The organism is Clostridium sp. LY3-2 (assembly GCF_024705715.1).
Classification (GTDB): Bacteria; Bacillota; Clostridia; order Clostridiales; family Clostridiaceae; genus Clostridium.
In genome coordinates this window covers 1-57,671 of sequence record NZ_JAMDLQ010000013.1, presented here as the reverse complement: position 1 = coordinate 57,671, position 57,671 = coordinate 1, and the positions used below count along the sequence as shown (strand labels likewise).

Here is a 57,671-nt window from a genome sequence, read left to right as displayed (position 1 = left end):
GTTGAAATCCGTTAGCACTGATAAATCCCATATTTACCCAAGGTAAAAATAATGATATAATTCCTAGCGCAAAACCTACTAGATATATTTTTTCCTCTAGTGTTTTGTTTTTTATAAAGTTGTTTTCTTGCATATTATGCCCTCCATTTCGTCCCTTAGAGATTATAGCACAAGATTTTTATTTTACCAAATTATTCACTTTTATCCATAAAACTAAAGCTGTTATTTTAATTTTATTTATAAAAGAAAAAACCAGTTTATTTCTAAACTGGCCTTCCCTTAAAACTTAATTTTCAACGTACTTTTTGATTTTATGTGAATTTTTTTGAAGTTGATTATTTTGAGTATAAAGAACCTGCAATTAGTTCTTCATCTTTTTCTAGTTCTTTTTCTAGTCTTGGGTTTATTGCTTTTACGAACATATTTAAGAAATTAATTAGTATAAAGAATACTACGTAAGTTGCTATAAATATTTCGACATCACCCATTAATTTAAATATATATGATAGGTCCATTGAACCTAAACTAGCACAGTAGGCTGAAAGCTTATATGCAGCTAAAGTTGCTATCGCAAGGGGGAATGTAAATGCTGCATATGTTGGCTTAAAGCCTTCTTTAAATAGTTTTAGGATATATCCATAAACTACTATTAAAAGAACTAACCCTGTTATAACTAGCCAAGCAAGCATTAAATTGCTTGGATTTTTCTCAATAGTCAGTATTCCAACAACTCCAAGAGGAGCTGGTGAGCAAATTATTCCTACTGTAGGTAAACTGTGATCATCTAAAATCTCACTTTTAAATACAATATATAAGACTACTGGTAGTAAAACAGTATAGAATATAAATCCAAACATCAACATAAAGTGTGCTATAGCTGGAATTTGTGGAATAACCCCATCCATCCCTTTACTAGCAACTGCTCCTGTGATCATCCCTGTATAAACTATAAAACAAGTAGGCATTACGTTTGTGAAATTTCTTTCTTTAATTCTTATTATTGTATAAAAAACTACTATTCCATAATGATAAACTACTGCTAAAATCCAAGCATAACTACATATAACAGGAAATTTAGGATAAAAGTAACCAGATACTAGCCAAACAACCATGCCAATTGTAGGATAAAATGTACCTGTTACAGGATTTTTTATTTCATTAATTACGACTTTGGGAAATCTAATCATTCTAATAAACATTAATGCAAGCATGCAACAAGCTATTGTTATTGCTACAGGCTTTAAATAATTTATCCCTTTTATTTGCCATGAATTGCTTAAAGTAATGAATGCCAAGCAAGTTCCACTAATTCCAATTGGCATCCTTTCTAATTTGTCTAAGTATCGTTTCATACCTTCACCTCAACTCTGTTTCGTTCTTATGTGCTAAGTATATTCCCTTTATCTTGATAAGTAAAATATATCTATATTATATAAGTGATAGGTTTTTACTTATGAGTTAGTGTTTCCAATGCTTTAAACTTAAATTAAACTAAATTTCCTTACGAAATGTTGTATTATTTTGTTGTTAATTATTTATTATTTCTAAACAACACCCTCCTATAACATTCCAGTAGTTCTAGTAAAAGGTTCATTTTTTTTATTTTCTTATAATTTTTAATACCATTTACTAACATTTTATTATTTTAATTTAAATATTACAAAAGCAATTAATATAATGAACAACATTTAAATATAACATTTCCCTAGCCTTTATCACTCTTATAACATTTAACTTATATCTTCTACAAATTAAACGTATACATATAAATTTTTAGAAATACTAAATTATTAAAGTTATGTATTAATTAAAAGTTTTAACCCCTAATCTCCTAATTTATTTATTCACTTACCCCTAGCCCTAAGAATTTAATTCTAATTATACATATATTTTACAATATGTTCATAATTTATACAATCCTTTACACTTAGAATTTCTATAAACTCAAAAAGGATATTACACTTAACCCGTGTAATATCCTAAAAAAATATAAATATATTAATCAGCCTTCGCTAGCCAAATAGCTGCTACGACTATCAAAAGTGCCCCAAATATTTGGAAAACTGTTAAAGTTTCTCCGTAGAATATGAAACCAAATAAACTTCCTAAAACAGGCTCTAAAGCAACTAACACACTTGCAAGTCCTGATTCAATGTAATCAGTAGCCTTAACGTATGCTATATTTGCTATAAATGTACTTAATACACCTATCGCTAAGATATTTATTACTATCATAGAAGGTGAAACGCTTGTACTTAGCGTATTTGATAATCCTTTAAAGTCAGTAAATAATGCTAAAACTATAGTACTTGCTATAAATCCGTATATAAGCATACTGTCTTTAGTGTATGTCCCTTCAAAGAAACGTGGAATAACTATTTGAAGTGCAAAGATTATACCTGTTAATAATCCTGCAAATATTCCTACAAAATCTAAATCAGCAATATTAGTTCCTAAAAGGTTAGCTATAAGAATTGAACCTATTATTGCAAGTGCAATAATAAATGCCTTTTTCTTTGATATCTTCTCTTTAAAGAATATTGCATTAAAAATTGTTACCCAAATAGGGTTTGTGAACATTAAAACTGTAGCTACAGCTATTGGAACTCTCTCTACAGCTATATTAAATGTTGTAAATGATAGTCCAAAGGCAACAATACCGTATAATGAACTAATTATAATTCCTTTTAAATTAATATTAAAAGCTGCTCTATTAAAGATAGCTAAAAATATTGAAAATCCTACAGCTGCAATTAAGCATCTGAAAAATGAAATACTTGTTGGAGTGACCCCTGCATTCGTTAAGTATCTACTGCTCACTCCCATAATAGCCCAAAAGAATGTTGCCATTACTACTAGCGAGATACCTATTTTTTTGTTGTTCATTAATTATCTTCCTCTCATCTTTTGATTGTTTTTCGTGACACCAATCTATTCTACTACATTTCTGATAACATTTACAAGGTAAATTATTACTCTAAATCTAGTAAATAGGTTTTTGCCTATATAATTAAAACAAGCTAGAATGGGAATACTCTCATAATCTAGCCTGTAATTTAATATCTATTTCTGTTTTTTAATTCTCTTTCAACATCTCTTTTATGTGCTTTTTCTAAAAGAGAATCTCTCTTATCGTAATTCTTTTTACCTTTACATATACCTAAAGCAACTTTAACTCTTCCACCTTTAAGATATAACTTTAAAGGTACTAAAGTAAGTCCTTCTCTAGATACAAGCCCTGCAAGCCTTCCGATTTCCTGCTTGTGAAGAAGTAATTTTCTATCTCTTAAAGGATCTACATTAAATATGTTTCCCTGTTCGTAAGGACTAATATGCATCCCTCTAATAAATATTTCTCCGTTTCTAACTTCAGCATAACAATCTTTAAGGTTTGCTCTACCTTCTCTTATAGATTTAACTTCAGTTCCTACTAAAACTAAGCCAGCTTCAATAGCTTCTTCTACGAAATAATCGTGTCTTGCTTTTCTATTTTCAGCTAAAGAATTAACATCTTTTTTTCTTGCCATTTTTTTCACCTACTTTACAGCACTAAATCTTTTTCATTACTAATATCTAAAATTATAATATAGTTTTTAGCTTTTAGCAATTAAGGTTCATTTAATAAAAAGTAAAATCAAAAGGATGTTAGATTAAATAATCTAACACCCTAAGATTTTATACTTCTTCTATCTCTTCTTCTTTTTCTAGTTCCTTTTTGATTGTAGCTTTAACTTCTGAACCTATACTTTCTATAAGTTCTTTAGCTTCTTCCTCTTCTTTTTCTTCTTCGTCTAGAGGTTTTACTAAATCAAAGTAAACTTCTCTGTTTGCAATATCAACTCTACTACAAACAACTTTAACTTCGTCACCTAATCTGTAGATGTTTTTAGTTCTTTCTCCGATTAATGATAGATGAGTTTCATCGTAGATGTAGTAATCATCATCTAAAGCTGTGATATGAACTAAGCCTTCTATAGTGTTTGGTAACTCAACAAACATACCAAAAGATGTAACAGAAGATATTATTCCTTCGAACTCTTCTCCTATTCTCTCTTGCATGTATTCAGCTTTCTTTAAATCATCAACTTCTCTTTCAGCGTCTTGTGCTGCTCTTTCTGTTTCAGAAGATTGTCTTGAAGAATACTCAACAGCTGCTTTAAGAGCTTTTTCTCTTTCTGGATCTATTTTACCGTTAAGGTGTTCTTTTATAATTCTGTGTATTTGAAGGTCTGGGTATCTTCTTATAGGAGAAGTAAAGTGGCAGTAATATTTAGCCGCTAACCCGAAGTGACCTACGCATTCTGGAGAATACTTAGCTTGCATCATTGATCTTAAAAGTAATGTGCTAACTACAGTTTCTTCTTTTTTACCTTTTACTTTTTCAAGTACATCTTGAAGAATTTTAGGTCTTGTTTCTTGAGGCCATCTTATAGCGTAGCCTAAGTTGTAGACGAATTCTTTAAATCTATCTAGCTTTTCATCGTCTGGGTCTTCGTGAATTCTATACACAAAAGGAAGATCAGTCCAGAACATATACTCAGCTATAGTTTCATTACAAACAAGCATAAATTCTTCTATTATTTTGTTTGCAATAGCTCTTTCGTAAGGTTTTATATCTATAGGTTTACCTTGAGGGTTTAATATGATTTTTGATTCTTCAAAATCAAAATCTATAGCTCCTCTACCCATTCTTTTACCTCTAAGGATTTTTGCAAGTTCTTCCATAGCTAAGAAATCATCATAAAGATAATCGTATTTTTTAATTAATTCTTCGTCTTTATCTCTTAAAATCTTAGTTACGTCCGTATAAGTCATTCTCTCGTTAGTTCTAATAATACTCTCATGTATCTCGTGGTCTAAAACTTTACCTTTATCGTTTATAGTCATAAAACAAGTTAAAGTTAATCTATCTACTTGAGGGTTTAAAGAACAGATACCGTTTGATAACTGTTTAGGTAACATCGGAATAACTCTATCTATAAGGTAAACTGATGTACCTCTTTTTAAAGCTTCTTTGTCTAGAGGGTTTTTCTCACGAACGTAGTGAGATACGTCTGCTATATGAACCCCTAATCTATAATTACCGTCCTCTAATCTTTCTATAGAAACAGCGTCATCTAAATCTTTAGCGTCTTCACCATCTATAGTAACCATTCTAAGGTCTCTAAGGTCAGTTCTTCTTTTATATTCTTTTTTATCTATTTCTTCAGATATATTATCTGCAAAATTTAATACCTTCGCTGGGAACTCCTCTGGAAGTCCGTGCTTTTTGATAATTGTAAGTATATCAAGTCCAGCTTCGCCTTTTTTACCTAAGATTTCAATAACCTTAGCTTCAGGGCTTCTTCTTCTTTCAGGCCATTTAGTTATCTCGATTATAACTACATCACCATCTTCAGCGTTTAGAGAGTCTCTTTTAGGAACAAATATGTCTTGGTTTATTCTCATATCTTCTGCAACTACAAAACCGAAGTTTTTGCTACTTTCGAAAACTCCTATCATTGTTTTGTTAGCTCTATCTACTACGTCTACTATCTCACCTTCACGCTTTTTACCTTTTCTATCTTCTCTAGTTATTTGTGCAATTACTTTGTCTCCGTTCATGGCACTATTCATACTAGATATAGGGATAAATAAGTCTGCTTCACCTTCAGCGTCTGGAATAACGAATCCAAACCCTTTGCTATGTGCTTGTAATTTACCTCTAACTAATCCAAGTCTTTCTGGAACAGCGTATTTTTCTTTTGCTGTTTTAACTATAAGACCTTCTTTTATCATAGTTTTTAATACTTTTTTAAATGCTCTATATTCATCTGCTCTAATATCGAAAACCGCTGCCAAACCTTGTATATCCATAGGTTTGTAAGCTTCTTCACGCATGAATTCTAGTAACGTTTGCTTTATTCCCATTAATTTTCCTCCGTATATTATCTATATTACTTATTATATGCTAACCATATTTTTCTTATATTATTCTTCCTTACCTATATACTATCACATTTCTATATATTTCTATCTATTTTTCTTTTATTTTCTAATAATATTATCTTTATTACTATAAACTTAACTAATCATTTAAATTTTTACTCACTTTAAAATAATAGTCCTCCAATTTTAACTATAAGTGGTGCAAATACTAGAGATACTATTGTCATAAGCTTAATTAAAATATTCATAGATGGACCTGATGTATCCTTAAAAGGATCTCCTACAGTATCTCCAACTACAGCTGCTTTATGAGAATCACTTCCCTTTCCTCCAAGATTTCCGCCTTCAATATATTTTTTAGCGTTATCCCAAGCACCCCCTGCGTTTGCCATCATTATAGCCATCATAACTCCAGTAACAACCCCACCTGCTATAAGCCCAGCTAAAGCTTCTGCCCCAAGCACTATTCCTACAGCTAAAGGAGCTAACACTGCTATAATTCCTGGAATTATCATTTCATGAAGAGCAGCCCTAGTTGAAATTTCAACGCATTTTGAGTAGTCTGGCTTTTCAGTCCCTTCTAATATACCAGGTTTTTCTTTAAATTGTCTTCTAACTTCAGAAACCATATTAACAGCAGCCTTTCCTACAGATTGCATAGTTAATGCTGCAAACAAAAATGGTAACATTCCCCCTATAAGAACCCCAACTAAAGTTAAAGGGTCTAAAAGGTTTATAGATTCCAAATTAACAGCTTGAGTATATGATGCAAATAAAGCTAAAGCTGTTAAAGCTGCAGACCCTATAGCAAAGCCTTTTCCTATTGCAGCTGTTGTGTTTCCTACAGAGTCAAGCTTATCTGTAATTTCACGAACAGATTCGTCAAGTTCACTCATCTCAGCTATTCCGCCAGCGTTATCTGCAATTGGTCCATAAGCATCAACTGCAACAGTTAAAGCAGTAGTCGAAAGCATTCCTACAGCTGCTATAGATATACTATAAAGTCCTAAAATCGCATCTCCACCTACAGTGAAATAAGAAATAAGTATTCCAACTATTATTAAAATAATAGGAAGCACAGTAGATTTCATCCCTACTGCAAGCCCTGAAATAATATTAGTAGCCGCCCCAGTTTGAGACTCATTAGCTATTTCTTTTACAGATTTATAATCAGAAGATGTATAAACTTCTGTAATTTTCCCAATAGCTAAACCTACAACTACACCTACAACTACAGGAACAAATAAATTTAAATCTCCAAATAAATATATACAAGCTAAAGCACCTATTGCTAAAGAAATAACCCCAGCTATAGTTGTACCTCTATTTAAAGCCTTTTGAGGGTTATCCCCTTTGTAAGTTTTAACCCCTATTATTCCTATAAGCGATGCAACAATCCCAGCTGCTGCAAGAATCATAGGATAAATAGCACTTCCCTTTCCAATACTAGAAATCAAAACAGATCCAAGTGTTATAGCTGAAATAACAGATCCAACATAAGATTCAAAAAGGTCTGCTCCCATTCCGCAAACATCCCCAACATTATCACCTACATTATCAGCTATAACAGCTGGATTTCTAGGGTCATCTTCAGGAATTCCAGCTTCAACTTTACCTACTAAATCCGCTCCAACATCAGCAGCTTTAGTATAGATTCCGCCACCTACCCTTGCAAAAAGTGCTATAGATGATGCTCCAAGCCCAAACCCAGTAATATAACTAGCCTCTAAATTAAAAACTATACACATTATAGATAGTCCTGCAAGTCCAAGCCCTACAACGCAAAGCCCCATAACGGCTCCACCTGAAAAAGCGATATCTAATGCTTCCTTTATTCCCTTTTTAGCTGCATTTGCTGTCCTAACATTTGATTTAACAGCAATCTTCATCCCAATAAAGCCTGCAAGCATCGAGAAAATCGCCCCAAAACAAAACGCTAAAGCTGTTTGATAATTTAAAAATACTAAAATCATCGTAAATACTATTACTATAAATACTAATAAATACGAGTATTCTTTTTTAATAAATGCCATAGCTCCCTCTTCTATGTGGGTCGCTATTTCCACCATTTTTTCATCGCCAGGATCTTTCTTTAAAATATCTTTAGACATAAAAAATAACACTATTAATGCACTGATACCACAGACAAGGGGTATAATTAAAAGCTCCATTTTACTCACCTCTCATAATTATTTTTTTCTCTACATTTAAAATTATGATTTTAGATAAGTTTTATGCTAAATTTACCTACATTTAAAAAAGTTTTTTACATATTTTAATTACTGTTTAGTTAATATAGTTTATTTTAAAATGAACAAAAAGCTACTAAAATGTTATAGCTTTTTGTTGTTCTATAACCTTGATTATATATTTTTTATTATTTTAAAAAAACTTACGGAATGTTATACCTCTCTGTTGTTTAGGCTTCTTAATGTACTTTCTTCCTATTTCAAATAAGCTTACAAAATGTTATATAATTTTGTTGTTTTAGATATACTTATATATTTTTTCATTATTTCAAAAAAGATTACGAAATGTTATATCACTTTGTTGCTTTATTTATAGATAAGCTTAAAAACAACCTCCTGATTAAATAAACTTTTTATAATTTAAGCTTATTTTTATAGTTATCTGTTTAAACTCTTAACCACTGGTAATAATTTTAGGTGAGGTGATTTTATGGATAAATATAAAGCTTCTAAATTCAATGTATCAAATTGTCCTAAATGCAACAAAACAGATATTATTAAATACGGTAAACACGGAAACACTCAAAGATTTAAGTGCAAATGGTGCAGCAAAACTTTTTCTCAAAACAAAGATGCTATAAACTTTAATTCTAAAAAAGATCTAGCCACTTGGGAAAAATATTACACTCTTTTAATTGAAGGGATACCTTTAAGACAATGCGCAAAAATACTAAACATCAGCTTAGTTACTGCTTTTAAGTGGCGCCATATTTATCTTAATGCAATTGATTCTAAAACAAATAATATTTGTCTAGATTCCACAACCATTTTAAGGCATACACCTTTTTTCTATAGTAAAAAAGGTGATAAGAATATCCCTGAAGAAGAAAAAGTAAAAAAGTATATTTACAGAAAGATGGATCCTGAGAGAATACGAAGTCACGTCGGTATAAACCTTACTGTTACTAATATTTCTTTATCTAAAATAACTATTATAGGTAAGTTTTCTCAAAATAAGGCACTAATTAATTTCAAAGAAAATTTTAAATTCAAATCTTATGATTATTTATTTGGAAATGATAGATTTTCTATTAATATCGCTAAAAAACTGAATAAGAACAATAATGTCATCCAAATTAAAGATAAATATAAAGAATGCTTCGAATCTTCTAGAGATTATATAGCTTATCTGCATCAATGGATAAACCATTTTAGGGGCGTTGCTACTAAATATCTTAATTTATATTTGCATTTATTTTCATGTATCTTTGATAAGAGAGTACCAGAATTAATTAACTTTTTATAATTTACTATAAAGATTAAATATTGTTTTACTTTTTAAAGTCTCATTTATTCTACTAGATATAATTTCTAGGTTTAACCACACTGTGCTATAACATTTCGATAGCTTTAGCTGTTTTTTATTTATATGACTTTAATGCATCTAAATTTAACTTGTATAGATACCTTATTATGAATAGAATCAAATTAAACTAAATTTAAAACACTATAGTATAACATTTCAATAGCTGTACTCTTAAAACCTTAATACCTCAGCCTAACAACAAAATACTATAACATTTCGTTAGGATTTTAGGATTACTATAAAATAATATATGATTGCTATTGCTTAAAAAATTTCTTTTAAAAATGATTTTTTTAAAATAAAAAAGCACCCTTACGGATGCTTAAACTTAACTTGGTTTCCCACACTTCTTAAATAAAATGTAAAACTAACGTATTTATTGCAAAAAGAAGCATAGATACAACTGTTACTCTTTCAAGTATAACTTCTTTTGTTCTCGCTTTATTCTTTGAGAAGAAAGTTTCGTTGCTACTTCCTTGAATAAGTCCGCTAAGCGCATCTGATTTACTTGGTTGCATTAAAATGCTTACTATAACAATTATGCCTAATATTCCTTCTATTAAGAATAATATATTTTGCATGGGAACACCTCCTATTATTTCTTATCGCAATTTTTCATAATTCAACTTAATAAGTATATCATAACATACTTTTTAGCGCTATACAATTTCCCAAATTTTTCATTTTACATATAAAAAAAAGGTAATGCGCCGTCGCATTACCTTAATTGTTTTCTATTTTTTTAAGTTAAAGAATGCATCCATACCTCTGTATTCAGCAACATCATCTAACTCTTCACTAATTCTTAGAAGTTGATTGTATTTAGCAACCCTTTCTGATCTTCCTGGTGCTCCAGTTTTGATTTGACCTGCATTAACAGCAACAACTAAATCAGCAATTGTTGTATCTTCTGTTTCACCAGATCTATGAGATATTACTGCAGTGTATCCAGCTCTGTTTGCCATTTCTATAGCATTTAAAGTTTCAGTAAGAGTACCGATTTGATTTAATTTGATTAAGATTGAGTTAGTTACTCCTCTTTCGATACCCATTTTTAATCTCTTAGTGTTTGTAACATATAAGTCATCACCAACTAATTGAATTCTCTTACCTAATCTATCAGTCATGATTTTCCATCCATCCCAGTCTTCTTCTGCCATACCATCTTCTATAGATATGATAGGATATTTGTTTACTAGGTTTTCATAGAAATCTACCATTTCTTCTGGAGTTAATGTTTTTCCTTCATGTTTTAAAACATATTTTCCATTTTCGAAGAATTCTGATGAAGCAGGGTCAAGTGCTATAAACATATCTTTTCCTGGTTTATAACCTGCAGCATTTATAGCTTCAATTATAACTTCTATAGCTTCTTCGTTTGATTTTAAATCTGGAGCGAATCCACCTTCATCACCAACTCCTGTTGAATATCCTTTATCGTTAAGGATTTTCTTTAAAGCGTGATATGTTTCTGAACACATTTTTAAAGCTTCTTTGAAGTCTTTAGCACCTACTGGCATAATCATAAATTCTTGTAAATCTACTGAGTTATCAGCATGTTCTCCACCGTTTATGATGTTCATCATTGGTACTGGTAAAACTTTTGCGTTTACTCCACCAACATATTGATATAAAGGTAAGCCTAAATATTTAGCTGCTGCTTTTGCAACTGCAAGCGAAACACCTAAAATAGCGTTTGCTCCAAGTTTTCCTTTATTTTCAGTTCCGTCTAATTCTATTAAAAGTTTATCGATGTATGTTTGATCTAAAGCATTTAAGCCTATTAACTCATCTGCTATTATGTCATTAACATTTTCAACAGCTTTTAATACTCCTTTTCCGTTAAATCTTTCTTTGTCACCATCTCTTAACTCAACAGCTTCATAAATTCCTGTTGATGCTCCTGATGGAACTGCTGCAACGCCTTCTGTACCATCATCTAAAGTAACCTCAACCTCTACTGTTGGGAATGATCTTGAATCTAAGATCTCTCTTGCTCTTATATCTACTATTTCTGCAAATTGTTTCATAATTTATACCTCCTGAAATTAAAACTATTTATAGTTTTAACTAATATTCTTCTCTTTATGTGTATTATATCTCTTCTAATTGATAATTTCAATCACTTGAAATAAAAAATCACTAAAAAGTTACAAAGTCTACACCTATTTCAAAATCCTTATATCTTCTTCATTTTATTTACCCTTTTAATTTAAAGACGCAAAAATAGCCACATTATTAATAAAGCGGCTATTTTTAATGAAATAAAGTCATACTTCATACTCTATATTTTTCTTTTTAAAGTACTTATCTAATTGACTTCTCCAATATTTACTTTTTTCTTCATCTATTTCTTCTATATGTGTTAAAAATACTTATAATAATTTAAGACTATTTAGTTTTTTCATAAGGTGCCTTGGAAAATCAACTCGTCTTGTATAGCAGCCCTTAGGGTCTATCATCATTAATTTTCTATCCTTAGTTACGTAAATATCTCTGCAACGAGTATCAAGTTTTACAAAGCCTAATTTTTTAAACTCTTTAAGTAAATCATAAAGCTTTTTAGATATTTCTTTATCTAATCCGTTTCGCTTTATGTACTTATCTAGCCTAACCCCTTCTACCTTTTCTCTAATTATATAAAGCTCTCCTAAAAAATATATCTTTGGAAAATATTTAGACTTTTTAGTTCTCTTTAAAGTCATACCTTCAGCTTTGCATATTTTTTCTTTTAGGAAAATCTTTATAATTCTGTTATGAGGTAACTCGTAAACTATTCCGTTATTTCCTTGACCTAAGTACTTAGCATCTTTTAAAAGCTTTTCTGTTTTTAAATCAAAGTCCGCTGAGTAAGCATAATTTTTTCTCATTTTTACTTCCTATATATTATTTCTCTCAATATATATTATTAGTAAATTTTCTTAATGTGATTCTTTTATAAATGTTATTATAAACTTACTTCCTTTTGATACTTCACTAAAAACTTTAATTTCTCCCCCCATATTTTTTAATATGTTTTTAGTTAAATATAGACCAATCCCTATACTCTTCGGGTTAACTTCCTTATTATCTCCTTTATAAAACCTATTAAAAATCTTATTTATATTTTCTTTTTCAATCCCTATTCCGTTATCTTCTATAATAATCTTAGTTTGAAGTTTAGTCTCTATTACATCTAAATTTATATATCCATTAGGCCTAGTATATTCTATACAGTTTTTAACTATATTACTTAATGCCTCTTCAAGCCATTTATCATCACAAACTAAATAAACTTCTTCTTTTAAATAGATATTTATGCTTATATCTTTTGCTTTAGCTAAATCTCTAAATGAATTTTCAATTCTGTATATTATTTTATTTAAAGATTCACTTCTCTTATTAAACTCTATAACATTTGCTTCAAGCCTTCCGGCTTTTAAAAGATTTTGTATAAGCCAGTCCATCCTTTCTAGCTGTTCTTCACCTTTATCTAAAAATAATCTTTTTTGCTCTAATGGCATGTTCTCATTTTCACTTAGTAAATCATTAAACATAAAAAGTGATGCTAAAGGAGTTTTTAATTGATGTGATATATCTGCTAGGTAATCTTTTAAATAAAGCTTCTCGTCTTCTAATCTCTTTAAAGTTAAATCTACTCTTTCTGTCATTTTGTTAAACCTATCAGTTAGGATATATATTTCTCCTTCTTTGTAAACATTTTTTATAATTTTAGATTTTCCCTCTATTACTTTTTCTGTTTCTTTAGCTAAGTTTGAAAAATAATTATAAATATCTTTAAAAAGATTAAAGGAAATAAAGTAAGCACCTATTATAATTAATGTTATTATCACTATAACTTTTAATAACATATTAAATCTAAATTCTTTTAAAATATCATTGCTACTAAGTTCTAGCTCCTTATTATATCCGTAAGAATTTAATATTTCTTTTCCTCTTTTAATATCTTTTGAGTCTGGAGTTTCATAAAAGTTTTTAACTATCTCTCCAGTAGATTTACCACTATTTATACTTGAAATTATACTAGCATTTTGATTTATTAAAGATTCATTTAATCCTTTTATACTACTTTCTACAGCAATAGCACCTAAAATTATCCCCAAAATCAAAACTATACTTATTTTAAAAGTCAAAGTCTTAATCTCTTTATTTCTAAACATCTTATAAAACATAATTCACCTACTTATTAAGCTTGTAACCAAGCCCCCTAATAGTTTGGATATAATTTTTTTCTCCAAGCTTTTCTCTAAGTCTTTTTATATAAACCGTTAATGTTTTTTCTTCTATAAAATCTCCTTCAATATCCCAAATATTTTCTAATAATTGCTTTCTTGATAAAACTTGTCCTATGTTTTCTCCAAAATATAATAATAACTTGTATTCTCCAGAGGTTAAATTTATCTTTTCACCTAACTTCTTAACTTCGCACCTTAAAGGATTGATACTAATATCTCCAAACCTTATTATCCTATTATCAAGTTTTTTCTTTTCTCTTCTTCTTAAAACCGCATTTATTCTCGCGATTAATTCTCTAATTCTTATAGGCTTTGTCAAATAGTCATCTCCGCCTAAATCTAACCCTAAAACTATATTAGCTTCCTCATCGCAGGCTGTTAAAAATATTATAGGCGTATCTAATTCTTTTCTTATTTCTTTGCAAAAATCAAAACCATTTCCATCTGGAAGTGTAATATCTAAAAGTATTAAATTTATATTATCTAAAAGGCTTTCTCTAGCCTCTTTTAAACTCTTTTTATTTATAACTTCAAATCCTTCATTTTTTAAAGTATACTCTATCCCCATTCCTAGAGTAACATCATCTTCAACAAGTAGTATTTTAGCCATTTTATTCACCTCATAGTATATTTTACAATACTTTCTATTAATTATAAAATTAAGGTCACCTATTAATTTTAGGTAACCTTATAATTTAATCTTCTTCTCTAAGACCTTCTACTATAGATTTCTTTTTTAATTTATTAAGTGGTGGAACACTTGCTAAAAGGGTAATTAAAATAGAACCAAAAATCGAAATTAAAAATGGAATTACTTTATAAAAATCACTTTTAGTTTCTACTATACCTACCGAAACTACAAATAAACTATCCGTAAATTTCAATAGCACTAAAGATATAATCCCTCCAATTATTGAGGCAAATATACCGTAAAAAGCACCTTCTAATAATACTATTTTTCTTAGCTGCTTATTTGTTAAGCCTATTCCCCTCAAAGTAGAAAATTCTCTCTTTCTTAAAATCACATTTGTTCCTATAGTATTAAATATATTTATAACAGAGATTAATGTAATTATTATAATAAATGAATATACAAATAGGGACATAATGTCATAAATTCTTAAAGTATTCAAAACCTGTTCTTTGATATTCAAATATTTAATATCCTTATTTTTAATAAATCTATCTTCAATATTTGAAATTTCCTTATCGCTTAAATTTTCATCATAAGAAAATAACACCCCATTAATATCTAAGTCATTAAATTCTTTATTATATAATTCTTTTGGCATAATAATTCCTATATTAAAGAATTGACTTCCGCCACTTATATCATTTTTATTTAATATATCTTTAATCTTAAATTTTTTACTATTTCCATCTTTATCTTTAAATGTTATAGTGTCTCCTATCTTATAATTAGTAAGCCTTTCAAATACTCTTTTTTTATCTTTTATATAAGTTGTAGTATCTAAAAGTATTATTTCATTATTTTTTACCATCTCCTTAAGATCATATTTTTCTTTGCTATTTTTAGATAGAAAACTAAACATCTCTTCATTTCCAGAACTCACTTCTACCCCTTGTTCTGGCTCTACAAACCCGTTATTTAAGTCTTTAATTTTAAATATTTCTTTAGCCCTTGTAGTTAATTTATCTTTTTCTAAAGATAAATTAATATAGTCAGATACAAAACTTAATCTGTTTTCTATTCCTTCGGTATTATAAATATAATTTATTACATCCTTTGATAAACCTTTTTTATCTTTTTCTTTAGCTGTTACTTCTGCTTTAAATTCACTTACTCCATACATCATCTTAACTTCTGATTTAATCTCTAAGATAAGACTAGTAAACACATTAAATATTATAATTGATATAGTTAAAGCTAAAACAGTTACTATAAACCTCTTAGGGGTTCTTTTTATATTCTTGTAAGCTATATTACCCTCAATTTTAAATATTTTAGTTATTAATTTAGCATTTCTTCTTTTAAGTTTTTCTTTTCTATATTCATTTGAATTTTTTATAGCATTAACTGCACTTATTTTAGATACATTTCTAGCTGGACCTAAAATAGATATAAATACAGTAAGTAAAACTATACTAACCGTTAAAAATACAATTTCTTTATAAAACCCTATACTTATTTTAAAATTTATTATTCCTAAGCTCCCGACTAAAACATTTACTAAAAATACTAAAGATAAATATCCTATAATTATTCCAAGAGGGATAGAGATTAAACACATTAAAAATCCTTCTTTAAATAATATTAGTTTCATTTGTTTCCCTGTTATACCTATAGCTTTAAGTACTCCAAACTCTCTTATCCTCTCTATAATAGATAGATTAAATGAATTATAAATAACTGTTATAGTTGATAATATGATAAGACCTATAACTATAATTGCAATTCTCGTCATAGATTTAGGTAAACCATCTTTAGAAGAAAGAGTTAAAAGTTTTTCATTAAACCTTATATTATTTATCTCTTTTGCGCTTAAACCTGCTTCTTCCCCTATTTTTTTAGCTTTAATTTTAGCATCTTTATTATCTTTTAAATTTATATATAAATCATACTTTTTATCTTTATCTAACTTATCATTATCTAATGAATAAATATTTGATATATTATTATTAGTTGTAACAAACGGTTTATAAAAGCCAACTATCTTAAATTCTTTTCCGCTTCTTAATTTTATTTCTTCATTAATTTTATATCCTTGTTCTTTAGCTATATTATTTTCTATAATTATTTCACTGCTGTTTTTAGGAAGATTTCCTTTTACTATTTCATTACTAAAGATGTTATTAAAGGCATTATTAGAATACTCTTTTATTAAAAAGTCAATTTTCCCATCTTTACTTTTTGAAGTAGCTTTAGTGGATATAGAATAATTATCTAAAACCCTAGCGTTATTTATTATTTTTAAAAGGCTTTTGGAACTTATATCATTATATAAAATTTCAAAGTTACTGTTTTCTCTTTCTTTACTTATGAGACTTTCTCTAGTGCTTAAAATAAAAGTCCCTATAGCAAAGATTATTATAGTAGCTAAAGTTATCCCGATTATAGTTAATATATTTCTCCTTTTATTTATCTTAAAGTTTCTGTTACTAATTTCAGTATAATTTTTCACAGTTTACCCCTCCGTAACTATCCCATCTTTTATCCTTATAATCCTGTCTGCTTCCTCTGCAATATTTATGTCGTGAGTAACTACGATTATTGTTTGGTTATACTTTTTAACTGAAACTTTTAAAAGTTCTAAAACTTCTTTAGAATTTTCACTATCTAAATTACCTGTAGGTTCATCTGCTAAAACTATTAAAGGTTTATTTATTAAAGCTCTAGCTATAGCTGCCCTTTGCTTTTGCCCTCCCGATAATTCTGACGGTAATGAATCTTCTTTACCTTCTAAACCTAGCGTTTTAATTAAATCTTTTTTATAATCTTTATCTACTTTTCTACAATCTAAAAGAACTGGCATTTCTATATTTTCTTCAACAGTTAACATTGGTATAAGATTAAAATCTTGAAAAACAAATCCTATATTTCTTCTTCTAAAAATAGCTAGTGGATTTTCTTTTAAATTATATATGTTTTCGTTATCTATAATAACTTCTCCTGATGTTGGAAAATCAACACCTCCTATAAGTTGAAGCAAAGTGCTTTTCCCAGAACCTGATGCCCCTATTATAGCTATAAATTCACCTTTATTTATTTCTAAATTTGCATTTTTTAAAGCATAAGTTAAATTATCCTTCTTTCCATAAACCTTATTTAAATCTCTAACTTTTATTATCTTCATATTTACCCTCCTAAAGCTTCTATTTAACTTTATACTTTAATATTACATTTTAAATATTACCTTAGAATTAATTCATTTACTACAATTTAGTAATAAACGCAAAAAACCACCTCAAGAAATCTTGAGGTGGTTTTTATTACTTAAATTATTTGATTAAAGAATGTCCTGTCATTTCAACTGGTTGTTCTAATCCCATTTCTCCTAGCATTGTTGGTGCTATATCTGAAAGTTTACCGTGCTCTAATGTTTTACCTGCTGTGTGGTTTGAAACCCAAACAAATGGTACTGGCATAGTTGTGTGAGCTGTAAATGGATTTCCTGTTGAGAAGTCTATCATTTTTTCAGCGTTTCCGTGGTCAGCTGTTATAAATAATGATCCATCTTTTTCTAATATTTTATCTACTACTTTTCCTACACACTCATCAACTGTTTCGATTGCTTTAACAGCTGCTGGGATAACTCCTGTATGTCCTACCATATCTGGGTTTGCGTAGTTTAAGATTATCATGTCATATTTATCGCTATCTATTCTAGCTAATAATTCATCAGTTACTTCGTAAGCGCTCATTTCTGGTTTTAAGTCATAAGTAGCTACTTTTGGTGAAGCTATTAATGCTCTATCTTCGTTAGCGTTTGGAGTTTCAACTCCTCCGTTAAAGAAGAATGTTACGTGAGCGTATTTTTCAGTTTCTGCTATTCTTAATTGGTTTAATCCTTTAGCTGAAACGAACTCTCCTAAAGTATTAGTTAAAGTTTGTGGTTTAAATGCAACTTCAACACACTCAAAAGTTTTATCGTATTGAGTCATTGTAACGAAAGTTAAGTTCATTTTTTCAGTTTTGAAACCTTCGAATGATTTTTCAGCTAATGCAGCTGTAAGTTCTCTAGCTCTATCTGGTCTAAAGTTGAAGAATATTACTGAATCTCCATCTTTAACTTTTGCAACTGGGTGTCCATCTTCCATTATTACGCATGGTAATACGAACTCATCAGTTTTGTTATCGTGGTATGATTTTTCGATAGCTTCAAGAGGGCTGTTTGCAGTTTCACCTTCACCTTTAACGATAGCGTTATAAGCAAGTTCAACTCTTTCCCATCTGTTATCTCTATCCATAGCGTAGTATCTTCCGCTGATTGTTGCGATTTGACCTACTCCTCCTTCTTTCATCATATCTTCAGTTTTAGCTATAAACTCTTTACCTGATGATGGTGCAACGTCTCTACCATCCATAAATGCGTGAACATATACTTTTTGTATTCCTTCATTTTTAGCGAATTGTAATAATCCTCTTAAATGTTCTATGTGAGAGTGAACTCCTCCGTCAGATAAAAGTCCCATTAAGTGAAGTGCTGTGTTGTTCTTTTTAGCGTGTTCCATAGCATTTTTTAAAGCTTCGTTTTCGAAAACTTCTCCGTCAGCCATAGCTTTAGTTATTCTAGTTAACTCTTGGTATACAATTCTTCCTGCACCTATGTTTAAGTGTCCAACCTCTGAGTTACCCATTTGTCCTTCTGGAAGACCAACAGCCATTCCTGAAGCTTCTAAAGTTGTGTTTGGATATTCCTTCATTAATCTATCTATGTTAGGTTTTTTAGCTAATGATACTGCGTTTCCTTCTGAAGCTGCTTCTAAACCGAAACCGTCCATTATCATTAACATTACAGGTTTTTTAGTCATAATCTCTACCTCCATTTATTTAAAAACAATCAAGTACATCTTAATATTAAATTTCTCTTTTTGTACCGTTTTTATTATACTACAATAAAATTTCCATAACAATAAAAAGCAATAGTTATGAAAGAATTACTATTCAATCATGACTATTGCTTTTTTAGTTAAATCTACTAATAAATCTAATACTTAGAATTAGTAGTTAACGATAGCAGCAAAGTCTGAAGCTACTAAACTAGCTCCACCAACTAAAGCTCCGTCAATGTCTGATTGAGCCATTTGCTCTTTTATTGTTCCTGGTTTAACTGATCCACCGTATTGGATTCTTACTTTATCAGCTACTTCTTTACCGAACATTTCAGCTACAACGTTTCTTACAGCAGCTATAGTTTCGTTAGCTTGCTCTGAAGTAGCAGTTTTACCAGTTCCGATAGCCCAGATTGGCTCGTAAGCGATAACAACTTTTTCAGCTTGCTCTTTAGTTAATCCAGCTAAGTCAGCTTTGATTTGTCCAGCTAAAACTGAAACGTAGTTTCCTGATTCTCTTTGCTCTAAAGTTTCTCCACAGCAAAGGATAGGAGTTATATCGTGTGCGAAAGCAGCTTTAACTTTTAAGTTACAAGTTTCGTCTGTTTCGTTGAAGTATTCTCTTCTTTCACTATGTCCGATTACAACGTACTCGATTCCCATAGCTTTAAGCATTACTGGTGAAACTTCTCCAGTGAAAGCTCCTTTTTCTTCAAAGTGCATGTTTTGAGCAGCAACTTTAACATTTGATCCTTCTGCAGCTTTTAAAGCAGCATCTAAGCATACGAAAGTTGGGCATACTACTACATCACAAGTAGCATCTTTAACTAATGGTTTTAATTCGTTTATCATTTCTACAGCTTCTGCTGGAGTTTTGTGCATTTTCCAGTTTCCTGCGATTATTGGTTTTCTCATTTAATTCACCTCTATAATAATTTACTTATTTAGTAAATTAGCCATCCAAAATATTCTCTTCCGGATGGCCAATATTAATTTATAAAAACTATTTTTTAAATTAGCTGTTTAAAGCATCGATTCCTGGTAATACTTTACCTTCTAAGAATTCTAATGAAGCTCCACCACCTGTTGAGATGTGAGTCATTTTATCTCCGAATCCTAAGATGTTAACAGCTGCAGCTGAATCTCCACCACCTATAATAGTAGTAGCATCTGATTCTGCCATAGCTTCAGCTACTGCAATAGTACCTTTGTTGAAGTTATCGAATTCGAATACTCCCATAGGTCCGTTCCAGATAACTGTTTTAGCTTCTCTTACAGCGTCAGCATATATTTTTTCTGTTTTAGGTCCGATATCTAATCCCATGAATCCAGCTGGAATGTTTTGATCTTCAGTTACTACTGCTTCAACATCTTTGAACTCAGCAGCTACTCTGTGGTCTACAGGTAATAAGAATTTAACTCCTTTTTCTGCTGCTTTATCGATCATTTCTTTAGCGTAGTCTAATCTATCAGCTTCAACTAATGAAGTTCCGATTTCATATCCTTGAGCTTTTAAGAATGTGTAAGCCATTCCTCCACCGATGATTAATGTATCAACTTTTTCTAAAAGGTTGTTTATAACGTTGATCTTATCTGAAACTTTAGCTCCTCCTAAGATAGCAACGAAAGGTCTTTCTGGTGCTTCAACAGCGCTTCCTAAGAATTTTAATTCTTTTTGAATTAAGTATCCGCAAACAGCTGTATCTAAGAACTCAGTAACTCCTACTGTTGAACAGTGAGCTCTGTGAGCAGTTCCGAAAGCATCGTTAACGAAAACGTCAGCAAGTGAAGCTAATTCTTTAGAGAATTCTTCTCCGTTTTTAGTTTCTTCTTTTCTGAATCTTGTGTTTTCTAATAAAACAACGTCTCCGTCTTTCATATCAGCAACAGCTTTTTTAGCATTTTCTCCAACAACGTTGTCGTCAGCTGCAAAAACTACTTATTTACCAAGCATTTCGCTTAATCTTTTAGCAACTGGTGCTAAAGAGAATTCTGGTTTAGCTTCTCCTTTTGGTTTACCCATGTGTGAGCAAAGGATAACTTTTGCACCATTATCTACTAAGTATTTGATTGTTGGAAGTGCTCCATTTAATCTATTTTCATCAGTTATAACGCCATCTTTTAATGGAACGTTGAAGTCACATCTTACTAAGACTTTCTTACCTTTAACTTGAATATCTTCTACAGTCTTTTTATTGAAGTTCATCTCATTCACCTCTTATAAAATTTATATTTGAATTTTAAAATAGTCTGGCCTTATAGCCTTATACTACAAAACCAGACTTATAAAACTTTTAATTACTATCTAATTAATAGATTACTTTAAGTTAGCGAAGTATCCTAAAGTTCTGATTAATTGGTTAGTGTATGACATTTCGTTATCATACCATGAAGCAACTTTAACTAATTGTTCTCCGTTAACTTCCATGATTTTAGTTTGAGTTGCATCGAATAATGATCCGAAGCTGATTCCGATTACGTCTGATGATACTATTGGATCTTCAGTGTATCCGTATGATTCGTTAGCAGCAGCTTTCATTGCAGCGTTGATTTCTTCAACTGTAGTGTTTTTGTTAAGTACGCAAACTAACTCAGTTAATGATCCAGTTATTACTGGAACTCTTTGTGCGTTTCCGTCTAATTTACCAGCTAATTCTGGGATAACTAATCCGATAGCTTTAGCAGCTCCAGTTGAGTTAGGGATGATTGAAGCAGCAGCAGCTCTTGCTCTTCTTAAATCACCTTTACCATGTGGTGCATCTAAAGTATTTTGATCGTTAGTGTAAGCGTGGATTGTAGTCATGAATCCTTCTTTTAAACCGAATTGATCGTTTAATACTTTAGCCATTGGTGCTAAACAGTTAGTAGTACATGAAGCACCTGAGATAACTGTATCGCTAGCTTTTAATATTTCATTGTTTATGTTGTAAACAACTGTTGGAAGGTCGTTTCCAGCTGGAGCTGAGATAACAACTTTCTTAGCGCCTGCTTCGATGTGAGCTGAAGCTTTGTCTTTTGATGCGAAGAATCCAGTACACTCTAAAACGATGTCTACGTTTAATTCTCCCCATGGTAAGTTTTTAGGTTCTCTTTCTGCAGTAACTTTAATTTCTTTTCCGTTAACTACGAAAGCTCCTTCTTTAACTTCGATTTCTCCATCGAATCTTCCTTGTGCTGAATCATATTTGAATAGGTGTGCTAAAGTTTTAGCATCTGTTAAGTCGTTGATTGCAACAACGTTGAACTCAGGGTTGTTGATCATTAATCTTAAAGCTAATCTTCCTATTCTTCCAAAACCATTAATTGCTACATTTACCATTGTAAATACCTCCTAAAAATAGCCTTTATAAAAATTTTTTTTATAAACGATTTTATTAATTATTTTGCTTAGATAAAATCTTTACGATTTCTCTAGCGCAAGCTTCGTCAGTAACTAGTACTCCGTTAGTATTACCCTTTTGAGTAACAATTATTGACTCAAGCTTATTTTTTCCACCAGCGACAGCAATATGTGTGCTAATCCCTCTAGCTTCAAAAATATTTATTCCAATAGCAGTTGTTTTTGCAACCACTTTAGAAGCTTTATTAAAGTAACATCCACATGCTTCTCCCACAGCTTCCAGACTTTTTAACTTTTCAATACTCTTTTCTGAAAGCCCTCTTTTCTCTGCCATTTCTATAGCATTTCCAATTCCGTAAAGAAATATGTCTGCATTTTCTACAGATTCTAAAACTTCTTTTACTTCTCTTTCTTCTTTAAGAGACTTTAAAAGCTCTGGACTGATGTTTTCAGGGATATGAAGCATTTTATAAGTTCCATTTAGTTTACTTGCAAGTAAGGCTGCTAATGTATTTGCTTGAACTTCAACAGTTCTTCCCATTCCACCTCTTGCTGGAACTACTAGGACACGAGATACATTGTTAACCTTTGACAGTGATTCAACTGTCTCTTTAACAGCAGTGCCTCCTGTAATTGCTATGGTATCATTATCCTTAACCATTTTCTTTAAGTAGTTTGAAGCTGCCTTTCCTAAATCACTAAGAATTGCAGGATTCTTATCTACATCTCCTGGGACTATTATTACTTTTTTAACTTTAAGAAGATTACAAACTTCACTTTCAACATCTGAAAGGCCCTTAAGTTCGTGCACAAAAGCATTTAACTTGTAAACAAGTTCTTCACCTTCTTTAGTAACTGTCATACCTGGAGTATTAATATCTATAAGCCCTTGTCCTTTTAAAAAGGTTATCTCAGTTCTAACTATTCTTTCGCTTAAATGAAGCTCACTTGCTAAAACTCTTCTGCCTATAGGTTGATTAAAATAAATGGCCCTTAGTATATTGTACCTTTTTTCTAGTAAATCTACAACTTCAGGAACTATTTTCTTTTGCAAATTAATAATTTCTTGCAATTTAAAACACTCCTCTGGTCATCCAAAGACCCACTCTATTTTTTTTCGTCCCACAAGTTATATTATAAGTTATATCTGCCAATTTTTAAACCCTAAATTAAAAGTTTTTTGTTAATTCTTCTAAATTAATATCCTTTACATATAATTTAAATGCACTTTAGCCTTAGAATAGACTAGCTTAAGATAGGTTGTAGGAACGAGATTACTTCTTTAGAAAAATTTAGGGCAAAAGTAATTTAAATTACTTTTACCCTACCTCTTATAGAATATATTTTATAATCGCTTTCTTTTGCTAGAAGATGGGATATTAATTTCTTCTCTGTATTTTGCTACAGTTCTTCTTGAAATTTTAATATTTTCCTCTTTTAACATATCAGAAATATTTTGATCTGAGTAAGGCTTAGACTTATTTTCTCCATCAATTATTTCTTTTATTCTATTTTTTATTTTTAAAACTCCTAAATCTTCATCATTTCCTATAGCTGTAGTAAATAAATCTTTAATTTTTACAGTTCCTCTATCTATTAAGATATATTTATCTTTTATAGCTCTACTTATAGTTGATTCGTGAAGTTCAAGTTCTTCTGCAATTTCTTTTAGCGTCATAGGTTTTAAGAAATTCTCTCCACGTTTGAAGTATTCTTTTTGCTTTTCTATTATTTTTTCTAATACTCTATAAAGAGTACTTCTTCTTTGTTCTATACTCTTAATTAAAAATAATGCTTTATTAAGCTTTTCTTTTACGTAATCTGTAGTCTCTTTGTTTTCATCATTATTTATAATAGTTTTATATGTATTACTTATAGAAAGCTTAGGAATTACGCTATCATTCATTATTATAACGTATTCATCATTAAATTCACGTATAGCTGCATCTGGGATTATAAACTTAACTTCTTCACCAGTATAAAACCCTCTTGAAGGTTTTGGCTCTAATTTTTTAACTACATCTCCGTACCTTTGGGCTTCTCTAGGTGAAATAGAAAACTTTTTAGCTATATCTCCGTATTTGTTGTTTGCTATGTCTTCTAGGTGGTTATTTACAATTTCAACCATTATTTCATCATCTAAAGCTAATTTATCTAATTGAATAAGGAGACATTCTTTAATATCTCTAGCCCCTATTCCGTAAGGTTCTAAATCTTGAACAACTTCTAAAGCTTCTAAAACCTTTTCTTCCCCTATGTTAAGTTCTTCTGCTATATCTTTAGTTTTGCACTCTAAGTATCCTCTATGGTCTAAGTTTTCTATTATATAATCTCCTATTTCTTTAGTTAGATTATCTACTTCCATTTCCATAAGCTCTTCGTGTAAAAACTCTTTAAGAGATTTCTTCTCTGAAATAAAGTTAAATGGTGACACATCTTCGTTATCGTATGAACTGTAGCTTTGCGCACCATAATTATCAAATTCAAAGTATTTAATCATTTCTTTGTAATCATATTTATCCATTCCGTTGTCTTCACTTATTGAAGATTTTTCACTATAATCTTCTTTTAAATTTAAAACTGGATTTTCTGCATATTCTTTATCTATATATTCTCTAAGTTCAGTAACAGACATTTGTAATAGCTTAATTGACATTTGCATCTCTTGGGTCATAACAAGTTTTTGCTCTTGAGTTAAGCTAATAGAATAATCCATCTTCATATTATCACCTACTAATTTTCTCTAATACTCTTAAAAATTAATTTCTGTAATCATTATAGCATATATTAGGAAATTTAGGCTTTAAATTCTATTACCTCAAATAGCCTGTTTGGAACTTTAATTTCTCCATTTTTAACTTTTTCTTTGTAGTACTTTAGTTTTTTCATAGTATCCTTTGAGACATATTTTGAGGTAGAAGGTGCATAATCTATACCACCATCAGCTAGCCCAAACTCCGATTTATTCATAAGTCCACTTTTAAATTTACCTTCAACAAAATCTCCTGTAACATCATATAGAGATTTGTTTACATATTTCATCATAGAAGATATTATTACATCTTTATACTCTTTAATGCTTTCACTTTGATCGTTATCTACTCCTATTGCTTTTTTATTTAATTCTTTAGCTGCTTTAAATACACCAATACCAGACTTTCCTGCAGTATGAAAAATTATATCACAACCGCTCTCATATAGAGCTTTTGCTTCTTTATAAGCTTTTTCTTCCTTTTGGTAACCTTCTACAAACCTAACATTTTCTCTGTTTACTAAATTTTTTTCTAATCCATTATTTACAGTTTTTACGCCGCAAGCATATCCTGTTAAAAATTTCAGTCCGTCTTCATCATCCTTTCCACCAACGTATCCTACCTTTTTAGTTTTTGTTTCGTTTCCTGCTATAATACCCATCAAAAAACCACCTTCTTCGTGGTTATAAGTTATAGATTTTACGTTAGGTTCATCTATTACGCAGTCAACTATAACAAAGTTTTTAATCCTCTTTTCTCTAGCCATCTTTTTTACTATGTCTTGATAAGGGGCTCCTATAAAGATTATTAAATCGCTCTTAGCACAAATTTTTCTTATAGTTCCTTCGTTCTCACTTGATTCATCTAATTCCTCATAAATAGGATTTAAGGAGAAATCTTTAGCACCCTTTTCTACACCTCGCTTACTTATATCTCCAAAGGATTCATCTTCGAAGCTTGGGGCTAGTAGCGCTACAGTATTATTGTTATTTAGCACATCTTCTTTTTTTAATTCCTTTGAACAACCTGTAATTGATGTAATTATATATAAACATACTATGATTACAAATAAGAATGAAATTTCCCTATTATTTTTTATTTTCTCCAAAATTATCACCTCACTTTTATTTAAGTTAAGATTATTTTCCCCAAAATAAAAAAATCCATGCTTAGCACGGATTTTTTGATAATTATTTTTCACTTGCGAAGAAAAAGCCAACAGCTTTATTTCCTGAATGGATTCCAACAGAACACCCTATTGGAACTTCTAAATATTCTATGTTATTTTCTATTAAGTAATCTCTTAAAACAGTATATATCTCATCGCTATCTAAGTTTATTAAAATTACTGGCAGGTCTTTTCTAGGCTTAAATTTTTCTATATCAGAAATTATTTTTTTAGCAGCCTTTTTATTTCCACGAACCTTATCTTTAAGTGCCATAACCCCATCTCTTACTTCTAAGATAAGTCTAATTCCTAGTATTCCAGTTACTACACTAACTGCTTTAGGTAGTCTTCCACCTCTAACTAAGTTATCTAAAGATTCAAAGCTTAATGATGAATTTATGTGAGATTTTAAATCTTCGATTTCTTCTGCTATTTCTGAAATTGGCATTCCTGAATCTCTAAGCTTTGCAGCTTTTATAACTAGTAAGCCAAGGCCTGATGTTATAGTTTGAGAATCTACTATATAAACATCTTCTGTCTCTAGCATTTGCTTTGCTAAACAAGCTGATTGATAAGTTCCACTCATACCTGATGACATTATTATAGAAAGGACTTTATATCCTTCATCTAAATATTTCTTATATACTTCTACAAATCTGTTTGGAGTAATCTGTGCCGTTGTTGGGAACACATCTCCTTTTTCTATTCTTTCGAACACTTCAGGTAGTTCAATCTCTACTCCATCTAAATAACTCTCTTCTCCAAAGTTAATTAGAACTGGTAAAACTTCTATGTCTAATTCTTTTAGTAAGTCTTTTGGTAAGTCAACTGTACTATCTGTTATAATTTTTATTTTTTCCATTTTTCAGTATCCCTTTCTACTATTTCATATTTGGAAATCCTATCTGTCTTAATGCCTCATATGCTACTATCGCTGCTGTATTTGATAAATTTAAGCTTCTAGTACTTGTCTTTATCATAGGAATTCTGATACCTTTATGCGCATTATGTACATCTTCTGGAACCCCACATGTTTCTCTTCCAAACATTATGAAATCTCCATCCTTATATTCAACTTCGTCATAGTGCTCTCCACCATGTGTAGTAGCTAAATATATGTTTCTATCACCATATTTTTTCATAAACTCTTCATAGCTTTCATGAACTTCTAATTTAAGTTCGTCCCAATAATCTAATCCAGATCTTTTTACCTGCTTGTCACTTATATCGAAACTAAGTGGCTTAATTAGGTGTAGCGTTGCGTCTGTTAGTACGCAAGTTCTCGCTATATTACCTGTGTTTTGTGGTATTTGTGGTTGATACAAAACTATATTTATACTCAAAATAATCACCTTCCATTTTAAGAAAAAATAAGATGAAAATCCTTTCATCTTAACTCTTAACATTAACCTAATATAGAAATAATACTACACTACTTAAGTTAATGTCAAAATTTTAAATTTCTATTTTTAATCTAAAACAAACTTTTTAACAGCTTTTCCTACACCATCTTTAATATTTGTATCTGTGATGTAATCAGCTTTTTCTTTTAATTTATCTATACCGTTTCCCATTGCAATTCCAAGACCTGCATATTCTATCATGCTTATATCATTTTCGTTATCTCCTATGCAAATAATCTCTTCTCTTTTTACACCATACTTTTCTCCAAGCACTTTAACTGCTCTTCCTTTTGAAACTCCTTTTTCATTTATCTCAATACTTGAGTCTCCTGAAAGATAAAAAGTAATTCCATCTACTTCTTTTAATCTATCTCTAAATTTTCTAAGACCTTTTTTAGTTTTTCTAAAGGCTATACATTTAGTTACTACGCCCTCATTTTCTTTAAGCCATTTTTCTAAGCTTTCTTCACTTTTTATGGTTTTAAGCCTTATATTAAAATCATCTAATTCTTTGCAAGGCAATACTACTTTACCTACAAAAGCACTTAAGTATGAATTAGTTATAATCTCATCTACAGTGTGCATATGTAAAATTACTTTGCATTCTTTTGCTATTTTAAATAGCTTTCTTATAGCTTCGCTATTAATTTTACTTCTATAAATAACATCCTCTGAATATTTTTCACGAATAACTGCACCATTACCTGCTATAACTGCTGATTTTGCACCTATAAATTCTGAAAAATACGCAGCATTGTTATATAATCTGCCTGTTGTTACTACTATATGAGTTCCCCTATCGCTAGCTTCCTTTAATACCTTTTTATTAAAGTCACTAATCTTATGTTTTTCCCCAAGTAAAGTTCCATCCATATCTATACAAACCATCTTGTACTTACTTTTTGTCATAGCTTATGTTCCCTCCAAAATCGCCTTTACTTTAAAATATAGCAAGTTAAATATTTAACTTGCTATATTATCTATAAAACATTATACATTTAATTAACTTTTTCTTCCACACAAAACTATAATTTAAATTAAATATAACTTTTGTGATAATAATTTAATCTTTTAAGTAGCTGGTGTTTGAACAGCCGGGTCTCCATTTTCTGGCTTTGGATCTTCTTTTGGAACTTCTGGTTTAACTTCAGGTTTAACCTCAGGCTTAACTTCAGGTTTTTTAGTTCCAACCCTTACTTCTTTTTGAACCATAGCATAAGTATCAGTTGAAACTAATTCTTTATTTATAACTTTTCCATCTTTATAAGTTAACTGATATCCTTTAGCTACATAACCTGCTTGTCCTGCTGATTCAACTACTCTCTTACCTTCTTCTAGAGTTGGATCTTTCACTATTTTCTCTGTTGGAGGAATAGTTCTTATGATTTCATTAGCCATTTCATAAGTTTTTCCACCTAATGCATTTTTATCTCCATACACTTTAAAAGTAGCTACTTTATTGCTTGTGTATCCTTGTATATATATTGGGAAGTCATAAGTGTTTTTTATTTTAAAATCTAAATAACCCCAAGCTACTGTAGCATCTAAACCTGGCTTTGCATACCCTACTGTAAGTGAGTGATTATGTCTTTCAGCAGGTCTTAAGTTTGCTCTCATAACAGCTCTATATAAAGCACTTGAAACTTGGCAGATTCCTCCACCTATATCTTTTTCTATTTTATTGTTTATATAAACATTACCTTCTTTATATCTACTCTTATCTCTTTGAGTAGCCTCACTATAACTAAATACTTCTCCTGGCATAAGAAGCGTTCCATTAACAAAGTCAGTAGCAACTGCTATGTTCGTTGACCTTGAATAATCGGATGTAGTATATGCACTTGAGTACTCACCCATAACACCATTTATTTTCTCTAAATCTTTTTTCAAAACTTTAGGCTCTTGAACTTTTGTACTTACAGTTAAAACTGTTTCTTTAGATAAATCACCATTTATAGCTTCTTTTAATTTAGAATCTAGTTCTTTTTTATCTATAACATTACCTGATTTTCCTTCTGTTATGTTTTTGGCTCCACCGACACTTATAGTTAACTTAGCATCTTGTGGTTTATTACTAAGCTTATCTATTATTTTTTCTTCTAGATTTACTAGCTTTTTGTTATCATAAAAAAACTTTATAGGTATCTCAGTCTTTTTACCTTTATTAATCAAAGAATTCTTTTCTAAAAGATTTTCATCTTTTCCATATTTTAAAGCATCTTCTGCTGTTAAATCTAAATCATATTTTGGATCTATATCCTTATATTTTGCTTTAAATTCTTTATCTGTTCCTTCTACTTTTATAGTTATTTCTTTATTATTAATTTTTTTTGTATAATTATCTTTTAATAATACCTTTGCTTCATCTAATGTTTTATTAGATAAATCAACTTCACCTACAAATACTCCTGGATAAATTTTATTTTCATACTTTTCTACATTTTCCCTTGCAAAAGATATGTAACCAAATACCCCAGCAAAAGCTAATACTGCTGCAACTGATGCCCCGATTATAATATTCTTTTTCTTACTACTTCCTTTAGGCTCGCTCACTTAACATTTCCCCCATTCATTTAGAGTTGTCCATTCATAAATCTAACAAATAAATTATATATTACAAAATATCATATTTTAAGTAATTTATTGTAATAATGATTTATTTTAAGATATATTTGTAATTATTAATAAAATTTTAAATATAATTAGAGTTAAGCTATAAAGAAGAGTAAATCTTGTTATTTTTTCGATAACTTTCCTCACTTTATAACCTAACTCAATTTTTATCCTTCTATCTTTACTTTTGATCTAATTTGAGAAGATTCACCATCATAATCAAAAGCATCTATTCCTATTTCAAGTATTCTACCTTTAGGTTTATATATTTTACTTAAAGGAATTTTGTAGGAAGTATCTGTTTTATCAACAGTTCCAATCCAATATCCATCAACGAATATATTGTACCCTAAAAGGTCTATGTCTGTGTTTTTCTCCCAAGCTACGTGGATAAATTTATTATCAGCATAAGCTTTTAAGCCTTTTACTCCTCTAGGTTGAGTTAAAAGATCTAATTTTACCCCAAAGTTTGCATCAACAGGATTTCCAACACCTTTTACATTTTCATTTTCTGAATACTGCCAAATTCTCCATCTAGTCCACCCGCCAACGTTTGGTGGATATGGAGGGTTACTTGGAATATTTGTATACATAGCAATCCAAAGAGGCATATTTTTTAAAGGTTGCTCTCCATTGCTATTTTTAAAATCTCCGTAAAGGTCTACGAAAAATGTACCTGTATAAAGCATTAGTCTTCTTCTAGTCTTTTTTTCAAACCTATTTCTAAATCTATCTATCCAGTTTAACATTGCATCGTTAGATAGTTTATTTTCTATAGGAGTCTCAACATCTAAGACAGGAAATAAATCTCCGTAATTTTTATTTCCGAAGCCCTTTGAAAGTATTCCTATAAAATCATCGCATTGTTCATCTGCACTTACTAAATTATATGATGGTACACCAAAGTGATATGCACCAACTGGAATTTTATATCCTCTACTTTGTTTTGCAAATTCTACGAATTTTTTATCTTCTCTAAACTTTCCACTTCCAGAACCAGAAGACCTTAAGTATAGAAAGTCTATAGTACTTGCTAAGACTTTAAAGTCAACATTTTGACTATATTCATTTAAATCAATTCCAAATGTGTCTTTTGGACCTTTATCTTGCATATATCCTCCAAATAATAATATTCCTCCTTAATAGAATATTATTTTGGAAATAAAAAGTTACTACATTCTAAATCTTACATAAAAACTTATATCGTTTCCGTAACACTCTGCCCAAATCTTACCGTTATGTCTTTCTATAATATTTTTAGTTATAGCAAGCCCAAGCCCTGTTCCTCCACTGTTTGTATTTCTAGATTCGTCTAATCTATAGAATCTATCAAATAATTTTTGAAGTTTTTCTTCTGGGATATTATCTCCTCTATTTTTAACAGAGATAGTTACAAAGTTGTCTTTCTTATAAACTCCAATTATAACAGCCCCTGGCTTATAAGAATATTTAACAGCATTAGTTAAAAGGTTCTCAATAGCTCGAACCATCTTAGATACATCTAAGCTTAAAATTATCTTTTCATCTGATAATGTAAGGATTTGCTCTATATCATTTTCTTCAAAGAAAGGTTTCATTTCTTCTGAAATTTGTGATATGAAATCAACTAAATTAACTTCACTCTTTTCTAAAGTCATATCACTATTATTTATTTTAGTGTATTCAAATAAATCTTCTATTAAAGCTTTAAGCTGTTCTGATTTATTAAATGCTATATCTAAATATTCTTTCATTTTTTCTTTTGAGTCATATCTTCCATCTTTAACAAGACCGATATATCCCATAACTGATGTAAGAGGAGTTCTTAAATCGTGAGAAACGTTTGTTATAAGATCTGACTTTGTTTTCTCTGCTAACTTTTGAGCTTCTATTTGCTTATTTACTTCTCTTGCCATTATATTTATATTTTTTGAAATTCTAGAGATTTCATCCTCTCCTCTTTCAGGAATAACGTAATCTAATTCACCTTCTGCAATCACTTTAAGTCCTTCTGAAATTTCGTGAATATACTTCATTTTATTTTTTGTTACTATTAAAAATAAAATAATAAAAGCTAGAAATGCAAGAACCATTGCTAAAAATGAGTTTTCTACAGTCTTTTCTAAGTTTTCGATTCGTCCTGTAGGTATTGCTTTATAGATTAAGTAGTATTGCTCTTTTCCAAGTGAAATAGGATAAAGTGCTGTAAACTCCTTTGGTTTACTTTCGTTTGTTGAAATATCGTATCTACCATTATGTTCTACTGCAAATTCTTCTTCGTATTTATTTTCTGATATTCCTTTTAAAATACTAAATATATCTACTTTTTCGTTAGATACGTTTGGAGTTTTTCTTAAAACATTACCCTCTAAATCAGTTATAAATACTAAATCACCCTCATGCTTATACATATTAAACACGTCTTGGAAGTATTTATTATCATTAATATCTATAGTTCTTTTTTCTCCATTAACATCAACAGTTCTATTTTCTTCAATATATCTTGCCATATGCTCAGCATTATTACTTAGTGAATCATAATCATATTTAATAACTGATGTATAAACAATATTTCTAAATAGATTATTAGTAACCATATAAATAGCACCGGCTATTAAAAAACAAACTATTATAGCAATAACTAATTCAAATTGAACACTTTGCTTTATCTTCCTATCTAACCTTTCAATTAAAAACTTAATTCTAATTGTTAGCCCTTTAAGTTTCTTTCCAATAAAGCTATTACTAAATCTATTTTTTAATCTAGCCCTAAGCTTTTCTTTTTTAGGCTTTTCTCCTTTATCTTTTTTTCTACTTATCAATTTTATATCCTACCCCCCATACAGTCTTAATAAATCTTGGATTTCTAGGATTTTCTTCTATCTTTTCTCTTATCTTTCTTATGTGCACCATAACCGTGTTATCTGACTCTAAGTATTCTTGTTTCCATACACTTTCGTATATATTTACTATAGAAAATACTTTTCCACGATTTTTAGCAAGTAAAACTAAAATATCAAATTCAGTTGGAGTAAATTTTATAAATTCTTCTCCTAGATATACTTCGTGAGTATCTAATTTTATATTTAAATCTTCAATATTTTCTTTTAAACTTGTATCATCTTCTTTAGAAAATTTATTGAATTTTTTATATCTTCTAAGTTGTGATTTTACTCTAGCTATAAGTTCTAATGTATTAAATGGTTTGCTTAAATAATCATCAGCTCCCATATTAAGTCCTAAAATCTTATCTATATCTTCTGATTTAGCAGATAACATTATTATTGGCATTTCAGAATTTTCTCTTATTTTTAAACAAGTTTGAATCCCATCCATCTTAGGCATCATTACATCTAAAATAACTAAATCTATATCTTTTTCTTCTAAAAGATTTAAAGCTTCTATACCGTTTTCAGCCTTAAAAGTTTCATATCCTTCGCCTTTTAAATATATCTCAACTAAATCCCTTATTTCTTTTTCATCATCTACAATAAGAATTCTCTCTTTTTCCATTACTTATACCTCCAATATACCTCTTATTCTAAGGTTTATATCTTAATAAAACCCTAGAGATTTTCTTAATATTTTCTTAAACAAACTTCTACATTTTATTTTAAACTAGATAGAGAAAAAAATATAGGATGAGATACTAATAGTAGTATCTCATCCTATATATTAATTCTATACTAATTTAAGTTTTAATTATCTTTTTTCTTTTAAAGATTCTTCTATTATTTTATCTACTAATCCAGCATAAGAAAGATTTTTTCCAGCTGCACTTTTAGGGAATAAACTATTTTTAGTCATTCCAGGTAAAGTATTAACTTCTAAAAGGTATGGAACCTTATCTTCTGTTATAATAAAATCAATTCTTGCATAAACAGAACACTTTAAAGCTCTGAAAGTTTTAAGTGTCATATCTAAAACTTCTTCGTGAAGTTTTTCTTCAAGTTCTATAACATACTCGTCTGAACCACCGTCTTTATATTTAGCTTCAAAATCAAAAAATTCCGCATTTGGCTTTATAGCTACAACTGGGTACATTTCATTTTGTAAAACAGGACAAGTTATCTCTTCACCTTTAATAAACTTTTCAATCATAACTTCTGTATCCCATTTAAAGGCTTCTTTAACTGCGTTTTCTACCTCTTCTTTTGATTTTATTATAAATGTAGCAACACTTGAACCTCCGTGAGTTGGTTTTATAACTACAGGATATCCTAATTTTTCTATTTCTTTGTAATCTAATTCTTCGTAGCTTCTTAAGTTTATCCACTCTGCTGTTCTAATTCCAGCTACTTTTAAAAGGCTCTTAGTCATATCTTTGTCCATACAAGCTGCGCTACTTAAAGGACCACAACCTGAATAAGGTATATCTAACGCTTGAAGAACTGATTGAACAGTACCATCTTCACCAAATTGTCCATGAAGTGCTAAAAGTGCAAAATCTATCTTTTCTTCTAAAACCTTATGAATTATATCTTCTTTTTTATCTATAACGATGCCACAAACATCATATTTATTTCTATCTATATTTTCTAAAATTGAATTACCACTTTTTAATGAAATTTCTCTCTCAGATGAGATTCCTCCCATTATAACTCCAACTTTCATTTAATTCCCTCCAAACATTTTATAAGCTTTAACTTTTACATTATATCACTTCTATTTATCAAAATACAAAATATCAGAATATTTTAATATAAAAATTCGCAATCTTTCTATCTTGCAATTATATTTATAGTAGTATAGTGTAATTATTATAAAAAACTAATAAGGAGAAACTTTATGAACGACAAGAAAAAAGCAATAATATTAATAATTATTTCAGCTCTTTGTTTTGCTTTAATGAGTACATTCGTTAAACTCTCAGGGGATATCCCTTCTATAGAAAAGAGCCTTTTTAGAAATTCAGTAAGCTTTGTTGTAGCATTTTATATTATAGTAAAAAGTGGAGATAGTTTCTTTGGTAAAAAAGAAAATAGAAAATACTTAATCGGAAGATCTTTACTTGGAACTTTAGGAATAGTTGCAAATTACTACGCTATAGAACATTTAATATTAGCTGATGCTAATATGTTAAACAAGCTGTCACCTTTCTTTGTAATTATTTTTTCTTATATATTTTTAAAAGAAAAAATAACTCCAAAGCAAATGATAATACTTGTAATAGCTTTTGTAGGTAGCTTATTTATAATAAAGCCATCATTTAATTTATCAGTTATTCCAGCACTGATAGGTGCATCTTCTGCAATATTTGCAGGTGGTGCTTATACCTTTGTAAGATTTTTAGGAAATAAAGAAAAAGGACCTACAATAGTATTTTTCTTTTCTGCATTTTCAATAGTATCAACACTGCCATTTGTAATTGCAGATTTCGTTGTGCCAAACCCAATGCAAGCTTTTTACTTATTTATGGCAGGAGTGTTTGCATCTATCGCACAGTTTGCACTTACAGCTGCATATAAACATGCACCAGCTAGAGAAATATCAATTTACGATTACACTCAAATAATTTTCTCAGCTATAATAGGTTTCCTATTATTTGGGCAAATTCCAGATTACCTAAGTTTTATAGGCTACGCATTAATTATAGGTGCATCACTTATAATGTTTATTTACAACAATAGACTCGCAAAAAAAGTCTTAGAAAGAACATAAATAAAAGTAATAAAAGCCAAGGTTAACCTTGGCTTTTATCATCTTAAATATAAGAAAGTAAATATCCACTTTCAATATAGACCTTTAAGTCTTATATTAAAACAACATAGTAGTATAACATTTCATAAGGAATTTTAAATTATCTTTTTCATCTTTACATACTCAATTTTAATTTACTCTCCTTAGTATTTATAAAAACAACATACTAATATAACATTTCGTAAGCTACTTATAAAAAAATATATACTCTATACTAATAGGGCTTATCAACCCATTTCTATTACATTAACTTCTCACTAAACTTATTAACTGTTTCTTTTATATCTTCTGAATCTAAAATATCTGTTATAACTGCTACTCCATCTACATTTTCTTTTAAGTCAGGTGTTATATTATCAAGCTTTATTCCGCCTATCCCATAAACAGGTATCTTTACTTTATTTCTTATTTCTTTTAAAGTTTCTATACTTATAACGCTAGTATCTTTTGTAGAGGTGCTATAAATTGCGCCGCACCCTAAATAATCAGCGCCAGATTCTAAAGCTTTAATGCTTTCTTCTAAAGTTTTAGTTGAAACACCTATTATTTTTTCTAAACCTAAGATTTTTCTAGCATCTTTTGAGTCCATATCGTCTTGTCCTACGTGCACTCCGCCTGCATCTATAGCTAAAGCAACATCTATCCTATCATTCACTAAAAGAATAGAGTTAAACTCATCGCATAAATCTTTTAATTTTCTTCCACGCTCTACCATAACTTTAGTAGAAACATCCTTATCTCTATATTGAACTAAAGAAACACCAGCCTCTAAAGCTTCTCTAACTTTTTTAAGTAAAGAATCAAACTCTAACCTGTGGTCAGTTACTAAATATATTTTCTTATCTTTAAAATTCTTCATATTTTACCTTACCTCTTTTTATAATTTCTTCGTCAGTTAAAATAGATAGCTTATCTAAAGTTTCATATTTAAACTTCATAAGTCCAAAATCTTTACTTATCTCTTCTCCAAATTCTCCTGAAATCCCCATAGTTAAAAGAGCCTTAGTACACCCAAATATAAGATTTTCTCCTAAATCTTTACCGCACTCTACTGAAAGCATACCTCCAAGCATACAGCCAGTCCCAGTTATTAATGAAAGTTTTGATACCCCATTATTTATTCTTATTTCTCTAAACCCATCAGTTATATAATCTTCTTTACCTGTTATAACTATTATTGTTTTCTTTTCTTTTGAATAAGCTCTTAAATCTTTTCTAAGTTCTTCTGTGTAGCCTGAATCATCCATAGAGTCTATCCCTATAAATTCACTTTTAAGACCTAAAAGATTTTTAACTTCAGTTAAGTTCCCCTTAATTAAAGTTACTCCTATATCTAATAATTCTTTTACTAAATCTCTTCTAACTTTAGTAACGTGACAACCTACAGGATCTAAAACTATAGGAATATTATTTTCCTTAGCCTTTTTTGCTCCTTTTAATATGCTATCTGCCTTTTCACAGCCTAAAGTTCCTATATTTATATGAAGACAGTTAGATATAATAACGCCCTCTTCTATTTCGTATAAATCATCTATCATCATAGGTTTTCCACCGTATGATAATATAGTTTGAGCTACATCATTCATAGTAACTGTATTTGTAATTGAATCTACTAATGGGCTTGAAACCTTAAACTTTTCTGCATTTTTTAAAATATCTCTTAATTCCATACCACTTAATCTCCTTTATAATAAACCAGATTTTTTATATAACTCATAGAAATGATTAGTAGGACCTACCCCTTTTCCAAGTTCAATTCCATGTTCTATAGCAACTGTAATATATCTTTTACCTGATTTTACAGCTTCTTCTATACTCATCCCTTTTGCTAAGTTTGCGGCTATAGCTGATGATAACGTGCATCCTGTTCCGTGAGTGTTTTTAGTATTTAATCTTTCTTGTTTATAATAAGTAAACTTCTCTCCATCATATAAAAGATCAGTTGCATCGTCTTCTAAATGACCACCCTTAACTAAAACGTATTTAGGTCCAAGTTTTTTTAAATCTAATGCAGCTTCTTTCATATCTTCTAAAGTTTTTATTTCTCTTCCTAATATCTCCTCAGCTTCTGGAAGGTTTGGAGTTATAAGAGTTGCTAAAGGAAATAATTCTTCTATTAAAGTATCTTTAGCGTCTTCTGATAATAATTTAAATCCACTTTTTGAAACCATAACTGGATCTACTATAACTTTAGGAAGATTTTCTATATTTCTTAAAGATTTTCCTATAGCTTTTATTGATTCTATCTTTGAAACCATTCCAATTTTTACAGCATCAACTCTTATATCATCAAATATAACTTTTATTTGATCTTCAATCATATCAGGCGTTATATCTTGAATTGAAAAAACTCCTTGTGTGTTTTGCGCTGTAATTGCTGTTATTACGCTCATCCCAAAAACTCCATTTGCTTGAAATGCTTTAATATCTGCTTGAATTCCAGCTCCTCCTGAACTATCTGACCCTGCTATTGTAAGTGCTCTGTACATCTAAATCACCTTATCCTCTCAATTTATGTTTCTACATTTTTAAAAATATTTTCTATACTCTTTGACCTTAGTAGTAGATATGCTATTAATGCCCCTACTAAAGAACTGCTTGAAAACGGAATTATATAAATTAATAATCCAGCTTCCTTTCCCATAAGAAAAGCCGCTACAGGATATGCTATTAATGCGCCTATAATCCCAGTTCCAATAAACTCTCCAAAACACGCTACAATCTTACTTTTATATTTTTCATATAAAAGTCCGCTTAAAAAGGCTCCTATCATACTTCCTGGAAATGCTAAAAGGCTTCCTGTTCCTAAAATATTTCTAATAAAAGAAGCTATAAATGCATTTCCTAAAGCATAGAACGGTCCTAAAAGCACAGCTGATACAACATTTACAAAGTGTTGCATAGGAGATACTCTAGCTCCTAAAATAGGAATTGAAAAACTTCCTAAAATTACAGCTAAAGCTATTAAAAGCCCACTTAAAGCTAACTTATAACTCTTACTCTTTTCTATAAAAACATCCCCTTTTTCGATATTTTTAAAAATTAATTCTAAAGATATAAATTTCTTTAACAAAAAAAGTAGTTAGCCTTAAAAAGGTTAACTACTTTAAAATATCTAAATAACTTTATTTACTAAAATAGTTCTTCCCTACGCTGGCACTATCCAAATCAGGTATTGAGGGTTTAGGAAAAATCCAATCTCAGCTTTTAAAAGCTCCCCTAGAATTAATTTCTATTTACTTTTACTATTTTATGATATACCAAATTTTGTTTTAAGTCTACTTAAATACTAATCATCACCAAAAACTTTTCTTTTAAGTTCAAGTCCAGCTTCTGTAACTGCAACTCCTCCAAGTCCTGTTTCTCTTAGTGATGGTGGAAGTTGTTTTCCTACTCTATACATAGCTGTAACAGTATCATCAAAAGGAATTTTTGACTCTACTCCTGCCATTACTAAATCAGCTGTGCAAAGTGCACTTACAGCACCTGCTGCATTTCTTTTAGCGCAAGGAATTTCAACAAGTCCAGCTACAGGGTCACAAACTAGTCCTAAAATATTTTTTAAAACTATAGCACCAGCGTCTAAGCTCATCTTAACAGTACCACCCATCATATGAACTACAGCCGCAGCTCCCATAGCAGCAGCTGACCCACACTCAGCTTGGCAACCTCCTTCAGCTCCTGAAAGAGTAGCATTCATTCCTATTATAGTTCCAACTGCAGCTGCTGCAAATAAAGCATCTACAAGCTCATCTTCAGTTTTATTAAGCTTAGCACCTGCTGCAAGAACAACAGCTGTAAGTATACCACAAGACCCTGCTGTAGGACATGCAACTATTCTTCCCATAGAAGCGTTAACTTCAGATGATGCAAGGGCCATAGCCATAGCCATAACTGTAGTAGTTCCAGTTAAAGTTTCTCCTCGCTTTAAATATTCGTTTATTTTATATCCATCTCCACCTATAAGTCCACTTACAGAATAAACTTCAGTTTCAGTTCCTTCTGTTACTGCATCTATCATAACTTTAAGGTTTCTTCTCATCTTTTCAAATATAACTTCTCTATTTTCACCTGCATTTTGCATTTCACTTAAAAGAGCATACTCACTTAAAGAAATACCTTTATCTTCACATATTTTTAAAAGTTCTTCTCCACTTCTAGCTACCATTATTATTCACCGTCCTTAACAGGGTTTATCATTATTACTCTACTTATATGTTCTAATACTTTTATCTTATTTAATGTCTTTTGATCTAATTTATTATCAAGTTCGAAAACCATATTAGCGCCCTGTCCTTTTTGTCTTCTAAAAACGCTCATATATGCAATGTTAATTCCTTCATCATAAAGTAATCTAGTTACTTTTGAAACTACTCCTGGAACATCTTCTTGAGATATTATTAATGTTGGATAATCTCCAGTAAATTCTACTTTATTTCCATTAACTTCAGTCATTTTAATGCTTCCGCCACCTATAGAAGAACCAACGACTTCTCTAGTTTCCCCTGATACAGTCTTCATTATAAATCTAACTGTGTTTGGGTGAACATCTCCTAAATCTTCCTCTCTAAAAGAAAATTTTAATCCTCTTTCTCTTGCTATATCCATAGCTATTCTTAATCTTTTATCGCTAGGTTCCATCCCTAAAATCCCAGCAACTAAAGCTCTATCAGTTCCGTGTCCTTTGTAAGTTTTTGCAAAAGAACCATGAAGACCAAATACAACTTCAGAAACTTCATCACCAGCTACAGCTCTTGCAACTTTTCCAAGTCTTGCAGCACCAGCTGTATGAGAACTTGAAGGTCCTATCATTATAGGTCCTAATATATCGAAAACTCCAACATTATTCATAGTCTCACCTCATCTATTTGTATCAAATTTTGTCTATTTTTATCTATCTATAGTTTAATCTATTAACCTTGCTTTTATCAAGATAATAAAAAAATATCCTTGCTTAAAATTTAAATAACTTTAAAGCAAGGATATTTTAGATTTAATAATTTATTTTTTAATCTCTATAGAACTAGTCTTTTTAGGAGTTCCAAATAACCCCTCATACATAAGTTCAAAACCACCATCATTCATTTTTATGTCTGAATCGTCGTTTACATAAAAGTTATTCATAGTAGTTGTTATAAGTTCAAACTTTTGAAGATTATTTTGATCTAATAATACATCATAAAGGTAAGCTAAGTGGTCTTGTAAGTACTCTTGCATTTCTCTTACTTCTTCGTCAGTTAACTTTCCTTCATCATAAAGCTTTTTAGCTGGACCATTTCTAAATATAAAATAGGCTGAAGCCTTAGTAATATTTTTAATATAATCTTTTGTCTCCATTAATAAACACCTCAAAATTTTATTTCTTATTATTTATTTAACTATAATAATATAAATAAAACAAGATATTGCATTTTTTTACTTTAAATTATATTAACATTTCGTTAATATAATTTATTTTATTTTGAGTTATATTATAGATTGGAAATCAATTTTTAGGAGGGCTTATTATGAACCCATTATTTTTCACAATATTTAAAATTTTCCTTATATTAACTATGATTTTTGTAGTAGTTAAATCAATTTTTGTAACAAAAGAAGCAAGCAAGGATGGAAGTGCAGATAAAATAAACATGTTTTCTGGTATAGGACTTATTAACATATTCTTATTATTAGTACTATTTATTCCTTTAATCTATGTAAGTACAAAAGGACAAAAACTTTTCACATTTGATAATATTTATCTTTTATTCTTTTTAATATTTATTTTATACCAAATTTACGTAAACACTAGAATTTTACTATATAAAAATGGTATCCTAGTGATGGGTCAATACATTAAATACAAAGACATAAAAAAAGCTAGAATTGATGATTGTAAAATCGGGAAGACAGTTATGCTTTTAACAACAACTGGCGGTATGTCATTTAAAATTGGTAAGAAAGATGATGACAAATTAAGAGAGGTAATAAAGAATCATAAAATCCAATTGGTTAAATTTGATTAATAGCTTTTAGTAAAGGAGGATAAATGATACTTTTTACTTTAGGGGAAGCTTTTATCTTAATACTTATAGGGGTCTTAGTCGGTAAAAGCGCATATATGGAGTTTACTCTTAGACGAAAGGAAAAACCTGTAATAATTCGTTTTTTCGGTACTCCATTATTTTTTAACTTAACTATAATTTTAATAATTTTACTTCCAACTATAATAAAAGATATTATAACAAAAACTAGTATATTTCATTTAGGAAATTTATATGTTTTATTAATAATAATCTTTTTAATTTATCAATCATATGTTTCATCAGAAATATTAATATTTTCACATGGAATATTTTATTTAGGGACTTATATTAAATATGAAAATATTAAGAGAATTGAATTAGTTCAAGTAAAAAACAAATACTCAATCGAGGTTGTAGGTTCATTTTCTCTTATGAACGTAAATTTAAATTTAGAAAGCGCTACTAAATTTTATAAACTTATGGTTTTACACGGAGTTAATATTTACACATAATTTTAAAATTATAGGATTAAATTTAAGAACTTAAAAGGATGTTACAAAAATTTGTAACATCCCTTTTTTATTTAAATATTATCATTATATCGTGCCATAATATATTGATTTGCATACCTTCCTTTTCTAACTGCTGCAAAAAGCTTTTTCCCCTCTACTACAAAGCCCATTCTTTCATAAAGTTTTTTAGCTCCCTTGTTTTCTTCGAAAACTTCAAGTTCTAATCTCTTTATCATAAGATAATTATCTGCAAGGTTAATAATTTCTTTTAAAAGAGCAGTTCCTATCCCTTTTCCAGTATACTCATCTCGAACCATAATTCCTAAAGATCCAACGTGCCTAGACCTAGGTGAATCATCAGTACTCATTCCTACCATCCCAACTACTTTAAGCCTTTCCTTTTCTTTTACTTCAGCTACAAAAAGATGATCATTTTTACCTAAATTCTTAATCATATTTTCAGCTCTTGTAACTCTCTCACTTGGAATTGCATAAAGGTTATCACGTACCCCTTCCATCCTTCTAAGTTCATTAACATCATTTGCATCCTCATATCTAATCGGTCTTATAATGAATTCCAAAAAACATATCCCCCTTTTATTTATATTTAGTATTTATAAAAACAACTTCCCCCTATAAACTCCCTTAAGATAGAGTTTTCTGGAACTTTATCCATAGGGATTTCTTTAAAGAAGTTTAAAAACTCAATAAGTCTAGTAGCCTCGTTATAAACTGGGCTATCTTTTTCAATCTTTTGAAGTTCTTTTAAAGCGTATGGCTTAAGAACTCCTAGTTCATAAACTAATGTTGAGTTAAACATATCATCAGCCTCTTCTTGGTATCCGAAAATATTTTTCTTTTCTCCCCTTTTAATTGAAGGCCACATTTTTAAAGTATCTTCCCCGCCGTACCCTCTAGATAAATAATCTCTAACTATTCTTCTAAGTTTTCTTACGTCTGTTGTTGGAATTCTGTTATGATTATCTAAATTTAATTGAGTTAAAGCTGATATATATACTTTATATTTATTTTTATCATCTATAGCATTTGTAAGCATCGGATTTAAGCCGTGTATACCTTCTACTATAAGTATTCCGTTTTGAGGAAGCTTTATAGTATTTCCAAGCCACTCTCTTTTACCTCTTCTAAAGTTGTAAGTTGGAATTTCTACAGCTTCTCCTTCAAGTAATCTTTCTAGATGATTATTTAGAGTGTTTAAATCTAATGAATGTATAGATTCAAAGTCAAAATCTCCATTTTCATCCCTTGGACTATCTTCTCTATTTACAAAGTAATCATCTAAAGATAAAGGCATAGGAACAAATCCATTTACTCTAAGTTGAATACTTAATCTGTTTGCAAAAGTAGTTTTACCAGAAGAAGAAGGTCCTGCAATTAAAACCATCTTTATTCCTTTTCTTTCTGTAATTCTATCTGCTATATATGCTATTTTCTTTTCGTGAAGAGCCTCTGAAACCATAACTACGTCTCTAAGGTCTCCGTGTTCTATCTTATCGTTTAAGCTTCCCACTTCACCAACACCTAAGATGTTAAGCCACTTTTCAGTTTCTAAAAATATCCCAGATAATCTTTTTTGCTCTACGTATTTTGGAAGACTATTTATATCTTCTTTTCTAGGACTTCTTAAAATAAACCCAGGTTCGTAATACATTAAATCCCACGCTTTAATAATCCCAGTCCTTGATGCCATTTGACCGTAAAAATAATCAAATCTTCCTTCAAGTTCATAAAGCTTAACATAATTAAAGTCAACATACTCTAAAAGTTTAACCTTATCTTCCATTTCATAACTTTTAAAGACTTCAATTGCATCTTCTTTAGTTACTTTGATTTTATTTATTTTAAAGTCTCCATCTATTAATTCTTTCATTCTATTTTTTATTAAAACTATATCTTCTTTTGATAAAACCTTTTCTTTGTGTATCTCACCAAATAAGCCTTTACTAATTGAATGTTCTATAGTTATTTTAGCTTCTGGAAAAATATCTAAAGCTGCTTTAATAAATATAAATTGAAGTGTTCTAGTATAGACATTTATCCCAATTTCACTATCTAATTTTACTATTTCTAAGTCTCCACTTTCTTTAACTTCTGCTACTAATTCATAATATTCGCTATTTAGTTTACATAAAGCTACATCACACTCTTCATCCTTATAATACGTATTTACTATATCTTGAAAGCTTGCACCTTTATCTATTTGTACTATTTCTCCGTTTTCTAAAGTTATGTTGTATTTATTCATAATTAGTGCCTCCCTATAAGTTCTATACCTTTATTTTATTATATACTAGAACCTATTTTTTTGAATATAAAACTTTAATTATAGAGATATTAATATTGAGGTGTTTTATATGTTTATTATTTTTATAAGAACGGTTATTTTATATATTCTAGTAATATGTGTTATGAGACTTATGGGAAAAAGGCAAGTTGGAGAGCTCCAACCTTATGAATTTGTAATAACTATAATGATATCTGACTTAGCATCGCTTCCAATGCAAGATACAAGGCTTCCTTTACTTCTTGGAGTGATTCCTATTCTTACACTACTTTTAATGAAAATGATATTATCTCAAATTCAACTTAAAAGCCAAGTTGCAAGAAGAGTTATAGACGGTGAGCCTTCTATTTTGATTTATAAGAGTAAAATAAACTATACAGCTCTAAAAAATCAGCAGATAAATATAGATGAACTTCTTGAAGAAATCAGACTTTCTGGTTACTTTGATTTAGAAGATATACAATACGCCATACTTGAAACTAACGGTCATATATCAATTTTGCCTAGAGACACTCAAAACTCAGGCTTTGAAGGACCAGTTTCCCTTAACAAATACAACAACACAATCGATAACTCAATCAAACAAACAGATTATTCAAAAGATAATAGTATGTTTTCAAAAGAGATAGACTCAAATTCTTCAAAAACTATTTCTGGAAATGAATCTAACCATTTATTTTTACCAAAAGTCTTAATTTCAGATGGTAAGATAAACAAAAACTCTCTTACTAAAATAAATAAAGATGAAATTTGGGTTAAAGATAAATTAAAGGAATTTGAAATCTACGACATAAAAAAAGTCTTAATAGCACTTTACGATACTCGAGGAAATTTCAAATTCCAACTTTATGATGAATTTGAAAAGGAGATGAAATCATGAGAAATATAATTATTTCAATTATCCTTTTTACTTCTGTTTTCTCAGTAGTTGTTTTTGCAAACAAACAACTTGAAACTTTATGCGATACAGTTATAGAATCCTGCGATAGAATCGAAAAATATATAGATTCTGATAATTATAAAGATGCTTACGAAGAATGTTTAAGTCTTTTAAATTCTCTTCAAAAGGAAAATTTCGTATCTTCAATATACGTAAATCATATGGATTTAGATACTATTACAAACCAAGTAGTATCTACTTCCCTTAGACTTAAATGCAAAGAAAAATGTGAAGCTTTAGCTTCAATTCACGTAGTTAAATATTCTTCAAGTATGTTAAAAGAACTTCAAAAACCTAATTTTAAAAACATACTGTAAAACAAAAAGGAAGACTAAAAAGTCTTCCTTTTTTAATTACTTTTCTGCAAAAGTGCTACACTCTGTGTCACATGAAGTACATGCAGTAACGTTTGAAGAAATATCAACGCTGTTTGCCGTACAACTGCGATTTGCGTTATGGACACAAGACGAAGCATTGCAAGTAATTAGTAAGTTTGGGTTTGGTACCTCATTAGAGCTAGTTAAAGATCCTGCATTTGCTATAAAGTCTTTACACATAGTCTCATCTGCAGCTGATGCATTAACTCCTCCACCAACACCTATTGTTTGGTTACAACAATGACTCTGTTTGTTATGTGCACAATCAGAAACAGTACATCTTAAAGTTGTCATTTTGAGTTCCTCCCTTCTTTACAATAATATTATCTGCATTTTAAAAAGATATATTCAAAATTTTTTCAAAACATTTTTGAATATTTTACATATTATTATGCATATTTTAATACACTTTTTGCATATTTTCTTTTTTTATTCAAAATACTTGCATATTTATTCTAAAAGTGTATAATGAATATTATTAATTCTAAATTAACTAAAATTTGTTAATTTAAAGGGGGCTATTTTTATGAAAAAATATAAAAAAGTTGTTTTAGCTTATTCTGGAGGTCTTGATACATCTATAATAATTCCCTGGCTTAAAGAAACTTACGGCTGTGAAGAAGTTATTGCAGTTGTTGGAAATGTTGGTCAAAAAGATGAACTTTCAGGACTAGAAGAAAAGGCTATTCAAACTGGGGCATCAAAAATCTATATTGAAGATTTAACTAATGAATTTGTAGAGGATTATATATTCCCTACTATAAAAGCTAATGCTGTTTATGAAGGAAAATATCTTTTAGGGACTTCATTTGCAAGACCTATTATCGGTAAAAGAATGGTTGAAATAGCTAAAGAAGAAGGGGCTGATGCTATTTGTCACGGTTGTACTGGTAAGGGTAACGATCAAGTTAGATTTGAACTTGCAATAAAAGCTTACGCACCTGATATGCCAATTATTGCACCTTGGAGAATCTGGGATATAAAATCTCGTGAAGAAGAGATTGAATACGCAAAACTTAGAAACATCCCACTAAATATTAGTCCTGAAACTAATTATAGTAAAGATAAAAACCTTTGGCATTTAAGTCATGAAGGCCTTGATTTAGAAGACCCTTCAAACGAACCTAATTATAAAAAAATATTAGAGATGACTAAAACTCTAGAAGAGGCACCTGATTCTCCGACGTATTTAACTATTTCTTTTGAAAAAGGAGTTCCTAAAGCTTTAAACGGTAAAAAGTTAAAGGGAGTTACTTTAATAGAAAAATTAAATGAAATAGGCGGAGAAAATGCTATAGGAATTTCTGATATGGTTGAAAACAGACTAGTTGGAATGAAATCTAGAGGAGTTTACGAAACACCTGGCGGAACTATCTTATATTACGCACATAAAGAATTAGAATCTATCTGTTTAGATAAAGAAACTTCTCACTACAAAGAAATGGTATCTTTAAAATTTGCAGATATAGTATATAACGGTCAATGGTACACTCCTTTAAGAGAAGCGCTTTCTTCTTTTGTTGATAAAACTCAAGAATTTGTAACAGGAGACGTAAAACTTAAACTTTATAAAGGAAATATAATAAGTGCAGGAATAACATCCCCTCACTCTCTATATAGCGAAGAATATGCAACTTTTAACGAAGATGAAGTCTACAATCAAGCTGACTCACAAGGCTTTATAAATTTATTTGGACTTCCTATAACTGTACAAGCTAAGATGAAACAATCTAAAAATTAAGGAGATTATATTTATGAAACTTTGGGGCGGAAGATTTAAAGAAGGAACAAATAAATTAGTTAATGATTTTAATTCATCTATAAACGTTGATTGTAGAATGTATAAAGAAGATATAAAAGGAAGTATTGCACACTCTAAAATGCTTGGAAAGCAAGGCATAATCCCAAAAGAATCAGCAAAAAAAATAGAAGATGGCTTAGTTGAACTACTAAAAAGATTAAATAGTGGCGCTATAGAAATAGATTTAACTTCTGAAGATATTCATAGTTTTACAGAAGGTATTTTAACTTACTATATAGGTGACTCTGGCAAAATGCTTCACACAGCTAGAAGCAGAAACGATCAAGTTACACTTGATTTAAAATTATATCTAAAATCTTATATAAACGACATTATAAATGATCTTTTAAATTTAGAAGAGGTATTATCTCTTAAAGCAAAAGAAAACACTAAAACTATTATGCCAGGATATACTCACATGCAAAAGGCACAGCCTATAACTTTTTCACATCATCTATTAGCCTACTCTGAAATGTTTAAAAGAGATATAAAAAGACTTCTAGACGATTTAGAAAGATTAGATGAAATGCCTTTAGGCAGCGGTGCTTTAGCTACTTCTACTTATCCTATAGATAGAGAATTTGTAGCTAAAGAATTAGGCTTTAAAAATATAACATTAAACAGCCTAGACTCTGTATCAGATAGAGATTATGCTATAGAAACTCTATCTTGCCTTTCAATTATAATGATGCATTTATCAAGATTTTCTGAAGAAATAATTATTTGGTGCACAAACGAATTTAATTTTATAGAACTATCAGACGAATATAGCACTGGAAGTTCTATAATGCCACAAAAAAAGAATCCAGACGTTGCAGAGCTTGTTCGTTCTAAAACTGGTAGAGTATATGGGGATTTAATGACTCTTCTTACAGTTATGAAAGGAATTCCTCTTGCATATAACAAAGATATGCAAGAAGACAAAGAATGTCTTTTTGATGCTTTAGATACTGTTAGCCTTTCTATTAAAACTTTTACTGGAATGATTAACACTATGAAAGTAAATAAAGAAGCTATGAAACTTTCTTGTAAAAGCGGTTTTACTAATGCTACTGATGTTGCTGATTATTTAGTAAAATCAGGTTTAACTTTTAGATCTGCACACGAAATCGTAGGTGAGATGGTTTTATATTGCATAGATAAAAATAAGGGGATTGAAGATTTAACTTTAGAAGAATTTAAATCTTTTTCAAAAGAATTTAAAGAAGATATTTATAAAGCTGTAGACCTTTTAACTTGCGTTGAAGAAAGAAGCGTTATCGGCGGGCCATCTACTTCTTCTGTTAATTTTCAAATAAAAATGTTAGACGAATTTATAAATAGTATAAAAAATAAGCAATAAATAAAAAGGTGGGGTTAGATGAAAAAAGTCGGTATAATCGGGGCAACTGGCTATGTTGGAGCTGAAATTTTAAGGCTCCTACTCTCCTTTCATAAAAAAGTTACTGTATCTTCTATAAGTTCAGTTTCTTTTGAAGGAGAAAAATATGATTCTGTATATAAAAGCTTTATAAATAAAACAGATTTAATTCTAGAAGATTCAAGTTCAGTTATAGAATCTTCAGATATTGTATTTGTTGCACTTCCTCACGGTTTAAGTGAAGAAATAGCTTCAAAGTGCCTTTTTAAAAATAAAATATGTATAGATTTAGGAGCTGATTTTAGGCTCTCTAAAGAAGAGGATTATAAAGCTTATTATAATAAAAACTTTAAAATAAAAGAACTTCATAAAATATCTGTTTATGGTTTACCTGAATTAAATAGAGAAAAGATTAAAAATTCTAGACTGATAGCGTGTCCTGGGTGTTACCCTACTTCTATAGAACTCGGGTTAATGCCAGCACTACAAAATAATATTATAGAATCAAACAACATTATAATAGACTCAAAATCAGGACTTTCAGGTTCTGGAAGAAACCTTTCAAAAAAATCACATTTCACTTTTGCAAACGAAAACTTTTGTGCTTACAATTTAGGAACTCATAGGCACATACCTGAAATTTTAGAAAACTTAAAAAATATATCAAAAAGAGATGTAAATATAACTTTTACGCCTCATCTACTTCCTATAAATAGAGGAATACTTTCAACTATTTACTGCACTTTAAATAAAGATATAACTCTTAAAGAGATCCACAAACACTACGAAGATAAATTTAAAAATGAGCCTTTTATAAATATTCTTCCTTTAAATGAAACAGCTGATATTAAAGATGTAGCTTTTTCAAACTACTGTAATATCTCTCTTCATAAGAATGATTCAAATAACACTTTAATAATTTTATCAGCTATAGATAATATGATAAAAGGCTCTGCAGGTCAAGCTATACAAAATATGAATATAATCTTAGATTTACCTGAAGACACAGGTTTAAATTTTATAAGTCCAAGCTTTTAAAAATATTAAAGGGGGTTATCTGTTTTGGAAATAATTAAAGACTATTCAATAACTGCACCTAAAGGCTTTTTAGCCTCTGGAGTGCACTGCGGCCTAAAGAAAAATAGGAAAGATCTTGCTCTTATTTACTCAGAAGTAAGTGCAGTAACATCTGCTGTTTATACTAAAAATCTAGTTAAAGGAGCACCTCTTTTAGTTACAAAAGAACATTTAAAAGATGGTTTTTCTAGAGGAATAATTATAAATAGTGGAAATGCTAATACCTGTAACGGAAAGAGCGGTCTTACTGATGCTTACAAAATGACTTCTCTTATATCAAAAGAACTGAATTTAAAATCCTCTGATATTTTAGTTGCTTCAACTGGAGTTATAGGAGTTCCTTTAGATATAGAAAAGATTGAACTTAAAACTAAAGATTTAGCTTCTAGCCTTTCTAAGTTTAAAAGTTCTGATGCTGCTTCTGCTATTATGACTACTGATACTACAAAAAAAGAATTTGCTGTAAGTTTTTCTTTAGATGAAAAACGAGTTACTATAGGCTGCATTTCTAAAGGTTCTGGAATGATAGAACCTAATATGGGAACTATGTTATCTTTTATAACTACTGATGTAAATATAGAAAAAAAACTATTAGATGAAGCTTTAAAGGAATCTGTAGATGAATCTTATAATAGAGTAACTGTAGACGGTGATACTAGCACTAACGATATGGTAATAATAATGGCAAACGGGCTTTCTAAAAATCATAAAATAACTAAAAAAGATAAAAGTTATTATAAATTTTTAGATATGCTAAAATTAGTTACTTTGAATCAAGCTAAACTTATAGCTAAAGATGGTGAAGGTGCTACAAAATTAATTTCATGCACCGTTACTGGTGCTAAAACTATAAAAGACTGTGTAAAACTTTCTAAATCTGTTATTAAATCTAGTTTAGTTAAAACTGCATTCTTTGGAAGTGATGCTAACTGGGGAAGAGTTGCTTGTGCTTTAGGGTATGCAAATATTCCTTTTTATACAGAAAAATTAGATATTTATTTTAAAAGCTCTAAAGGTGAAATACTTTTATGTTCTAAAGGACAAGCCGTTAATTTTAATGAAGACCTTGCACGTAATATTTTAATAGATGATGAGATATTAATAATAGTTAATTTAGGAGACTACAATACTTCTGCTACCTGCTATGGCTGTGATTTAACTTACGATTACGTAAAAATAAATGGGGATTATAGGAGTTAATTTATGAAAGATAAACATAGAGCTGAAGTATTAACCCGTGCCCTTCCTTACATTCAAAAGTATTTTGGAAAAACTATAGTAATTAAATACGGAGGCAATGCAATGATTTCAGATTCTTTAAGAGAATCTGTTATTAAAGATATAATTCTTTTAAAGTGCGTTGGATTCAATCCTGTTGTAGTTCATGGGGGAGGCCCTTTTATCTCATCTTATTTAGATAAATTAAATATAGATTCTAAGTTTATAGAAGGTTTAAGATTAACAGATTCAGATACTATTGAAATAGTTCAAATGGTTTTAGGAGGCAAAGTTAATAAAGATCTAGTAACTCTTTTTGAAAAACACTCAGGTAAAGCTTTAGGCTTATGCGGAATGGATGGTTCCCTTTTAAAAGCTAAACCCTTAGATAAATCTTTAGGGTATGTAGGTGAAATCACTTCTGTAAATACAGATATAATAAATATGGCTATAAACTCTAATTTAATTCCCGTTATAGGAAGCGTTGCATTATCAGAAGATGATTTTAAAATATATAACGTAAATGCTGACACTTGCGCATCAAAAATAGCCTCTGCCCTAGGTGCAGAGAAACTTATCTTATTAACTGATGTTAAAGGTGTTTTAGTTAATCCCCCTGATGAAAATTCTCTTCTTTCAAAGATAAGACTTCACCACGTTCCTAAACTTTATGCAGATAAAGTTATAAATGGAGGCATGATTCCTAAAGTTGATTGCTGCGTTGAAGCTATAAGGATGGGAGTTAAAAGAGCTCACATAATAGACGGTAGAATTCCTCACTCAATACTATTAGAACTTTTTTCAGACGACGGAATTGGAACTATGATTTATTAAAGGAGGTAATAATATATGGACCACTCTCTTTTAAACACCTACGCCTTTCTTCCTGTAATTATGAAAAGAGGCTCTGGAGTTTATTTATATGATACTTTTGAAAAAGAATATTTAGATTTTGGAAGTGGAATCGGAGTAAACTCCTTAGGATATTCAAACGTATCAATAACTAATAATATAATAAATCAAATAATAAAATTAAATCACACTTCTAATATATTTTTAAATGATACAATAATTAATCTTAGTAATAAATTAACCGCTCTCTCTAATATGTCTAAAGTATTTTTTTCAAACTCTGGTGCAGAAGCTAATGAATGTGCAATAAAACTTTCTAGAAAATATAGTTTTTCTAAATACAAAGACAAAAACAGAACTACTATATTGTCTTTAGAAAAATCATTTCACGGAAGGACTTTAGCTACACTTAAGCTTACAGGTCAAGAGAAGTTTCACGATTACTTTTTCCCTTTTCCGGAAGGGTTTAAATATACTAAGGCAAACGATATAGAAGATTTTAAATCATCATTAACACCTGACGTTTGCGCAGTTATATTAGAATCTATCCAAGGCGAAGGAGGAGTTATCCCTTTAGGTTTAGATTATGTTCGTAAGGTTTACGAAATTTGCAAATCTAAAGATGTTTTGCTTATCTTTGATGAAGTTCAATGCGGAATAGGTCGAACTGGAAAGTTATTTGGTTTTAATCATTTTGATGTAATTCCAAATATAATAACTTTAGCTAAAGGGCTTGGAGGCGGCATGCCTATAGGTGCAGTCCTTTGTGACTCTACTTTAGAAGATGCATTTAGCCCTGGAGACCACGGTTCTACTTTTGGTGGTAATCCAGTTTGTGCTTCTTCTGCCCTTGCAGTTTTAGAAAGATTTGAAGATGATTCTTTATTAAACTCTGTATCAAACCTCGGAAAACTAGCATTTGATATTTTAAAGGAAAACAAGAAAATTATTTCCATAAGAGGTAGAGGGCTTATGATAGGAATCGAAACTAAATTTAATAGCTCTGAAGTTCAAAAAGAAGCCTTAAAAGAAGGGTTAATAGTTTTAACTGCTGGCCCGAATATAATAAGACTACTCCCCCCATTAATTCTTACTGAAAAAGAATTAATAAAGGGTTGTAAAATATTACTAAAAGTTATAGACAGGATGGAATAATTGATTTAATCTATATATGTGGGTTAAGTCATTTCTAAAATGCTAAATACTTATTTACAGGGAGAAGTCTGGGTTGTAGTTACTTTCTCCCTATTTTTTTATTTTTGGAGGTATTTATGAAAAAAGATTTACTTAAAATGAATGACCTATCAAAGGATGAAATTTTAGAAATATTAAACTTAGCAGACCAATTAAAATACGAAAAAAAACACCATATAGACCACGCACACCTTAAAGGTAAAACTTTAGGTATGATATTTGAAAAAGCTTCAACTAGAACTAGGGTATCTTTTGAAGTCGGGATGTTAGACTTAGGTGGTAACCCACTCTTTTTAAGTAGTAACGACCTTCAAATAGGTAGAGGCGAACCTATAAAAGATACAGGGAGAGTTTTATCTAGATATATAGACGGGATAATGATTAGAACTTTTTCTCAAAAAGATATAGAAACCTTAGCTAAATATTCATCTATCCCTGTAATTAACGCACTTACAGATGATGAACACCCTTGCCAAGTCTTAGCTGATTTAATGACTATAAGAGAATATAAAAATTCTTTTGAAAACTTAAATATTTGCTATATAGGTGACGGCAATAATATGGCTCACTCTCTTATGGTAGGTGCTTTAAAAGTTTCTATGAATTTTAATATAGCGACGCCTAAAGATTATAAACCATTAGACTCTTACATTTCTTTAGCTAAAGAAATTTCAAAAATAAATAATTGCAGATTTAACTTATACGATACTCCAAAAGATGCAATAAAGAATGCAGACATTGTAATAACTGATGTTTATGCGAGTATGGGAAAAGAATCAGAAGCAAAAGAAAGGCTAGAATATTTTAAAGGCTTTTGCGTAGATTCTAGTTTGATGAAATACGCTAAAAATGATGCTATTGTTTTGCACTGCTTGCCAGCTCACAGAGGAGAAGAGATTTCCGAGGAAATTTTAGAAAAATATAGTTCTTCTATTTTTGATGAAGCAGAAAATAGACTTCACGTACAAAAAGCAATTCTTTTAAAACTTATGAAATAAAAAAACAGCCTTATTAAATAAATTAATAAGGCTGTATCTTTTTAAATTTATTTTCTTTTGTGTACAGTTTGATACCACCCGTGCTTTTCTTTCCCATTATCTTTAACTAGCTTTTGACAGTATATTAAGTCATACCCTTCTATTTCTAGTTCATCCTCATTGTGGAATATATACTCTAATCCATCTAAAACGTGGTTTTCTTTCTTTATTAAAACTGTATTTTTATTTATGATAGTATTTTCACTAAAACTATAGCAGCTATTATCATCTTTACTTCTCCAGTCCATTATTAAATATTCTGGATTTATATTTTTTGCTATATTTATAGCTACATTTGGAGTAACCATATTTAATCCCCAAGAAGTAACTACTTTAACTTCACCTTCATAAGTATAACTATTAAGATCACCTATAATAGCTTTTACTCCATTATTTTTACAAGTCTCTATCATAAGTGGATCTATATCAATTCCAAAAGAATCAAATCCTACTTCTTCTAGTAGTTTTACATGTCTACCTGGACCGCACCCTATATCAATCCCGATATCACCTTTTTTCATATCTTTTCTTACGTATTTCATTATTAGACCAACTAACTCACTATCTGGATATTTCATTCCAGTCCACTTTTTAGGATTATTAAATTTAGCCATAATTTTTATCTCCCCTCAAAATATTCTTCTACCTGTTTTGCATCTATTCTAGGAATTATAAAAGACTTTCCATCATAATGCCCATTTCCATCTACTATTCCATCAAAACCTAACGACTTTAAAGGTTCTACAAGTTGTAAAACTGTGCTATTAAACATAGGTCTCATAGGAAGTGTAAAGTATTTAACTGCTTTTAATTTATTTTTTAATAACATATTTAAGCAAGGTATTATCTCTTCATCTATGTATTTATCTACATCTCCGTCAAAAGCTCTATGCGTTACAGTATGTACTCCATATTCTGCATACTCATATCCTTTATATTCTTCTATTTCAGCAAATCTTCTAGAAAGTTCTAAAGCTTCTTCATACCCTGGAGTTCCAAGCACCTCTTCTGCACCATCATTATCATAAAGTAAATTACAACATCCCTTTACATATCTTCTAGTACTATCAGTTTCATATTTATAAACTTTATCTATATATTCTTTTTCTTCTTCTGTAAGCTTTAATAAATTATATTCTCTATCTTTTATAGTTAATGCAATTTGGACTCTATGTGCTATTGGATATATTGGATTGTTTAGCCACGGTCCTGTTATAATTGCAGTTTGAGTTGGAATTTTATTTTCTTCACAGAAAGGAAGTACATTTCTAACCCAGTCAACAGTACCATCATCCCCTGTTATGTATACTGTATTTTCTTCTATAGGTTTATTAATATTTGATAGAAAATCAAATTTCCACCCTTTACTTTTTATAAGATCTACTTGTTTTTTAAATCTTTCCATAGTTATCGGAAAAGATCCCCTTACAGCTTTTTCATTATCTCCATCTATAGAATGATAAGCTATAACTATTTTCTTTTTGTTATCCATTATTATTTATCCCCCTAGTTTATATTTCTCTTATTTTTTTGAATTTTAGTATTTATTAATTTCAATTAAATAATTATTAATATATATCTTTTTATCGACTTTTTTTAACATAAACTTAACGAGAATAAAGGTTTAAATGAAAATTGTAATATTTTCTTCATATTAATTTTAAAAAAAATTAGGCTAAATTTCTTGCAATTGAAACTTAGCCTAAATCACATATTTAAAATCATAATATTAAATTAAATGCTTATTTGCATTTCCTTTCTATCTTCTTCTGTTAATTCATTTCCTCCTACAAAAGCTATTATGAAAATTACTTTTATTAACTCTATTACTTTTTTCATATAAAAATCAACTCCTAAAATTTATTTATCTTATGAGTTAATTATATTTTAGATATATCCTTTCTCATATTTATCTCTATTACATATACATTTCATTTTTGTAATAAAAGAAAAAGGCGGAATCTCTCCACCTTTACTTTTCTATATAATTAGTTACAAATTTTATAGTCATATTCACAGTTCCATCACCATTTCTTGTAACTTCGAACTTAGATTTATCGTGATAATCTTCATTACTTAAATAAAGATCTATTCCATTATCTATTTTAAGTCTTACTCTCTTAAGTTTCTTTTCAGCCCAAGTTTTATCTACTTCAACTTCTTCTACCCCTTGTTCTTTTATAAACTTTTTAAAATTCTCTTTAATAGATTCTTCTTTAAATACATCTTCTGAAAACTTCTCTATATTTATAATTTCTTCTTCCATTAAACCTTTTTTAACTGCATCACGTATCTCCATTGCTTTTAAAGGTTTTTCATTATATATTTCTCTAGTCCAAGCTTCGGTTGCATTTACAAAGGTTTTTGTTATGTCTCTTTCGTTTTGAACTATACTGCAACCTAAAAAGTTATTTATAAAATAGTTTGCTCCGTACTCTTCGTCTTTTTTACTTTTTCTTTGCTTATCTAAAACCATTAAATTATAATTTTCTTCTTCTCTTATAGGTTTTATAAATGCAGCCTTTTGAATCTTTTGACCGCTACCTGGAAGACCTGCTGATTGTGGAACTATCCCTATTCCGATCTTATTGTCTACAAACTCTATTTGATGTGTGAAATTTTTTACGTAATCCATCTTTAATACAGCAATCATAGGACCTTGGTCTGTTATTATAGATGCTATTACTAAGTCGCAAGATGGGATGTTAGTATTTCCATTCATAATTGCAAACATCTGCCTTGCTAGTTCTTTTGATAGTTCTACTAAATTATTTTCTATTCCATTTAAATAATCTTGAACTACTT

Annotated in this window: 53 protein-coding genes, 1 pseudogene and 1 riboswitch (1 of these 55 running past the window's edge); of the genes and pseudogenes, 13 read left to right on the top strand and 41 right to left on the bottom strand. The window is 29.8% G+C overall.

Annotated features, from left to right (window positions below):
• The 6 genes from M4I33_RS03730 to M4I33_RS03705 all read right to left on the bottom strand — a co-directional run.
• A protein-coding gene (locus tag M4I33_RS03730) for a hypothetical protein (protein WP_257915537.1) crosses the window boundary here: on the bottom strand, positions 1-133 show its start. Its footprint begins 260 nt before the window's first position; 133 of the gene's 393 nt are visible here — the first part of the coding sequence; its start codon is at positions 131-133; its stop codon lies off the left edge, out of view.
• Positions 134-335: 202 nt separating this feature from the next.
• The gene (locus tag M4I33_RS03725) at positions 336-1,352 is read right to left on the bottom strand and encodes a TDT family transporter (RefSeq protein WP_257915536.1); all 1,017 of its coding nucleotides are present in this window, start codon (positions 1,350-1,352) and stop codon (positions 336-338) included.
• Positions 1,353-1,998: 646 nt separating this feature from the next.
• On the bottom strand, positions 1,999-2,886 hold the full coding sequence (locus M4I33_RS03720; RefSeq protein WP_257915535.1) for a DMT family transporter: 888 nt from the start codon (positions 2,884-2,886) through the stop codon (positions 1,999-2,001).
• A 170-nt stretch (positions 2,887-3,056) separates the two neighbouring features.
• On the bottom strand, positions 3,057-3,527 hold the full coding sequence (gene smpB, locus M4I33_RS03715) for an SsrA-binding protein SmpB (RefSeq protein WP_257915534.1): 471 nt from the start codon (positions 3,525-3,527) through the stop codon (positions 3,057-3,059).
• A 148-nt stretch (positions 3,528-3,675) separates the two neighbouring features.
• Positions 3,676-5,910 carry a ribonuclease R gene (gene rnr / locus M4I33_RS03710; RefSeq protein ID WP_257915532.1) on the bottom strand — a complete coding sequence of 745 codons (2,235 nt, stop codon included), beginning with the start codon at positions 5,908-5,910 and terminating at the stop codon, positions 3,676-3,678.
• A gap of 182 nt (positions 5,911-6,092) precedes the next feature.
• Positions 6,093-8,099 carry a sodium-translocating pyrophosphatase gene (locus tag M4I33_RS03705; protein WP_257915531.1) on the bottom strand — a complete coding sequence of 669 codons (2,007 nt, stop codon included), beginning with the start codon at positions 8,097-8,099 and terminating at the stop codon, positions 6,093-6,095.
• A 508-nt stretch (positions 8,100-8,607) separates the two neighbouring features.
• Between M4I33_RS03705 and M4I33_RS03700 the strand changes: the two genes are divergently transcribed.
• Positions 8,608-9,423 carry a hypothetical protein gene (locus M4I33_RS03700; protein WP_257915530.1) on the top strand — a complete coding sequence of 272 codons (816 nt, stop codon included), beginning with the start codon at positions 8,608-8,610 and terminating at the stop codon, positions 9,421-9,423.
• A gap of 410 nt (positions 9,424-9,833) precedes the next feature.
• Here the strand turns inward: M4I33_RS03700 and secG are convergent, their stop codons facing one another.
• The 22 genes and pseudogenes from secG to M4I33_RS03590 all read right to left on the bottom strand — a co-directional run bounded on the left by secG (position 9,834) and on the right by M4I33_RS03590 (position 35,102).
• Positions 9,834-10,064 carry a preprotein translocase subunit SecG gene (gene secG / locus M4I33_RS03695; RefSeq protein ID WP_194191189.1) on the bottom strand — a complete coding sequence of 77 codons (231 nt, stop codon included), beginning with the start codon at positions 10,062-10,064 and terminating at the stop codon, positions 9,834-9,836.
• 153 nt (positions 10,065-10,217) lie between these two features.
• On the bottom strand, positions 10,218-11,513 hold the full coding sequence (eno, locus tag M4I33_RS03690) for a phosphopyruvate hydratase (protein ID WP_194191188.1): 1,296 nt from the start codon (positions 11,511-11,513) through the stop codon (positions 10,218-10,220).
• 345 nt (positions 11,514-11,858) lie between these two features.
• The gene (locus tag M4I33_RS03685) at positions 11,859-12,353 is read right to left on the bottom strand and encodes a protein kinase (protein ID WP_308367161.1); all 495 of its coding nucleotides are present in this window, start codon (positions 12,351-12,353) and stop codon (positions 11,859-11,861) included.
• Positions 12,354-12,404: 51 nt separating this feature from the next.
• Positions 12,405-13,655 (bottom strand): sensor histidine kinase KdpD, encoded by a 1,251-nt coding sequence (locus tag M4I33_RS03680; RefSeq protein ID WP_257915529.1) that lies wholly within the window; start codon positions 13,653-13,655, stop codon positions 12,405-12,407.
• Positions 13,656-13,662: 7 nt separating this feature from the next.
• Complete coding sequence (locus M4I33_RS03675; protein WP_257915528.1) at positions 13,663-14,328, bottom strand: response regulator transcription factor; 666 nt, start codon at positions 14,326-14,328, stop codon at positions 13,663-13,665.
• Positions 14,329-14,413: 85 nt separating this feature from the next.
• Positions 14,414-16,861: an ABC transporter permease gene (locus tag M4I33_RS03670; RefSeq protein WP_257915527.1), complete on the bottom strand. Its 2,448-nt coding sequence runs from the start codon at positions 16,859-16,861 to the stop codon at positions 14,414-14,416.
• A gap of 3 nt (positions 16,862-16,864) precedes the next feature.
• Complete coding sequence (locus M4I33_RS03665) at positions 16,865-17,533, bottom strand: ABC transporter ATP-binding protein (RefSeq protein ID WP_257915526.1); 669 nt, start codon at positions 17,531-17,533, stop codon at positions 16,865-16,867.
• 145 nt (positions 17,534-17,678) lie between these two features.
• The gene (gpmI, locus tag M4I33_RS03660; RefSeq protein WP_257915525.1) at positions 17,679-19,211 is read right to left on the bottom strand and encodes a 2,3-bisphosphoglycerate-independent phosphoglycerate mutase; all 1,533 of its coding nucleotides are present in this window, start codon (positions 19,209-19,211) and stop codon (positions 17,679-17,681) included.
• 189 nt (positions 19,212-19,400) lie between these two features.
• On the bottom strand, positions 19,401-20,147 hold the full coding sequence (gene tpiA / locus M4I33_RS03655; protein ID WP_194191181.1) for a triose-phosphate isomerase: 747 nt from the start codon (positions 20,145-20,147) through the stop codon (positions 19,401-19,403).
• A 100-nt stretch (positions 20,148-20,247) separates the two neighbouring features.
• Positions 20,248-21,438: pseudogene (gene pgk, locus M4I33_RS03650) on the bottom strand (phosphoglycerate kinase).
• 111 nt (positions 21,439-21,549) lie between these two features.
• Positions 21,550-22,551 (bottom strand): type I glyceraldehyde-3-phosphate dehydrogenase, encoded by a 1,002-nt coding sequence (gene gap / locus M4I33_RS03645; protein WP_194191179.1) that lies wholly within the window; start codon positions 22,549-22,551, stop codon positions 21,550-21,552.
• 55 nt (positions 22,552-22,606) lie between these two features.
• Complete coding sequence (locus M4I33_RS03640) at positions 22,607-23,644, bottom strand: sugar-binding transcriptional regulator (RefSeq protein ID WP_257915524.1); 1,038 nt, start codon at positions 23,642-23,644, stop codon at positions 22,607-22,609.
• A 273-nt stretch (positions 23,645-23,917) separates the two neighbouring features.
• On the bottom strand, positions 23,918-25,294 hold the full coding sequence (gene rpoN / locus M4I33_RS03635) for an RNA polymerase factor sigma-54 (protein WP_257915523.1): 1,377 nt from the start codon (positions 25,292-25,294) through the stop codon (positions 23,918-23,920).
• Between the two features lie 74 nt (positions 25,295-25,368).
• Positions 25,369-26,433 (bottom strand): BMP family protein, encoded by a 1,065-nt coding sequence (locus M4I33_RS03630; protein WP_257915522.1) that lies wholly within the window; start codon positions 26,431-26,433, stop codon positions 25,369-25,371.
• A gap of 82 nt (positions 26,434-26,515) precedes the next feature.
• The gene (locus M4I33_RS03625) at positions 26,516-27,355 is read right to left on the bottom strand and encodes a DegV family protein (protein WP_257915521.1); all 840 of its coding nucleotides are present in this window, start codon (positions 27,353-27,355) and stop codon (positions 26,516-26,518) included.
• Between the two features lie 19 nt (positions 27,356-27,374).
• Positions 27,375-27,836: a tRNA (cytidine(34)-2'-O)-methyltransferase gene (locus M4I33_RS03620; protein WP_257915520.1), complete on the bottom strand. Its 462-nt coding sequence runs from the start codon at positions 27,834-27,836 to the stop codon at positions 27,375-27,377.
• A 126-nt stretch (positions 27,837-27,962) separates the two neighbouring features.
• Positions 27,963-28,805, bottom strand: a complete 843-nt coding sequence (locus tag M4I33_RS03615) for a Cof-type HAD-IIB family hydrolase (protein ID WP_257915519.1) — start codon at positions 28,803-28,805, stop codon at positions 27,963-27,965.
• Between the two features lie 162 nt (positions 28,806-28,967).
• The gene (locus M4I33_RS03610; RefSeq protein ID WP_257915518.1) at positions 28,968-30,449 is read right to left on the bottom strand and encodes a VanW family protein; all 1,482 of its coding nucleotides are present in this window, start codon (positions 30,447-30,449) and stop codon (positions 28,968-28,970) included.
• A gap of 227 nt (positions 30,450-30,676) precedes the next feature.
• Positions 30,677-31,621 carry a glycoside hydrolase family 25 protein gene (locus M4I33_RS03605; RefSeq protein WP_257915517.1) on the bottom strand — a complete coding sequence of 315 codons (945 nt, stop codon included), beginning with the start codon at positions 31,619-31,621 and terminating at the stop codon, positions 30,677-30,679.
• Between the two features lie 60 nt (positions 31,622-31,681).
• On the bottom strand, positions 31,682-33,310 hold the full coding sequence (locus M4I33_RS03600) for a HAMP domain-containing sensor histidine kinase (protein WP_257915516.1): 1,629 nt from the start codon (positions 33,308-33,310) through the stop codon (positions 31,682-31,684).
• Positions 33,300-34,001 carry a response regulator transcription factor gene (locus tag M4I33_RS03595; RefSeq protein WP_257915515.1) on the bottom strand — a complete coding sequence of 234 codons (702 nt, stop codon included), beginning with the start codon at positions 33,999-34,001 and terminating at the stop codon, positions 33,300-33,302. Before M4I33_RS03595 ends, M4I33_RS03600 begins: the two co-directional genes overlap by 11 nt.
• A 189-nt stretch (positions 34,002-34,190) precedes the next feature.
• Positions 34,191-35,102: a D-alanine--D-alanine ligase gene (locus tag M4I33_RS03590; protein WP_257915514.1), complete on the bottom strand. Its 912-nt coding sequence runs from the start codon at positions 35,100-35,102 to the stop codon at positions 34,191-34,193.
• Positions 35,103-35,276: 174 nt separating this feature from the next.
• Here M4I33_RS03590 and M4I33_RS03585 point away from each other — a divergent pair, with 174 nt between their 5' ends.
• The gene (locus tag M4I33_RS03585; protein WP_257915512.1) at positions 35,277-36,149 is read left to right on the top strand and encodes a DMT family transporter; all 873 of its coding nucleotides are present in this window, start codon (positions 35,277-35,279) and stop codon (positions 36,147-36,149) included.
• A gap of 280 nt (positions 36,150-36,429) precedes the next feature.
• On the opposite strand, the gene thiE is transcribed toward M4I33_RS03585, so the two are convergent.
• The 7 genes from thiE to M4I33_RS03550 form a co-directional block, all read right to left on the bottom strand.
• A complete protein-coding gene (gene thiE, locus M4I33_RS03580) occupies positions 36,430-37,047 on the bottom strand; it encodes a thiamine phosphate synthase (protein WP_257915511.1) in 618 nt (205 codons plus the stop codon).
• On the bottom strand, positions 37,034-37,858 hold the full coding sequence (gene thiM, locus M4I33_RS03575; RefSeq protein ID WP_257915509.1) for a hydroxyethylthiazole kinase: 825 nt from the start codon (positions 37,856-37,858) through the stop codon (positions 37,034-37,036). The genes thiE and thiM overlap by 14 nt, the downstream gene beginning before the upstream one ends.
• A gap of 15 nt (positions 37,859-37,873) precedes the next feature.
• A complete protein-coding gene (gene thiD / locus M4I33_RS03570) occupies positions 37,874-38,677 on the bottom strand; it encodes a bifunctional hydroxymethylpyrimidine kinase/phosphomethylpyrimidine kinase (protein WP_257915507.1) in 804 nt (267 codons plus the stop codon).
• Positions 38,678-38,700: 23 nt separating this feature from the next.
• Positions 38,701-39,198: an energy coupling factor transporter S component ThiW gene (gene thiW, locus M4I33_RS03565; RefSeq protein ID WP_257915570.1), complete on the bottom strand. Its 498-nt coding sequence runs from the start codon at positions 39,196-39,198 to the stop codon at positions 38,701-38,703.
• 118 nt (positions 39,199-39,316) lie between these two features.
• A riboswitch (TPP riboswitch) is annotated at positions 39,317-39,419 on the bottom strand.
• Between the two features lie 58 nt (positions 39,420-39,477).
• Entirely contained in the window at positions 39,478-40,356 is an 879-nt protein-coding gene (gene sdaAA, locus M4I33_RS03560; protein ID WP_257915506.1) for an L-serine ammonia-lyase, iron-sulfur-dependent, subunit alpha, read from the bottom strand.
• 2 nt (positions 40,357-40,358) lie between these two features.
• Entirely contained in the window at positions 40,359-41,039 is a 681-nt protein-coding gene (sdaAB, locus tag M4I33_RS03555) for an L-serine ammonia-lyase, iron-sulfur-dependent subunit beta (protein ID WP_257915505.1), read from the bottom strand.
• Between the two features lie 150 nt (positions 41,040-41,189).
• Entirely contained in the window at positions 41,190-41,525 is a 336-nt protein-coding gene (locus tag M4I33_RS03550) for a hypothetical protein (RefSeq protein ID WP_257915504.1), read from the bottom strand.
• Positions 41,526-41,695: 170 nt separating this feature from the next.
• Here M4I33_RS03550 and M4I33_RS03545 point away from each other — a divergent pair, with 170 nt between their 5' ends.
• Both M4I33_RS03545 and M4I33_RS03540 read left to right on the top strand, forming a co-directional pair.
• The gene (locus M4I33_RS03545; protein WP_257915503.1) at positions 41,696-42,193 is read left to right on the top strand and encodes a hypothetical protein; all 498 of its coding nucleotides are present in this window, start codon (positions 41,696-41,698) and stop codon (positions 42,191-42,193) included.
• 23 nt (positions 42,194-42,216) lie between these two features.
• Positions 42,217-42,705: a hypothetical protein gene (locus tag M4I33_RS03540; RefSeq protein ID WP_257915502.1), complete on the top strand. Its 489-nt coding sequence runs from the start codon at positions 42,217-42,219 to the stop codon at positions 42,703-42,705.
• Between the two features lie 71 nt (positions 42,706-42,776).
• Here the strand turns inward: M4I33_RS03540 and M4I33_RS03535 are convergent, their stop codons facing one another.
• Both M4I33_RS03535 and M4I33_RS03530 read right to left on the bottom strand, forming a co-directional pair.
• Positions 42,777-43,286 carry a GNAT family N-acetyltransferase gene (locus tag M4I33_RS03535; protein WP_257915501.1) on the bottom strand — a complete coding sequence of 170 codons (510 nt, stop codon included), beginning with the start codon at positions 43,284-43,286 and terminating at the stop codon, positions 42,777-42,779.
• Positions 43,287-43,312: 26 nt separating this feature from the next.
• Positions 43,313-44,971: a nucleoside kinase gene (locus M4I33_RS03530; protein WP_257915499.1), complete on the bottom strand. Its 1,659-nt coding sequence runs from the start codon at positions 44,969-44,971 to the stop codon at positions 43,313-43,315.
• Positions 44,972-45,080: 109 nt separating this feature from the next.
• Between M4I33_RS03530 and M4I33_RS03525 the strand changes: the two genes are divergently transcribed.
• Entirely contained in the window at positions 45,081-45,890 is an 810-nt protein-coding gene (locus tag M4I33_RS03525; protein ID WP_257915498.1) for a DUF421 domain-containing protein, read from the top strand.
• A complete protein-coding gene (locus M4I33_RS03520) occupies positions 45,887-46,267 on the top strand; it encodes a DUF4363 family protein (RefSeq protein ID WP_194191155.1) in 381 nt (126 codons plus the stop codon). Before M4I33_RS03525 ends, M4I33_RS03520 begins: the two co-directional genes overlap by 4 nt.
• 36 nt (positions 46,268-46,303) lie before the next feature.
• On the opposite strand, the gene M4I33_RS03515 is transcribed toward M4I33_RS03520, so the two are convergent.
• A complete protein-coding gene (locus M4I33_RS03515) occupies positions 46,304-46,621 on the bottom strand; it encodes a DUF1540 domain-containing protein (protein ID WP_257915497.1) in 318 nt (105 codons plus the stop codon).
• 232 nt (positions 46,622-46,853) lie between these two features.
• Here M4I33_RS03515 and M4I33_RS03510 point away from each other — a divergent pair, with 232 nt between their 5' ends.
• The 7 genes from M4I33_RS03510 (at position 46,854) to argF (ending at position 54,827) form a co-directional block, all read left to right on the top strand.
• Complete coding sequence (locus M4I33_RS03510; RefSeq protein ID WP_257915496.1) at positions 46,854-48,068, top strand: argininosuccinate synthase; 1,215 nt, start codon at positions 46,854-46,856, stop codon at positions 48,066-48,068.
• 13 nt (positions 48,069-48,081) lie between these two features.
• Complete coding sequence (gene argH, locus M4I33_RS03505) at positions 48,082-49,470, top strand: argininosuccinate lyase (protein ID WP_257915495.1); 1,389 nt, start codon at positions 48,082-48,084, stop codon at positions 49,468-49,470.
• Between the two features lie 18 nt (positions 49,471-49,488).
• Positions 49,489-50,526, top strand: coding sequence for an N-acetyl-gamma-glutamyl-phosphate reductase (gene argC, locus M4I33_RS03500; protein ID WP_257915494.1), 1,038 nt, complete (start codon positions 49,489-49,491; stop codon positions 50,524-50,526).
• Positions 50,527-50,550: 24 nt separating this feature from the next.
• The gene (gene argJ, locus M4I33_RS03495; RefSeq protein ID WP_257915493.1) at positions 50,551-51,765 is read left to right on the top strand and encodes a bifunctional glutamate N-acetyltransferase/amino-acid acetyltransferase ArgJ; all 1,215 of its coding nucleotides are present in this window, start codon (positions 50,551-50,553) and stop codon (positions 51,763-51,765) included.
• Positions 51,766-51,768: 3 nt separating this feature from the next.
• On the top strand, positions 51,769-52,617 hold the full coding sequence (gene argB / locus M4I33_RS03490) for an acetylglutamate kinase (protein WP_257915492.1): 849 nt from the start codon (positions 51,769-51,771) through the stop codon (positions 52,615-52,617).
• Positions 52,618-52,632: 15 nt separating this feature from the next.
• Positions 52,633-53,790, top strand: coding sequence for an acetylornithine/succinylornithine family transaminase (locus M4I33_RS03485; protein WP_257915491.1), 1,158 nt, complete (start codon positions 52,633-52,635; stop codon positions 53,788-53,790).
• Between the two features lie 116 nt (positions 53,791-53,906).
• Positions 53,907-54,827, top strand: a complete 921-nt coding sequence (argF, locus tag M4I33_RS03480) for an ornithine carbamoyltransferase (protein WP_257915490.1) — start codon at positions 53,907-53,909, stop codon at positions 54,825-54,827.
• Positions 54,828-54,874: 47 nt separating this feature from the next.
• On the opposite strand, the gene M4I33_RS03475 is transcribed toward argF, so the two are convergent.
• The 3 genes from M4I33_RS03475 to M4I33_RS03465 all read right to left on the bottom strand — a co-directional run.
• On the bottom strand, positions 54,875-55,480 hold the full coding sequence (locus M4I33_RS03475) for a bifunctional 2-polyprenyl-6-hydroxyphenol methylase/3-demethylubiquinol 3-O-methyltransferase UbiG (protein WP_257915489.1): 606 nt from the start codon (positions 55,478-55,480) through the stop codon (positions 54,875-54,877).
• Positions 55,481-55,485: 5 nt separating this feature from the next.
• Positions 55,486-56,358 carry a polysaccharide deacetylase family protein gene (locus M4I33_RS03470; protein WP_257915487.1) on the bottom strand — a complete coding sequence of 291 codons (873 nt, stop codon included), beginning with the start codon at positions 56,356-56,358 and terminating at the stop codon, positions 55,486-55,488.
• 480 nt (positions 56,359-56,838) lie between these two features.
• Positions 56,839-57,671, bottom strand: an 833-nt coding sequence (locus M4I33_RS03465; protein WP_257915486.1) for a nucleoid-associated protein, incomplete at its 5' end; no start/stop codon positions are given.

Bases quoted from the DNA above. Each gene is read 5' to 3' on its own strand.
- M4I33_RS03520 (WP_194191155.1), top strand. From the start codon at position 45,887: ATGAGAAATATAATTATTTCAATTATCCTTTTTACTTCTGTTTTCTCA.
- M4I33_RS03705 (WP_257915531.1), bottom strand. From the start codon at position 8,099: ATGGAGCTTTTAATTATACCCCTTGTCTGTGGTATCAGTGCATTAATA.
- M4I33_RS03545 (WP_257915503.1), top strand. From the start codon at position 41,696: ATGAACCCATTATTTTTCACAATATTTAAAATTTTCCTTATATTAACT.
- M4I33_RS03525 (WP_257915498.1), top strand. From the start codon at position 45,081: ATGTTTATTATTTTTATAAGAACGGTTATTTTATATATTCTAGTAATA.
- M4I33_RS03485 (WP_257915491.1), top strand. From the start codon at position 52,633: ATGGACCACTCTCTTTTAAACACCTACGCCTTTCTTCCTGTAATTATG.
- thiM (WP_257915509.1), bottom strand. From the start codon at position 37,858: ATGGAATTAAGAGATATTTTAAAAAATGCAGAAAAGTTTAAGGTTTCA.
- M4I33_RS03720 (WP_257915535.1), bottom strand. From the start codon at position 2,886: ATGAACAACAAAAAAATAGGTATCTCGCTAGTAGTAATGGCAACATTC.
- M4I33_RS03615 (WP_257915519.1), bottom strand. From the start codon at position 28,805: ATGACAAAAAGTAAGTACAAGATGGTTTGTATAGATATGGATGGAACT.
- M4I33_RS03685 (WP_308367161.1), bottom strand. From the start codon at position 12,353: ATGAGAAAAAATTATGCTTACTCAGCGGACTTTGATTTAAAAACAGAA.
- sdaAA (WP_257915506.1), bottom strand. From the start codon at position 40,356: ATGGTAGCTAGAAGTGGAGAAGAACTTTTAAAAATATGTGAAGATAAA.
- M4I33_RS03540 (WP_257915502.1), top strand. From the start codon at position 42,217: ATGATACTTTTTACTTTAGGGGAAGCTTTTATCTTAATACTTATAGGG.
- gap (WP_194191179.1), bottom strand. From the start codon at position 22,551: ATGGTAAATGTAGCAATTAATGGTTTTGGAAGAATAGGAAGATTAGCT.
- M4I33_RS03595 (WP_257915515.1), bottom strand. From the start codon at position 34,001: ATGGAAAAAGAGAGAATTCTTATTGTAGATGATGAAAAAGAAATAAGG.
- rnr (WP_257915532.1), bottom strand. From the start codon at position 5,910: ATGGGAATAAAGCAAACGTTACTAGAATTCATGCGTGAAGAAGCTTAC.
- M4I33_RS03530 (WP_257915499.1), bottom strand. From the start codon at position 44,971: ATGAATAAATACAACATAACTTTAGAAAACGGAGAAATAGTACAAATA.
- M4I33_RS03470 (WP_257915487.1), bottom strand. From the start codon at position 56,358: ATGGATAACAAAAAGAAAATAGTTATAGCTTATCATTCTATAGATGGA.
- M4I33_RS03550 (WP_257915504.1), bottom strand. From the start codon at position 41,525: ATGGAGACAAAAGATTATATTAAAAATATTACTAAGGCTTCAGCCTAT.
- M4I33_RS03475 (WP_257915489.1), bottom strand. From the start codon at position 55,480: ATGGCTAAATTTAATAATCCTAAAAAGTGGACTGGAATGAAATATCCA.
- eno (WP_194191188.1), bottom strand. From the start codon at position 11,513: ATGAAACAATTTGCAGAAATAGTAGATATAAGAGCAAGAGAGATCTTA.
- rpoN (WP_257915523.1), bottom strand. From the start codon at position 25,294: ATGAAGATGGATTATTCTATTAGCTTAACTCAAGAGCAAAAACTTGTT.
- argH (WP_257915495.1), top strand. From the start codon at position 48,082: ATGAAACTTTGGGGCGGAAGATTTAAAGAAGGAACAAATAAATTAGTT.
- argC (WP_257915494.1), top strand. From the start codon at position 49,489: ATGAAAAAAGTCGGTATAATCGGGGCAACTGGCTATGTTGGAGCTGAA.
- M4I33_RS03625 (WP_257915521.1), bottom strand. From the start codon at position 27,355: ATGGAAAAAATAAAAATTATAACAGATAGTACAGTTGACTTACCAAAA.
- M4I33_RS03585 (WP_257915512.1), top strand. From the start codon at position 35,277: ATGAACGACAAGAAAAAAGCAATAATATTAATAATTATTTCAGCTCTT.
- argF (WP_257915490.1), top strand. From the start codon at position 53,907: ATGAAAAAAGATTTACTTAAAATGAATGACCTATCAAAGGATGAAATT.
- M4I33_RS03515 (WP_257915497.1), bottom strand. From the start codon at position 46,621: ATGACAACTTTAAGATGTACTGTTTCTGATTGTGCACATAACAAACAG.
- thiD (WP_257915507.1), bottom strand. From the start codon at position 38,677: ATGTACAGAGCACTTACAATAGCAGGGTCAGATAGTTCAGGAGGAGCT.
- M4I33_RS03665 (WP_257915526.1), bottom strand. From the start codon at position 17,533: ATGAAGATAATAAAAGTTAGAGATTTAAATAAGGTTTATGGAAAGAAG.
- argB (WP_257915492.1), top strand. From the start codon at position 51,769: ATGAAAGATAAACATAGAGCTGAAGTATTAACCCGTGCCCTTCCTTAC.
- M4I33_RS03605 (WP_257915517.1), bottom strand. From the start codon at position 31,621: ATGCAAGATAAAGGTCCAAAAGACACATTTGGAATTGATTTAAATGAA.
- secG (WP_194191189.1), bottom strand. From the start codon at position 10,064: ATGCAAAATATATTATTCTTAATAGAAGGAATATTAGGCATAATTGTT.
- smpB (WP_257915534.1), bottom strand. From the start codon at position 3,527: ATGGCAAGAAAAAAAGATGTTAATTCTTTAGCTGAAAATAGAAAAGCA.
- thiE (WP_257915511.1), bottom strand. From the start codon at position 37,047: ATGAAGAATTTTAAAGATAAGAAAATATATTTAGTAACTGACCACAGG.
- M4I33_RS03675 (WP_257915528.1), bottom strand. From the start codon at position 14,328: ATGGCTAAAATACTACTTGTTGAAGATGATGTTACTCTAGGAATGGGG.
- M4I33_RS03700 (WP_257915530.1), top strand. From the start codon at position 8,608: ATGGATAAATATAAAGCTTCTAAATTCAATGTATCAAATTGTCCTAAA.
- M4I33_RS03590 (WP_257915514.1), bottom strand. From the start codon at position 35,102: ATGAAAGTTGGAGTTATAATGGGAGGAATCTCATCTGAGAGAGAAATT.
- M4I33_RS03725 (WP_257915536.1), bottom strand. From the start codon at position 1,352: ATGAAACGATACTTAGACAAATTAGAAAGGATGCCAATTGGAATTAGT.
- tpiA (WP_194191181.1), bottom strand. From the start codon at position 20,147: ATGAGAAAACCAATAATCGCAGGAAACTGGAAAATGCACAAAACTCCA.
- M4I33_RS03680 (WP_257915529.1), bottom strand. From the start codon at position 13,655: ATGTTTTATAAGATGTTTAGAAATAAAGAGATTAAGACTTTGACTTTT.
- sdaAB (WP_257915505.1), bottom strand. From the start codon at position 41,039: ATGAATAATGTTGGAGTTTTCGATATATTAGGACCTATAATGATAGGA.
- M4I33_RS03510 (WP_257915496.1), top strand. From the start codon at position 46,854: ATGAAAAAATATAAAAAAGTTGTTTTAGCTTATTCTGGAGGTCTTGAT.
- gpmI (WP_257915525.1), bottom strand. From the start codon at position 19,211: ATGACTAAAAAACCTGTAATGTTAATGATAATGGACGGTTTCGGTTTA.